This window comes from Pseudoalteromonas distincta (assembly GCF_005877035.1).
Classification (GTDB): domain Bacteria; phylum Pseudomonadota; class Gammaproteobacteria; order Enterobacterales; family Alteromonadaceae; genus Pseudoalteromonas; species Pseudoalteromonas distincta.
The window spans coordinates 519,042-576,712 of sequence record NZ_CP040559.1 but is presented as its reverse complement, the minus strand read 5'-3'; the positions used below and the strand labels follow the sequence as shown (position 1 = coordinate 576,712).

Here is a 57,671-nt window from a genome sequence, read left to right as displayed (position 1 = left end):
TGGCCTTACAAACATTGCTAATAGGCGTTGTTTTGATCAGACTTTAAAATGCGAAATTAAGCGCTGTGCACGTAATAAGGAACCCATTAGTTTAATTATGTGTGATATTGATTTTTTTAAGCGTTATAACGATAACTATGGGCATCAGCTTGGCGATGAAGTGCTAAAGCGAGTGGCCAAAGCGCTACACAATATTTGTAAACGGGAAGGTGATCTAGCAGCTCGTTTCGGGGGTGAAGAATTTGCGATAGTTTTACCTGCAGTCGACACAGATCACTGTCAAAGGTTTGCTGTTCTTATTCAGGAAAAAATCGCAGAACTCGCAATTGAACATAACTTTTCAACTGTCAGTAAATACCTCACTTTAAGCATTGGGTTTTATAGTTTCATACCCAATCACAAAACAAAACCCAAAGAGGTTATAACTAACGCCGACATAGCCCTTTATAACGCAAAAGAAACAGGTAGAAATAAAATAGCTAGTTTTTAAAAACCGACTAAGGTGGCGCACTGCAGTGAGTTTTAGTGGTTTAAAGTTCTCTGTAGTGATAATCTATACACGCTGAAATTATAAACAATACAACTACTCAGCGTTTAATTATTATAAGGAATGTTTAAATGGATCCAGTCACACAAATTCTCAATATAGTTTTTACTGTTGAGGCTTTTTTACTTGTTTTTGTTATCGTGCTTTTAAAAAGTAGCGTTAAATTTGTACCACAAAACCGCGCCTGGTTAATCGAACGTTTTGGTAAATACCAATCAACTAAAGAAGCTGGCCTTAACTTTATTATTCCATTTATTGATAGAATCTCGGCTGATCGTAGCTTAAAAGAACAAGCTCAAGACGTACCATCGCAATCAGCTATTACTAAAGATAACATCTCACTCATAGTTGATGGCGTACTGTACTTTAGAGTATTAGACCCGTACAAAGCTACGTATGGCGTTGACGACTATACCTTTGCAGTTGTACAACTTTCGCAAACAACTATGCGTTCAGAATTAGGTAAAATGGAGCTTGATAAAACATTTGAAGAGCGTGATCTACTTAACACCAACATTGTTGCAGCTATAAACCAAGCATCTGAGCCTTGGGGTATCCAAGTACTTCGCTATGAGATTAAAGATATTGTGCCGCCTAACTCTATTATGGAAGCTATGGAAGCACAAATGAAAGCTGAGCGTGTTAAACGAGCTCAAATTTTAGAGTCAGAAGGTGATCGCCAAGCAAATATCAACGTTGCTGAAGGTAAAAAACAAGCACAAGTACTTGCTGCTGAAGCCGACAAAGCCGAGCAAATTTTACGTGCTGAAGGTGAAGCAACAGCTATTACGACGGTTGCAGAAGCACAGGCAAATGCGCTTATCAAAGTAGGTGAAGCCGCAGATACAGAACAAGGTCAAAAAGCAATACAGCTAGATCTGGCAACTAAAGCAATTGCAGCTAAAGAAGCGATTGCTCGTGAGTCATCAATTGTATTACTGCCAGATAACGCGACAGATGCAAGCTCAATGGTTGCCCAAGGTATGGCAATTATTAATAGCTTAAATAAAAAGCATCTGAGTTAATAACTAAATAAAGAGGTTTGTATGGATTTTATTACGCAAAATTTACCGCAAACACTTATGGTAATTGGTATTGTTGCTTTAATAATAGAAGTAGCAGTACTTGGCCTTTCTACATTTATTTTATTGTTTTTTGGATTATCGTTATTCCTCACAGGATTATTAATGAGTTTTGGTATTTTACCTGACTCATTAACCACTGCACTTTGGAGTAACACAGTGGTAACAGCAGGCTTGGCCGTTGCACTTTGGAAACCATTAAAACAAATGCAAAATCGCGTAGATAAGAAGCAAGTGAATAGTGATTTTGCTGAACTTACTTTTGTACTTACTAGCGATGTAACAGAGCAAGGTTTAACTACACATCAATACTCTGGTATCAGCTGGAAACTCAAAAGTGAGCAACCAATTATCGCCGGTACTGAGGTTTTAGTAACTAAAAAAGAAGTGGGTGTTATGTGGGTTACGCCTAAAAGCTAATCATCACTGAAAATTACAAGTTACAGTAAAACGGGCGGCTCAAACTGCCCGTTTTTTATACCGGAGATCTGAAATACAGCGCCTTGTTCACCAACAGTATTATTAATCGCTTCATCAAATGCCGATGTAACAAGTAGCAACTCAGCATTTTCACCACCGAAGGCGGTGCATGTCGGTTTTAATGCACAAAGCTTTATTGTTTTAATTAACTCACCGCTTGGGGATAAACACATAACACATCCCATTCCCCAAACAGCTAGCCACAAATTACCTAATTTATCGGTTACGCAGCCATCGGGGTCAACATCAGTATTATTAAATTGATAAAAAACACGTGGCTCAGCGCAAGGTTCGCCAGTTTTCTCATCCAAATCTAATACATAAATACAACTCGTTAAAGAGTCGCAGTAATAACCGCGTAAACGGGACTTATCAAAACACAATCCATTTGGGATACTCAAACCACTTACTACGGCTTTAAGCTGGTTTTTATAATAACGGTATATTTTACCATCCCCTTTTTTAGCATTTACATCCATTGTACTTAACCAAAAGCCACCCCATGGATCAGCACGGCCGTCGTTTGAACGTCGATCTAGCTGTGTATTTTCAATACTAAGGATAAGATGGCGAGTGCTTGAATTAATATGGTATTTGTATATACCAGTACTTGTCCCTAGCAATAAGTGCTGCTCATCAATCCACGCTATTGCACTGAGCGTATCGGGCATATTCACGGTTTTTAGTTGGCTTTTGCTGTGTATATTTTTGCTTAAAAGTAATTTTTTATTTATATCGACCCAAAAAAAAGTGTTCAGCATAGGGTGCCAAAGAGGACTTTCTGCAAGCTGATTCTGTGTGCTTTCAAAAATGGTTACGCTAGGGTAAAACATAAATACTTATTCTTTATTATTAACAAAGCCTTGTAACCCAAACCTTACCAGAAAACAGTTGATTTCGCGATGTGTACCTGGCTTTAATTTATCAACACATTTAGTAATCTCTATCGCATTTTTTAGACTGAGTTGATAACATCAAATTTAATAAAAAGGATTGACCATGAACAACAATAATAAAAACACACTCGTCGTTGAAGGCGGTGCAATGCGCGGTATATTTGCCGCAGGTGTGCTTGATGAGTTTTTAAAACAGCAATACCAGCCGTTTGAACGCTATTTTGGTGTTTCAGCCGGAGCAACTAATATAGCCGCATTTTTATGCAAACAACCAATGCGAAATTATAAAGTGATTACCGACTACTCATGCCGTCCTGAATTTATTAATTTAGCGCGCTTTTTTAAAGGTGGTCATTTATTTGATTTAGATTGGTTATGGCAAGAAACAATTCGCGAAATACGCCTTCATACAGAGGTATTCGAACAAACTCCACAAGAGTTTTATATTGTATCTACGGCAATCTAATCAGGCAAAGCACACTATTTAAAAGCCACCAGCGCCGATATGGTGCATCAATTAAAAGCATCATGCGCTATACCCATTGCATATCGTGACTACCCTATTATTAATGACATAGCGATGACCGATGGCGGTGTTGCGGATTCAATTCCGGTAATAAAAGCGTACGAAATGGGCGCTCGCGAAATAACTGTTATTTTGTCTCAATGTTTAGGCTATCGTAAAAAGCCAAGTAAGGCACCTTGGCTTACTAAAAAAATGTATAAAAACTATCCTGCATTAGTTCAAGCGACCTTAGATAGGGCTGATTTTTATAATAAGTCTATCGATTTTATTATGAATCCACCAAATGAATGCAAAATCAATATTATTGCTCCACCAGCTAATTTTAAAGTTGGCCGAACCACTAAAAAGTTTGAAATACTTAATAGTGGTTACAATATGGGAGTTGATACTGCTAAAGCCTTTTTAGCTAAATAAATGCATTATTTACCCTAATAATTGCGGCGCTTTACCCGCAATAACTGCAGTTAGTAAACCAGCTAACATAGCTCCTACAACGGTGCATATTGCACCGCCTAAAATACCATAAACACTCATAAAGCATATCAGCGCTAAACTAAATAGCAGTGTACTTAAAAAAGCTTTAGTGGGTATTGTGAGTGTGTTTTTGCGTATATTGAGCATCATTAATAATAGACTTACCATGGCAATTATAATTAGTAGTTCGTTCATGCGGGTTGTACCTCTGCTTGTAATTTTTGTGTGTTTTTTATTTTTAAGGCACCAAAAATACACGCGATACCCACCACCATAAAGCTTATATCTACTATCGCGACAAGCGAGCTATTAAGGTTAATAACATTGCTCACGCCAAATATAATATTGAGCGGCAGCACCAAAGCAAGCGAAGCGCCGCATAGCAAAAGAGTCAGCTTAAAATAGTTTTTATAACCTACAGGCAATACACTTGAGAGTAACCATGCCAACCACGTATAAAAAAACACGGGTCCAAAAAAGCTATTTTGCGCCACACCAATAACGGTATAATTAAGTACAACTTGCAAAGGAAATAACACAAAGCTTGCTAATACCAAGCCTCCACAACTGCCAATAATAAAACGATTCCAGCGTGCATATGCCTGCACACTCAGCGACGGGCTACTGCCACGTGTACGCTTTGCTAGCCACATCATCATGCCCGAAATAGGTAAAAGCGCAGTACTTAAGCCAAGCAATACCCAAAGTAATTTTACAAACACCCCTGCAAAGTTCCCAAAGTGCAGCGGAAACATCAACTCAATTACTTTTATCGAAACACCTGAAATATCACCAAAACTACTCATCGACTGCACAAACTCACCATTGCCTTTATAATGCAGTAATTGAGAAGCAACAGCCTCGCCACCTAACAAACGCAAATACACCTGCGCATTCGCATCGTTATGCGCCATTATTGTGACATCCCTAATTACAGCTTCAGGGTAACGACTATGCACATTGTCTAAAATAGTGTCTATTTTTGTAGGTTGCTTAATGTGGCTAACTACCGGCTCAGGAATTGCGGTAAACGTTTCTATTAACTTATCTTGATCGCCACCAAAGCTCACAAACGCAGCTGCTGGTAATAAAATAACGGTCGCAAGCCCTAAAAATGATCCTGTAAAACCAATTACAATATTAAATACACTGCCCCAAATACCTATGACCTTATGAGCATCGCTGACTGCAATATCTAATCCTTTATCTCGCCTAAACGTAAAGAGCTCTTTTATCAATTTACGATGAATAAACAAGCCTGTAACTGCACTTACTAAAAGTGTTAAACCTAAAAAACCAGTGAGTATTAACCCAATTGGTCGCCCTAAATGCAAATCTGCATGAAACTCACCTATGTAGGTTGGCGCATCTGTTTTTTTATTAGCGTAAAACTCTTTACTAGGCCCATAGTAAGTATTTTCCAGCGCCAAAGTATCCGGATGAAACTGGAATACTCTGGCCACCTCTTGGTCATAGTTTTCATCGCCATGGTGGGATTCAAATACCAACGTTAATAAATGAAAGTTATGTCCACTTGGTAAAAACACATGAATGTTTTCGCCAAATTCACTAGGTACTTGTTTATGGTATTCGTTTACTAATCGATTAATTTGCGCGCTGGCAACGTGTTGGCTAGATTGTAGCTCTGGATTTGCCCATATTTTTAACTCAGGTCGCGACAGCACTGCTAATGCCCCACTAAATGCAACAACAAATAGCAGTACCGCAGTAATAATTCCTACCCAGCTATGTAATAAAAATAGCTTTTTTAAAGTAATCGACTTCATCCCTGCCCCTGCGTTAACGCCCAAAAACTCAATAAACCATGTAATACACACAGTGCAATCATTACAACAAACGGTTGCCATACCTTTTGCGCCAAATACGCATAAATAAACAACGCAGTCCAAATAACAGGAAACAGTAAAATAGGCAGTAATATTTGTTCATTCATCTGAAACGGTAAATAAGTTGTCATACCCGGAATCATTATTACCGCAGTAATTAGCGCTAACACACATGCAATTAGGTGCCTTCGCCGTGTGGCTGTAAACGTTTTTTTATTATTCATTATTCGCTCATTAAATTTGCCCAAACATATACAAAACAGTATATGCAAATGATAACAATTGTTATTATATTGTGCATTTAACACTTAATGCAATTTATTAAACACATTAAGTCTAAAAATACTGTTGGTTTGCTTTAAGAGCTTTTATGCTACGCCTCGCAATTTAGGTACGCAGTAATGCGTCATTTCAGTTAAGCCGAGTTCGGGCTTTTTAATTTTTCAGGAAGCAGTAAACCGTGGATATAATTAACGCGATTATTTTAGGTATTATTGAAGGTATAACAGAATTTTTACCCATATCATCAACTGGGCACTTAATTGTAGCGTCAAAGTGGTTAGGCATTGAATCAACAGACACTAACCTCGCCTTCGAAGTCATTATCCAACTTGCCGCCATTTTGGCGGTACTAGCCAACTATAAAGACAAGTTTAGCCCTAAATATTTCAATTTATGGGTGAAAGTTGCCATTGCATTTATTCCTTTGGGTATTATTGGTTTTATATTTAGTGATGTAATAAAAACACTGTTTAGCGTACCTGTAGTGGGTGTTATGTTTATTGTAGGCGGTGTGATTTTTTTACTATTAGAGCGCAGTTATAAAGAGGCTCACTGCACAACTACCGATGTGACCCAAGTTACTTATAAACAAGCTCTTTGGATTGGCGTAGCACAAGTATTTGCGTTAATTCCAGGGACTAGTCGTGCTGGAAGTTCTATTGTTGGTGCCATGTTGTGTGGTTTAAACCGAAAAGCCAGCGCTGAATTTTCATTTTTACTTGGTTTACCTGTACTTGCAGCAGCCTCAGGGTACGACTTACTTAAACATTACCAACTGTTTAACTTAGATGACCTAACTGCCCTTGCTGTAGGTTTTTTAACGTCTTTTATAGTTGCTTATTTTACTATTAAACTATTCATACGCTTTCTAGAAAATTTCACTTTTGTTAGTTTTGGTCTTTACCGAATCGTATTTGGTGTTATTTTACTAACTAACCTAAATTCTGGTTAAGAGATTTAAAAACACTATAAATAATAACGATATTTAAGTCTGTTTCTCTCTAGCTAGAAATTTTTGGTGAAAACAAGGCGAATTTACGCGTCAATAGCTGGTCTATTGCAAGGAAATTCAACGCAGCAAGCGCTAAAAATTGATTTATTATTCAGAACTCAGGTTAGCTATAGCCTACACATAAGAGAATATTATGAGCGAAAAAATAAACGAAGAAGCACTCCACGCCCTAAAAATAGCTTTTACTTACATGCCAAAAGCGATTGAGGTGACAAAGTATGAATATGGCGAGCGCTACCAAAGCGTACTTGATCACATTGAAGCTGTACGTGAAACACTGCTTATTAACGATGTTGACCCAGAGGAAGTAGACGGCGATATCAACCCTGAGTACACACCAAACTCAACCTACTAATATACACAATAAGCTGCGAGCAACTTACTCGCAGTTTGTGTTTAAATCAGTTGTGCTTAATTAGAAAAAGTTTATATAAAGTAATAATTAACTAAATATATTTCACTTTTTTGTTAAACTAGTGCTTTATCAAGCTATAGACTTAGTTCTAAAACCAACAGGATGTTTACTATTGAATTTTCTTAGGCAATTTCACGACATAGTATCTAACCAAAACTTAGACTTTGATGGAAAAACCCATCAACTATTAGCATTTGGACTTGAAGTGTTTAACCTTGATTTAGCTATTATTAGTAAGGTCGAGAAAAGCTGCTATACCGTGTTATATGCCATTACACCAGATAATGCATTAGAAATAGGTACTCAATTTGATTTAGACGGTACCTATTGTGTACACACTCTTAGTGCGGGTTCTGCACTTGCATTTCATAACGTCTCGCAAAGCGCAATTGCTGACCATCCTTGCTATGCAAACTTTAAACTTGAGTCATATATTGGGGCACCTATTAAAATAGGTACCGATATATTTGGAACTGTAAATTTTTCTTCTGCCAATCAATCTCCAGTATTTACAGATGCCGCCTACGACTATATTGAGTTATTTGCGCAGTGGTTAGGGGCAGAACTAGCTCGCAGTATCACTAAAGAAAAATTAATAAAAAACAGCAATAGCTTATTAAAACTAGAAAGCATAGCAAATATAGGCACGTGGGAAGTTGACCTTACTAATAATAAAATTTATTGGAGTCAGCAAACTAAACTAATCCATCAAGTTGATGAAAACTATCAGCCTGAAATTGAATCTGCAGTTAACTTTTACAAAGAAGGTACAAGCAGAGACAAAATAAATAAAGCAGTTGAGCTTGCTATACAACACGGCGAAAAGTGGCATCTAGAACTTGAAATTATTACAGCCAAAAATCAAACCATTTGGGTATCTACATTTGGCGAAGCCGAATTTGACGGTGATACCTGTGTACGTTTGTTTGGTACCTTTCAAAATATTACCGAAGCAGTGACTCTAAGAGAAGAGCTTAAAAATAAACAAGCACAAGCCGAGCGATTACTCGAAGATAGAAGCATGCTTTTTGCAAAAATAAGCCACGAACTTAGAACACCGCTAAATGGCATTACGGGCATGCTTACTACGTTAATAGATGAACATAACGAACAAAAGAGAACCGAAAAAATAAAAGTCGCGCTGCGTAGCGCAGATATACTCCTGAGCATAATAAACGAAGTACTCGATTTTTCTAAAATTAACCACGGTGAGTTAAAGCTAGAACCGACGGATGTTTTATTAAATACAACATTTACTGATCTCATTTCTTTGTACACCCCGTTATTTAAAAACAGCAATGTAGAACTAGAAGTTAAAAATGAAATTTCTGATAGCTGCTGGGCATATTGCGATAACACACGCCTAAGTCAAATTACCTCCAACTTATTAAGTAATGCGTTAAAATTTACTGAGCATGGTTGTGTAAAACTGCACACGTCTGTGATTAATAACAATAATAAATTAACGCTAAACATTAAAGTCGCCGATACAGGAAGAGGCATGACTAGCCAATTTCTTGAATCTTTATTCTCCCCTTTTACTCAAGAAGTAGATGCTAAAAACAGTAAAGGAGGCACAGGACTTGGCCTCGCAATAGTTAAAGAACTTGTTGAGTATATGGGCGGAACAATCAAGGTAAGTAGTAAAGTAAATCAAGGAACTACTTTTTCGCTAAGTATCCCTATAGAGCTAGGTAAAGAGCAAAAAGTAGAGCTAAATCCACTATCAAAAATAAACATTAACGCTTCTAAGCTTTCTGTTTTAGTGGTGGATGACAACGACATAAACAGACTCGTTCTTGATGCGTCACTTAATAAACTCAATATAAAGCCAGACTTTGCAGTAGATGGGCAAGATGCCATATTTAAATGCGAGCAAAAGCATTACGACCTTATTTTTATGGATTGTATTATGCCTATACTCGATGGTTTTGAGGCTACAAAACAACTGCGTTCAAAAAGTATCTGTCCGCACGATTCAACCTATATTGTTGCCCTTACAGCCAATACTTCATCGCAAGATAAATTAGCATGCAAACAAGCCGGTATGGATATGTTTATTTCAAAACCGTTTAAAATGCATTCTTTAGAAGTCGCTATTGCGTCAGCGGCACAATTACTAAAGCTTTAAAAATATTAGCTTTGCACACTTAACTGCGTGCTAAATATAGTTAGATAAGGAATTAACAATGAAAAACATAATTAGAACTATATTACTAACTGTCCTTATTGTTGCAGTATTTAAAGGCGTTTCCACTGGGCAATGGAGCTCATCAATAACAATAGTTATCGTATCAGGCGTATTGCTGTTAGTTACATTTATCAGTGCTAAGTCATCACGTGGATCATCAGCTTATACTGGCAATGACTCAACAGCTTCCTCTAGCAGTAACTCATCACATTCTTATACAGATTGCGGCGGCGATTCTGGTGGTGGGTGCGATTAAATCGTGTGCTAATTCTTAAGCATTAAAAAAGCCGCCTTTGGAGAAGGGCGGCTTGGGTTAACAAACAGCTATGGGTGTAGCCTTGCTGTTATATCAAGAGAGTTTTTACTAATTACATTAAGCAGCGCTTTGATCAGCTTCTTCAGAGTGGCGGATTAAATAATCAAATGCGCCTAAGCTTGCTGTTGCACCACTGCCCATTGCAATAATAATTTGTTTAAACGGAGTATTGGTTGCATCCCCCGCGCCGTAAATTCCTGGTAATGAAGTTGCGCCTTTAGCATCAATTAGTATTTCACCAAATTTGCTTAATTCAAGGTCGCTGTCTTTTAACCACTCGGTATTTGGTATTAAGCCTATTTGTACAAATATACCGGCAAGTTCAAGCTCTTTACTCTCTCCCGACACTCTATCTGTGTACATTAAGCCAGTTACTTTTTTACCATCACCAAGTACTTCGGTGGTTTGTGCACTTTTGATAATAGTAATATTAGCCATGCTTTTAGCTTTACGAATAAGCACTTCATCGGCTCGTAGTGTGTCTGCAAATTCAAGTACCGTAACGCTTTTCACAATATTGGCTAAATCGATTGCCGCTTCTATACCTGAATTACCACCACCAATTACAGCAACAGGTTTGCCTTTAAATAAAGGGCCGTCGCAATGTGGGCAATATGCCACACCGTGGCCACGATATTCTTGCTCGCCTGGTACGTTCATTTCGCGCCAGCGTGCACCAGTGGCAAGTACGAGCGACTTAGCTTTAAGTACTGCGCCATTTTCTAGTGTAATTTCGTAACCATTGTTATAACCAAGTGCCGCTGCACGCTGATTATGCATCACATCTACATCGTATTCTTTAACGTGCTCTTCAAGCTGGGCAACCAATTTAGGCCCTTCGGTCGCTTTAATCGAAATAAAGTTCTCTATTGCTAATGTATCGGCAACTTGTCCACCAAATCTGTCGGCAACAATACCTGTATTTAACCCTTTTCGTGCTGAGTAAATCGCAGCTGACGCACCCGCTGGGCCGCCACCAACTACAAGTACATCAAACTCGTCTTTTTCGCTTAGTGCTGCTGCTTGTTTAGCAGCCCCTTTGCTATCTACTTTATTGAGTATGTCAGTAAGGCTTAGTGCACCTTGGCTAAATGGTTCGCCATTTAAATATACAGCCGGTACAGCTAAAATATTTCGCTCTTCTACTTCACCTTGAAATAATGCACCGTCAATCATGGTGGCTTTAATATTACTGTTTGTCGCTGCCATAGTGTTAAGTGCTTGCACTACTTGCGGGCACGTTTGGCAACTTAAACTTATATATACTTCAAAGTTCAGCTCTTGAGTAAGCGATTGTATTTGCTCAATGTCTTCGCTTTTAGCTTTACTTGCATGTCCGCCAGTATGCAAAAGTGCTAACACTAAACTTGTGAATTCATGACCCATAGGTACGCCTGCAAACGTAACATGAGTGTTTTTAATAGGCGAATGTACAACCATTGATGGGCGACGTGCGCTTGTATCAGGGTTGCTTATTACAGTAAATTTATCGCTTAGTGAGGCTAAATCGTTTGCTAAGCTTTCTACTTCTGCTGATTTTTTGCTGTCATCCAAGGCAATAAGCAGCTCAACAGGTTGAGTAAGCGATTCGAAATGGCTTTTTAATTGATTTTTTATGTTGTTATCTAACATGGCTTAACCCTTTTAGGAAAATTTAAACAGCAAGCCTCCCATGCCAAATAATGCATGTGCTTAAACAAGTATATTGATATTGGAGGCACCAACAAACGAATGTTCGTTGATTTAAGGGCAGTTACCTGCCCTTATAAAAGTGGGTAAACCTATATTTAGATTTTACCAACTAAATCTAGTGAAGGTGCAAGTGTGTCTTCACCTGGCTGCCAAGATGCAGGGCAAACTTCACCATCGTGAGTTGCAATGTATTGTGCAGCTTGTACTTTACGAACTAGTTCTTTAGCGCTTCGGCCAATTCCTAAATCGTGAGTTTCGATTACTTTAATTTCGCCTTCTGGGTTCATTACAAATGTACCGCGAAGTGCTAAACCTTCTTCTTCAATCATTACACCAAAGCTACGTGTAATACGCCCTGTTGGGTCGCCAATCATTGGGTAAGTAATTTTACCGATAGTGTCTGACGTGTCATGCCATGCTTTATGAGTAAAATGAGTGTCAGTAGATACTGAGTAAACTTCTACGCCCATTTCTTGAAGTTGTGCATAGTAATCTGCAAGGTCACCTAATTCGGTAGGACATACAAATGTAAAGTCTGCTGGGTAAAAGAAGAAGATAGACCATTTACCTAGAACATCTTTTTCAGACAATTCTACAAAGTCACCGTTGTGGTAAGCGGTTGCATTGAATGGTTGTAATTTTGTATTGATTAATGAAGTGCTCATGGTATTTCCTCATCTGTGTTTATGTATTTTAAAAGTAATCAACGCTTTCGTTTTAAACGACCTTCTGCGTTGGCTTGATTAATACAATAAGGCCAATGGGGAATTAAATAAAATTGATTGTTTAGATTAAAACAATCGATTTTTTGGGTTGAACTATATAATCATTGTTATCGTAAACATTAGTTGAATTGTAAACGCTGGCGAATTATTAAGACCGCTAATCGCAATACTGCTACAATAGCCCCGCTTCAAATAAGTCATTAAATATAAGGCACACCGTAATGGAAAAATTTGTTAACCATATACAGCTAGGTTACCTAGGCTTAATCCCGTTTTTAGGGTGTGTAGGTTGGCCACTCATGTTTGGCAGTAATAGCCTTAACTTGGAGTTTTTTACTTTTTACAGTATCGCCATTTTAGCATTTATGGCGGGTAACTTATGGCGCGCCGGAGAGCAAACTTATAGCAATGCTATAAAAGCTGTTGCGCCTGTAATACCTATACCATTTTTATCATTTTTACCTGTTGAGTGGGCACTCGCTTGGTTAGGTGCTAGTTTTTGGTTAGTACTTATATTTGAAAAAGCCACGCCGCAATGGCAAACCTATCATAAAGATTATCAAAAAATGCGCTTTGTACTTACCTCTGTTGTGTTTGTTTGTCACATTTTGACTATTGGTATGAGTATTTACCCTAAATAGCAGCTGTAAACTTAAATATTGCGTGGTAATAAGGTAATATCCGCGCACTGCTATTTGAGGACACACCATGATTGACCAACTACGCCAACAACTCGACGAACTTGGCGAAAACTACGTAGAAAAAAACGCTGCATTTAAAATCAAAGTGATCCCATTTTTTTGCGCTATTCGCATTAAAAAAGATCATAAGAGCGAAGGTCGTTTAAGCTTTTATTCAAGTCAATTACTCGAAATATTTTTAGTCGTCTTATTTTTGCTATTCGGTTTAACACTGTACGATACAGATGCAGGATTTACTCACGGCCCTATTCATATTGCCTTTGCTATTTTAATTACCTTTAATCTTATTATTAAACAAATCGCAATCGAAGGGTTAAAAACCAGACTTGCGTTTCATCGTTTACTAGCAAAAGACTCACAAACAAATAGCGATATAAATAATACTGCTACAAACATAAACGCTAAATAAAATATGTATTTAAATCCTCAATGGCGAATACTCACGGTAGGCGATGGCGATTTATCGTTTTCGAACTCTATTTACACCCATCTATCGCCAAAAGCATTGGTTGCATCCACTTACGATGACCAAACTACTATTGAGCAAAAATACCAGCACAATGCACTTAGCAACTTAAAAGCGCATAACGTTGAGGTACTTAATAGTTTTGATGTAACAAACCCTGCATGTTGGCAAGCTCTAAGTAAAAACCAGCACAGCTTTGATGTGGTTATTTTTCAGTTTCCGCTTATACCTGCATTTGTTGGCCGTGAAGCGTTTGAAAACAACACGCGCCAAACCAGCATGAACATATTAAACCGCGCTTTACTGCATCAATTTATTAAATACGCTAACGAATACGCGCTTGATAAAAATGGGCCAATGCTTTGTTACATCACCTCAAAGGATGTAAAACCTTATCGAGAATGGAATATAGAGGGGAGTTTAAATAACGGTTTAACCGCAGATTATTTAGGCCAAATCCCATTTGATATTAGCCATTTTGAAGGTTATAAAGTTCGTAATGTTGACCGCGACAAACACGTTAAAGACACAAGCGGCATAACTTACGTTTTCAGCCCAAAAAGTCTCGATAAACATACTAGCGAATTAAGCTCACGCCTTACAATGCCTGCATACTTAACATCTAACCATTGCCCCCTATGCCGCGTTGGGCCTTATGTGGCAAGCGAGGACGAAGCCAAGCATCTAAACGCTAAAAAGCATCAGCAAATGCTACATCTTGAAAGCGATTGGCAACAATGGCTAAATGAGTTTTATCGCTAATTAATAGCCCTACTACAGTTTATTTAATTATTCCTTTGCGTGTTTAATTAAATCAGCCGCTTTTTCAGCAATAGCAATTACCGGCGCATTTGTGTTGCCGGTAATAATAGTAGGCATAATCGACGCATCAACTACGCGTAAGTTACTCACCCCGTGTACTCGCAAATTAGTATCTACCACTGCCATTGAGTCTTGCCCCATTTTACATGTCCCTACTGGGTGATATTCGGTATCTGCAGTTTGGCGTATAAACTCAATTAGCTGCTCATCATTATTTATATCAAGCGGGTAGAGCATTTTACCGCGTATGTTATCAAAAGCGTTGCTTTGCATAATAGCGAGTGTTTTTTTAAGGCCTGCAAGCATTACAGTTAAATCATCTGGGTGGCTTAAGTAATTAGGGTCAATATGCGGTGCACTACGCGGGTTGTTATCGGCTAATGTAATAGTACCTCGGCTTTTGGGGCGCATAATACTGCTGTGTATACTGTAACCATGCCCAGTGTGTAATTTACGACTATGATCGTCCACCAGCCCAATAACAAATTCTAGCTGCACATCTGGCGCTGGCGAGCCTTCAAATAATTTAATAAACGCGTGCGACTCTGCAAAATTACTGGTTAATCGCCCTTCTCGTTTACTAAACCAATTAACGCACCCTTTAAAAATACTGGCAATGCCTAGCGGGCTTATACCAAATGTGCCTTTATTTGTTTTTGATTTATAAAGTGGCACTACCGTTAAGTGGTCCTGTAAGTTAGCGCCAACACCTTCAAGTACGTGCTGAACCTTAATGTTATGTGCACTTAACTGCTCTTTAGGGCCAATACCCGAAAGCATTAATATTTGCGGCGAATTAATAGCGCCAGCACTAAGTATTACCTCTTTTTTAGCACGTAAATTAATAACCTCTTTATTACGCTCTATTTGCACGCCTTGCGCTATCTTATTGGTTATATTTATTTTATTAACGTGGCTATGGGTTAATACCGTTAAATTTGGGCGGTTTAAATGCGGTGTTAAATATGCTTTTGCTGCACTACAACGCTCGCCATTGTGCTGAGTTACCTGTGATAAACGCGCGCCGCTTTGCTCTCTACCATTTATATCGTCGCTTAAATTAATACCCTGCTCAGCACAGGCATTTAAAAAGTATTGGTTTACATTGCTTGGGTTACTTAGCTCTTGTACATGTAGCGGGCCTTTTGTTCCGTGCAGCTCATTATTTATAAACGCTTTATTGTTCTCAGCTTTAATAAAGTACGGGAGTAAACTCTCAAAATCCCATCCCGTATTGCCATTAGCCGCCCATTGGTCGTAATCGTACTTATTACCTCTTATGTAAACCATTGCATTGGTAGAGCTTGACCCACCCAATACTTTGCCACGCGGCACAAAACCACAGCGGTTATTAAGCGCTTTTTGTGGCACCGTATTGTAATGCCAGCTATTTATGCCATAAGGCACACTCGCTGCTATGCCAGCTGGCATTTGCACAAATGCACTTTTATCGCTGCCGCCAGCTTCAATTAAACACACACTGACATTTTTATCCTCAGACAAGCGCGATGCCATAACGCAGCCGCCACTGCCTGCGCCAATCACAATGTAATCAAATGTTGTATTGTTCATGGTGTACCTTAATAAAAGTTTTAAACGACCTTAACAGTAATAGTGCATAGAAAAACCCAATAAAACTTGATATTTTTAGACATCACTTATTTGGGGTTAACCATGAGCAGCCTAATCAGAGCCACGTCATTACAAGGTATAGACACGCTAATTAGCGAATTTGGCGGCGATCCGCATGAAATAATGCAAAGCTGTAATATTAGTAACGTTGACTTTAAAAATCTCGACAACCAATATTTACCTTATCGAGATTACGCTGAGCTTTTAGAATACTGTGCTTGTAAGTTCAATTGCTCTAGTTTTGGCCTTAAGCTCGCAAGTAGACAAAATTTTGATATTTTAGGACATATTGCAATAGCTGCCAAAAGTAGTACTAATTTAGGTGATGCACTTAATTGGGTTATTAAATACCTTTACTTACACAGCCCTGCACTTAGCTTAAACTCGCATCCTTTAGAGAATGATAAAAGCTTGTTTTTATCATTCGAAATTAATTTAAAACCATTACCGCACATAAACCAAGTCATTGAGCTAACCATTGGTTTAGCATTAGCTGTTATTAAAAAGCTGAGTAATAACCGCTGCAAACCAATTAATATATTTTTGCCAAAAAAGTTAAGTACTAATACTCGTGCCTATAACACTTACTTTGGTTGTAACGTTATAGAGCATCGCAACAGCGCTGGCATTGTAATCTCAAAAAGTGATTTAACCCTTGAGCTTGATCACCCTAAACTAAATAAAGTACAAGCAGCGCTAAACTTCTTGGCAAAAAACAAAGAACACACACAACCGTTGCCCAACCAAGTTAGTGCGCTAATTAGGCCTATGCTTCCTATTTATCAATGTAGCAACCAAACTATTTCAGCTGCGCTGGGTATGCACCCGCGTACTCTGCATCGAGAACTTATCAAACATAATACGAGTTTTGTAAAACTAAAAGATGCCACTCGCCGCGCTTTAGCTGCACACTATTTAGCGCAAAACCAATTTACAATCTCAACCATATCTGAGCTTTTAGGGTATCAGGAACAAGCAACACTAAGTGTTAATGTTAAACGCTGGTTTGGGTGCTCTCCTCGAGCATATAGGACTAAAAAAATGTTAAACTAAACACTCTTATTATTTTTATTTAAGCTAAGGAGTGAGCATGAACTTTGTTATTGTTGGCACCAATTTTATTAGCGACACATTGTTAGCCGCTGCAAATACGTTAAACGATTTTAATTTATATGGGGTGTGCTCGCGCGCAGTATCTAGCGGCGAAGCGTTTTTAGCCAAACACCCACAAAATGCACAAACAAAAATTTTCACCTCAATCGAGCAAGTTTGCCAAGATAAACATGTTGATGCTGTCTACATAGCCGCCCCTAACAGCTTACACAAACAATATGCCGTTATGTGTCTAGAAGCGGGTAAACATGTCCTTGGCGAAAAACCATCAGCTGCCAATTCTAAAGAGCTTGCAAGCATTATAGCTACAGCAAAAAAGCATCAGCGCCTTTACATGGAAGCCATGATGACCACTCACTTGCCTAACTTTGAACGGCTGCAACAGGCAATGGTAAAAATTGGCACACCACGTAAATATATTGGCCAGTACAGTCAATACTCATCGCGTTACGATAAGTATAAAAATGGCGAACGCCCAAACACATTTTTACCCGAGTTTGCTAACGGCGCTTTAGTTGATTTAGGGATTTACCCACTGTATTTATTAATTGCACTTTGGGGGGCACCAAAAAGCGTGAGTGCCAGTGGCGTATTGCTTGATACTGGTGTAGATGGTGCGGGCGATGTATTACTAAACTACGCTGATAAACAAGCCGTTATTAGTTACTCCAAAATATCGCAAGGCGACAACATAACCGAAATACAAGGCGAGCTTGGGCGCATACGTATAGAAGCGGTATCGCAACTTAAAAAGGTGGAGTTTATTGCTAATAATGGTGATGTAGAGGTTATATCCCAGCCGTTTGATGAGCACTTTATGAAATACGAAGTTGAGCATTTTATGTCATTAGTGAAGCAAAATATCCTTGAGTCACCAATTAATACGCACATTTTAGCCAGTAACGTAATGAGCGTTCTTGATGAAGCGCGCAAACAGCTTGGGGTTGTGTACCCTAACGACTAATTAAATAAAATATGGGCGTTAACCAACGACAGTTAACGCCCAGAAGAAAGCTTAAATAGCTCTCGTACAACGACACATCTTACAAAACACTTTAAAATAGCGATCCCCATCCATGGGCAATCAAATACTTCTACAACAAACTTAACACTGACAACCCAACTCGGTTTATTACCAATATTTGTTACTCAATAACCTTAAATCTAACCTAACACATAAAAACATTACCAATCAAGCTGGCCAATTGCATTATTTTAAACTAAATTGGTAATACAAGAATGCAACCATTGGTGTATAGTGGTTTTTAACCCTAACATCGCGTTAGAATTTTGACATAATAGTGAATTTTAAGGTAACCTCTGATATTAACAGTTGGTTTTGACTTATAGGCCCCAGAGGCCATTATTCCTTAAGGTAATGAAGGTAAAGTATGGGTAATCGTCGCTTATTTTGGCGCATAGTTGATAAAATTGAGTCTTTAATAAATCAAGGCGAATTTTCTGCTGGGAGTCGTTTACCACCTGAACGTGAACTTGCAGAAATGTTTGATGTAAGTCGCCCTACCATTAGAGAAGCTATTATCGCATTAGAAGTACGTGGCCGAGTTGAAGTTAAAACCGGCTCTGGTGTTTACGTAGTAGAACAAAAAAATGCATCTATAAAATCAAAAGAAATCAGTGCATTTGAACTCACTCAAGCTCGCGCGTTAATTGAAGGCGAAATTGCCGCTTTAGCTGCGCAAAGTATTACAGAAGAAGAACTAGAGCAACTAAATAAAACATTAATTGCTATGGAAAAAGGCCTGTATGTTGAGCAAGCCGACCGTGAGTTTCACGAAATTATAGCTAGAGCAACGCGTAATAAAGCACTTGAATTTGCAGTGTCTAACTTGTGGGATTTACGTTTAACAAATCCACAAATTGTTGCTGACTATGGCAGTGTGTGTAAAAACAATAACGAATGCGTTATGGACGAACACACCGCTATTTATACAGCCCTAAAGTCGCATGATGCAAATGCAGCGCGCAGTGCAATGCACAAACATTTTAACCGCTTAATTAATGCTTTATTTGACGCTGTAGAATCGCGCGCACTTGAAGAAATTAAACGCAAAAATGATGAAAAACGAGGCCTCTACTCGCTTGATGGCTTAGTTAATAAAAGTGCCCACTAAGGCCTTTTAACCAACTGATTAAAGTTAGCAAACGCCTGTTTGCTAACTTTACCTCTTACTTTATTTACCTGCCCTATTTAATATACTTTTAATTGCGTTATTTTTGGTCGCAAACACTTACCTATAAATTTAAAAAAAGATACTATGCCGCCATTAATATCGGGCGGGTTTAGCTTTTATACTCCCTGCATTACATAACTAATTGATAGAGTTACTCAACTCAAGGATTAAAATGCAAGCATCTTCAAAAAGTTATTTACTGGCTATCGTGTGTGTATTGCTTGCCATGATGACCATTCAAACGGGCGCGTCGTTTGCAAAACAGCTTTTTCCTATTGTTGGCCCTGAAGGCACGACAGCCCTTAGGCTTGGTTTTTCTGCCTTTATACTTTGCTTAGTGTTTAAACCTTGGAAACACTTACCTACTACGGGTAATCGTATTCCTATAATTGTGTATGGTTTAAGCTTAGGCGGCATGAACATTTTGTTTTATTACGCCATTGAACGCATTCCACTAGGCATTGGTGTAGCACTTGAATTTACAGGCCCGCTTGCTGTTGCCTTGTTTTCATCACGCCGCAAACGTGATTTATTTTGGGTTGCCTGTGCTATTGCCGGTATTTTACTTCTGCTTCCTGATATGAGCGGCCAAGACAGCCTTGATCCATTGGGTGTAGCGCTTGCGCTTGGTGCCGGTGCATGTTGGGCAGGTTATATATTATTTGGTAAAAAAACGGGCACACAAAGCTCTGGTGGAGCCACTGTCGCATTGGGCATGACTGTTGCCGCTATAGTGCTAGTGCCTTACGGCGGCATTATGCAAAGCGCCGCGTTTACATGGGAAATTATCCCATTAGGGATTGGTATTGCTATTTTATCAAGTGCACTGCCTTATACACTTGAAATGGTTGCACTGCGTAACATGCCTTCACAAGGGTTTAGCGTAATGATGAGCTTAGAGCCTGCAATTGCCTCGCTCGCAGGGTTTATTATACTGGGTGAATTGCTTACTTTATGGCAGTGGCTCGCTATTTTGCTTGTAATTATTGCATCTGTTGGTAGCTCGTTTTCAAACGCAAAAAAACAGGCTACTTAATTAACTACCAAACTAACCTAAACAAGTTAAATAAAGTCACCACGCACATGGTGACTTTATTGTGTTGTATCTGGTAATTTTTTAACTCACAGCCTTACTTTGCTTTTTAGTTGTAACCAAATAACCAATCAACGAAATAAGCGGCATGCCGGTAGCGACCAGAGCAATAGCTGTCCACCCGCCCGCTTCATATAATGGGCTGGCAATAAGCGAGCCTACTGCGCCACCTACAAATATACTAGTCATGTAAATAGCGTTTAAACGCGCACGGCTTTGTGGCTCTAGTGCGTACACTGCACGTTGACCCAATACCATATTGGCCTGCACAGCAAAATCAATAAACACACCGGTTAATGCCAATACTATAATGCCGTAAGGTAACTCAAATAAGCTTGGTAAAAAGCACAGTGCTGCAATGAGTTTGGCCAGTAACGATACCTGATGTGTATAGCCCTTATCAGCCAAACGCCCAACAATGGGGGCAGCTACAGCACCTGCTGCGCCCACTAGTGCAAATAATGCTATTTCTGATTGGGATAAACCATACTCACGGGCAAGCACAACCGGTACGCTCGTCCAAAATAAGCTGAACGATGCAAACATTAACGCTTGAAAAAGTGAACGTTGCCGCAGCACTGGTTGGCTAATCATTAACTGTTTAAGCGATTTTAATAACTTAAAATACGTTGTTTTATGGGTTGGTTGCCTACTTGGAATAGCAAAATAAATTACGCCTGCAATAAACACCATACACCCTGCTGCAAAGTAAAATACAGCACGCCAACCAAAGTGATCGGCTATTAAACTCGATATAGGTCTTGCCAGCAAAATACCTAACAACAAACCCGCCATAATATTACCAAGAACCTGTCCGCGTTTTTCGTCAGACGATAAATGCGCAGCAAGCGGAATAAGCACCTGAACAGAAACCGAGCTCATACCTATCATTAAACATAAAATAAGCATTACATTAGGTGAATCAGCAAGTGCCGTACCCACTAAACTCAAAAACGACACACCAAGAGTGACCAACATAAGCTTTTTATTTTCAACTAAATCAGCTAGTGGTACTAAAAAAAACAACCCCAAAGCGTAGCCTATTTGTGTAAGCGATACGATAAGGCTAGCACTGCGTGAACTTAATCCAACTTCTGGGGCAAGTAACTCAATAATAGGTTGAGCGTAATAAATATTGGCAACAATAAGACCGCAACACAAAGCAATAATAGTAACGAGTGTATTGCTAAGAGGTTGCGCTGAAACGCCTGTTTGGGTCATGTGTGTCTCTACTTTATAAAAATAATAAAACCCAACCCGCAAACGCGGGTTGGGTTTCTACAAAAAAACTAAACTTTATTTTATTGGTGATGGCTGCCCATGTGGGCTTGAGCGTAAATACTGTTTAGGTGCAGTTACTGTAGCGCCAAGCTCTGCAGCTGCATGCCACGGCCAGTGCGGGTTATATAAAATGCCACGCGCTAGTGCTACGCCATCGGCTTGCTGCTCACTAATAATATCTTCGGCTTGTTGCGCCTGTGTAATTAAACCCACCGCTATAACAGGCATTTTAACCGCTTCTTTTATGGCTGTTGCAAACGGTACCTGAAAATTAGGTTTTACTGGTATTTGTTGCTCTGGGCTTAGGCCCGCCGTACTTACATGAATAAAATCACAACCTAGTTCATCAAGCGCTTTACTAAGCACTATCGATTGCTCTAAATCCCAGCCACCTTCAACCCAATCGGTTGCCGAAATACGCACACCCACTGCTTTATTACTGGGGAATACCGCTCTTACCGCTTTAAACACATCAAGTAATAAGCGCATTCTGTTTTCTAGGCTGCCACCGTAGTTGTCATCGCGCTTGTTTGAAAGTGGCGACAAAAATTGATGTAACAGGTAACCGTGCGCACCATGAAGCTCGATTAAATCAAGGCCGAGTTCATCAGCGCGTTTAGCTGCACTTACAAAATCTTTAATTAGTGAATCTATGTCAGATTGGCTCATTGCTTTTGGCACTGGGCTGTTAGCGTCGTACGCAATTGCAGAAGGTGCGAGCGTTTGCCAGCCATTTACATCATCAGGTGCAATCGCATCACCACCATCCCATGGTTTTTCAGTTGATGCTTTGCGCCCAGCATGCGCTAACTGAATACCAATAGGCATAGGGCTGTATTGCCTTACTGCTTTTAGGCTTTTGCCTAGTGCTTGCTGGGTTTCGTTATTCCAAAGCCCCAAATCGCCGTAGCTAATACGCCCTTCTGGGTTTACTGCTGTTGCTTCTAAAATAAGTAACCCTGCACCACTTAAACTCAATTGGCCTAAATGAATAGTATGCCAATCGCTAGCAGCGCCATTATTGGCTGAATACTGGCACATGGGTGCAATAATAATACGGTTATCTAGCGTTACTTGCCCTAGTGATAAAGGCGAAAATAGTTGGCTCATTGTTAATCCTTAAAAACACGCACAAAAAAGTGCGGACAAAATAAAAAAGAGAATACGAAGCGGCAATCAAACACGCTCACTCAATAACTTAAACTGTCACTAATAATGGCGACTTAACATTCTTAATGGGGATCAAAATACACTTTAATAGTGCTAATAAAAGTATAAGTAATGACATTATGAAATATTAATTTTAATGTAATAATTTGTTTAACGAGCACGTCATAACACCACCTTTAAAATATGAATGACTATTTACCTTTAAACAAGGGTTTAATTTTTAATCTAACTGTACCTAATTACACTAAGCCATTGCCTGTATTACCGATTAACCAAATAAAAACCCTACATATAAACCATATTTATTCTATAAAAGTGAATTAAAATTCAATTTAAATATTCCAAGCGACTTCACTCCCTGATAAACTGCTTAACTTAATTTACTAATGTAAAACATTTGAACTGGGGATCACTTTTTATGTTTAAACCAAGCTTGTTAACCTTGGCTATTTCGAGCGCTGTTTCTAGCGTATTTTTATTGCCTAATGCCGCACTTGCTCAAGAAGAAGTTGCAGCTAAAAACAAATCACTCGAAGTAATCGAAGTTACAGCAACAAGGCGCAGCGGCTCTGTGCAAAATGCACCGCTAAATATTACAGCCCTTGATGCTGATATAATGAAAGATCAAAATATCAGTGAGCTTGCGGATGTAGCGCGCTGGGTACCTGGTTTAACAATTACCGATCAAGGTGGCCGCTCAGGCTCGCCTATTATTGTTCGTGGTTTAAATACAAACTCGTCTGGTCCATCATCAGATGGCGGCACGGTATCTACTTATATAAACGAAATTCCTGTTTCGGTAGATATGCGCCTAGTAGATATTGAGCGTGTTGAAGTATTAATTGGGCCACAAGGCACCCTTTATGGTGCAGGCACATTAGGCGGTGCAATTCGTTACATGCTTAAACAGCCTGAGCTTGATTTTACATCGCTTGAAGTTTACGGCGACCTGTTTCAAACAAAAGAAAGTGACTCTTTAGGTGGCGAAGGCGGTTTTATATTTAACCTTCCTATTATCGAAGATAAATTAGCAGTGCGCGCCAGCTTAAACGTATATGAAGATCCGGGTTTTATCGATTACGGCTACGTAGTACGTGAGCCTGGCGTATCGTTGCCAGATCCAGATTGGAGCGATAGCTCAGCAGTTAGTAACAACCTTAAAAATGTAAAAGACGCCAACGGCGAAACCACCACTACAGGTCGTATTTCTGTTCGCTTTAAACCAAATGAATCGTTTGAAGGTACGCTTAACTACTTTTACCAAAACCAAGACAGCGAAGGCCGCTCGATTGTTCATTACAACAGCCTTAATTCAAACAACGGTTTAAGCGACGTAATAGGTAAATACGAATCGGCTTATCGCTTTGAAGAGCCGCGCGAGAAAAAAGATCAATTACTAAGCCTTGAGCTAAAAGCCGATTTAGGTTTTGCAGAGCTAGTATCGGCTACTGGTATTTCGAGCTTTGATGCCGACGGCCAACGCGATCAAACCGATTTACTTATTCGCCTTGATTATGGCTATGAAGAATTCCCAGCGTTTTCATCTTTCACGCGTGAGATTGAAGAAGAAGACACCTTCACCCAAGAGCTGCGTTTAGTATCGCAAGGCGATAGCGACTTAAACTGGATTGTTGGTGCGTTTTACAACAAAATAGAAACGGATGCTTCTAGTAAAGAGTTTACGCCTGGCTTTGGTGACTTTGCAGTAGAAAACTTTGGCGCTTCGCAGTCTCGCCCAGATCAACTTGAGTACTTCTCGGTAGATCGTACCGAGATAACAGAATCAGCTTTGTTTGGCGAAATAGGCTACCAAGTAACAGAAAAACTAGACGTAACTTTAGGTATGCGTTTATACCAATACGACGTTGAATCTGAGTCAGCTGTAGATTTTCCATTATTTAATACCTTATTTGATGACGCAGCACCTGATGCTATTTCATTAAACTTTGAAAAAAATGAAGCTGACGATAACGGCAGCCTCTTTAAGTTTAATGCTAAATACCAATTCACAAATTCAGTCATGGGCTATGTAACGGTAAGTGAAGGATTTAGAATCGGCGGTTCAAATGGTTTAGCACCGTGTCCTGATCCATTACCAGCTAACCAAGCAGGTTGTGGTAGTCCAGAAGAAATGCTTTACGATGCCGATACAACAACAAACTACGAGTTAGGCTTTAAAAGCACCTGGTTTAGAAGCCAACTTCATTTTAACGCCGCGCTATTTAACGTAGATTGGGATGATGCACAAATTGCGGGCGCTACTGATGTAGGCCAACTACCGTACTTATCTAACGCAGGTAGCGCTAACGCAAAAGGGATTGAAATATCTACCCGTGCCATTTTATCTGACTCGTTTTCAGTTTATGCAACCTATGCTTATACAAAAGCAGAGCTAACATCAGATGCGCCATTTTTGTTTAATGCTGATGGTACCGATGGCGCAGAAGACGGCGACCGTTTACCAGGCTCTCCAGAGCATCAGTTCTCAATGGGTGTAAACTATCAAACAGATGTATTTAACGACAAAACGCTTGATATTAACTACGGTCTAACCGCGCAAAGCGATGTAATTACAAGAGTTGGCTTGCATGACAATGGCGAAACACTACCAGGTTACAGCTTAAGTAATATATCAGCTAAATTAACAGCTGATGCATGGTCAACTACCCTATATGTTGATAACCTATTCAACAAATACGCAGTTACCTCAGTTCGTCGTTCAGATGCCGATATAACATCAGCAAATGGTGCCGATATACAACGTAACTACGGCCATTACATTAATCGCCCGCTTACGGTAGGTGTTAAATTTAACTACAAATTTGAAATATAATTTATAGTAATTTTTAAACAATGTTTTAAGGCTCAAATTTATTTGAGCCTTTTTATTTTCTTTCACAAAATAATTACCAAAAACCATGCAGCCAAATTTAAAGCAACTTCATCAAAGCGCAATACACTCCCTAAACCAAGGTAAAATAGAGCAAGCACACAAAGCCCTAGTGGAGTTAGTTACACTCAAACCAGACTTTGCTGATGGGTATTTTTTGCTAGCAATGGTTAATTTAACTGTTGGGCAAATACACAAAGCAATAAAGCTCATCGAAAAAGCCCTCACCCTTGGCCAAAGTATTGAATACACCGCGCAACTTGCTAAATGTTACGCACTTACTGGCGAATTACAAAAAGCAAAAAACACCGCACTATCGGTGCCATTAAAACAAATAACTAAAGCCCTTGATGCCGACACACTCGGCGTTGCACTTACTCAAGCAGGTATTCACGAGCAAGCACTTAACTACTTTGAGCGCGCTATTAAACTGGCTACAGCAGCTAACAAAGCTCAACCACCGTTTTATTATAACTACGGTGTAAGCGCTAAGTTTTTAGGACTATTTGATAAAGCCCAACACGCTTTTGAAAATGCCATAGCGCTTAACCCGCTGCACCATCAAAGTCATTTTGCATTAAGTGATTTAACTAAAGTAAGTAAGCAAAACAACCATATTGAGCGCTTAAAAAACGTATTTGAGCAAGTAACGCACCCCGATGCAAAACTGCATATTGGCCATGCTTTAGCAAAAGAGTATCAAGATATTGGTGAATTTTCAGAAGCTTTTAACGCGTTAGAGCAAGGTAAAGTAGCAAAACGTGCTGTGCAGCCGTTTGATCATAAAAGCTCAACTGAGTTGTTTGAACACATTAAACTCTTAAGTGAGCAGCACACACAAGCGCTAACACAAGGTAACCCAACGGCCGAACCTATTTTTGTATTAGGTATGCCCCGCTCTGGCACCACATTAGTTGAGCGTATTTTATCGAGCCACAGCGACGTACAATCAGCCGGTGAATTACAAGACTTTGGCCTAAGTGTTAAAAAGCTAAGCCAAACAAAAACACCTCATGTACTCGACACTCAAACGCTCAGTAAAGCCTACGAGCTTGATTTTAATCAGCTTGGGTCAACCTATTTAAATGCCACTCGCGTAATCACCGGTAGCCATAAGCACTTTATAGATAAACTCCCGTTTAACTTTTTTTATATCGATTTAATAACCAAAGCACTGCCAAACGCCAAAATAATTTGTATGCTGCGCGATCCAATGGACACCTGTATTGGCAACTATCGCCAATTATTTACCATTAATAACCCCTACTACGCGTACTCGCTCGATTTACTCGACACTGCAAAATTTTACAGCCGTTTTTACAAACTAATGCAGCACTTTAGTACCCTGCACAGCAATATAAAATTAGTAAAATACGAAGAATTAGTCGCACAGCCCGAGCAACAAATTAAAGAGTTAGTCAGCTTTTGTAACCTAGAGTGGCAGGAGCAATGTATAGATTTTCACTTAAACACCGCACCGGTCTCTACTGCCAGTAAAGTACAAGTACGCCAACCACTTAACAATAAAGCAATCGGCCGTTGGAAAGCATTTAAGCCACATACTGATAAAGTAGTGGAGTACCTTTTAAAACAAGGTATTAGTATTGAGTAAACGCTTTATTTTACCGGTGGGAAAATCCAAATAGGCGGCTTTGTGCCAATGTAGGTCGGATAAGCGAAGCGCCATCCGACACAGTAAAATACCTTGCCAATTATTATCAACATTTTATGTTGTGGAGTGGTTGGAGGGTGGCCATAAGCGGACCTTAATTATTCAGTCAATTCATGAGGAAAAGACCAGGTTATACATGCAGGTACTGCCCCAGTATGAAACGTTCACTTTCGGGCAATTAAACCGTGTATTGATGTTTACACAACTCACATTTTTACCCAACCTGCTGGCCACTTTGTCCCGTCTAAAACGCAGCGGGACAAGAGATACGCGCCAATTTTATTTGACTATTAACACTGGGCAATCAGCTTTATTGGCGATCGTTTCTGCAACGTTAACATTCAAAAAATGAGAAAGTCCGGTTCTCCCATGACTGGCAATTACCACCATGCCTATATCACCGCTATTAGTCTCATCTAAAATCTCATTAATGGCATCACCATGTCGAATAACCGTTTCAATCTTTAAATCAGTATTTAACTGACCTAATAACTCATGCATTTTACTCGCCGCAGCGTCTTCCATATTTTTAGCTAACTCTTGGGGAGTTATCGCAAGGATCATATAATTTTCATTATCTGAAGGCTGATCAACAATGTGTAAAATACGAATGCCTACTTGATATAAATTCGCCATTTCAATGGCATATTGCAAAGCATGTGATGCAGTATCAGAAAAATCCGTAGGCCATAAAATATTACCTGTTCGCATATTATTCTCCTTCACAATCTAAAATCATATTTTTCAATCATATTACCAACTCCATAAGAATAGACTCGGCTCCATCTCAGCAAGTTAAGTGTAGTGAGTATTAAAAGGTTATCTATTGATTACGATCAATAAATAACAATAAGGCACTAAAAGTAACAATACCTCATCAATTTATGCTTATTGATTAGGCTGTGATTGCGGGGTTTATTACTCTGGTTGTCGTTGTTGTTTCTTTTATAAGGTAATCAATATTTGGAATAATTAGGGTTGACAGTCAGTTTTTACTCACAGTTGAACTTCACAAAAGTGCCAATAACAGCCATTAGTTAGTCTGATAGTAAAAACTGCTATCTGAAACTTTTTGAACAATATCGAATTCCAAACCTATATGGCTATAATCACCAGAAGTTGGAATAGTTGATTTATGGTTAATAACGATTCCCCAGTGGTTATCGCTTATACCTCCAAAGATTATGTTGAGACTCTCTTCGTTTACTCTCGTGATTGCAGCAACATTATACTTAGTCATTACCTCTCTCAGAGCCTTAGTAACTTCAGATAATGCCAACATTTTGGAAGCTTCTTCAGGCTTGGATAGCTTATAGTCACCTGACGGGATGAATCCTGCTTGTTTGGATGGGTAGTAGGTAATAAGCTGCGTTGGACTATAAAACGTGTTATTTATGCGAAAAACATGTGGTGCCGTTTGCTGGACAATATAAATATTTGTATTTTGTCTCAACATTTCAACTTCACTCTTTGAATCCACTAAAAACTGCTTTATCAGCTTAATTCGTTCTTTTTTACATTTTTGCTCCTTGCATATTGAGATACTTGGCAAATTAGAAAGTTGCTTCTTATTAATATTCAGGAACCTACTTCCTAATACCCCAAAATTAAAATTTGCAAAGGCTTGCTTGTCATTATTATTGACGAAATTTGTTGGGCGAACATCCAACAGGCTAAATGGAAAGAATGAAGGAAGATATGCTAGCTGTTTATTTGTTTCAGGAAGCATCTTGTCTGCATGTTTAAGCAGCTCTCTATACTCGCTATCAATATCTTCGTTGAAATAGGATGGCATATTTCCATAAGCAGACGTCGCAATTATAAAAGTGCAACACAACAAAAAAGTTCTAATCATTTGTTATTTCAGATCCCTATAAAATAAAAAGTCATTATAATGCTACAGCATAATGCTTTCTAACAATGAAGATTAGCTCAATGTCAGTAGTTCGCTCTTAGCCGAAGTGCGGTTGAGTGCCATAAGCAGACGATCAGGAGTTATAATGTCTGAAGTCAAGACTTAACCTCTTTGGCTTCACCGACATGCGCTTGTTATAAATCTTGGTCTTCAAATATATAATCTTGTCGATAGATGCTATTAGGAAGATAAATAGCTCCATCTTTCTTTTCGTTTAATGCTTTATCACGAACTGCAAACACAAACGAAAATATTGCAGATCTTGTTAATTGCAATATACGTCGAAGATGTTCAATAAAATCATCTTCTTTGATAAATACTATGTTATCCATGAATTCGTAAGACTCGTAGATATCACTTGGAGTCTCACTCTTATGAACAACCACAAACTCATGTTCCAAATCATTTCTTAACTGTTTCAAAAACGACCACTCACCACCTTTTTTTTCATTCAAATCAGTAGCAATACTATACAAAGCTAGGAGCCCCGGGCTTTTAATACTACTAAAAAGTTCTCTTCTACTATCACGGTCGAGTTGCCAAAAACTTTGGAAATAGACCTTTCCATTGGGAGGATAAATGTTAAAAAGCTCGCAAATAGCTATACCTATTTTATCCAATATACCGAAGCATGATCGAAAAGCAGTTCTAAGCTTCTCAACATCTATACCTAGTAATTCATCATTAAAAAGCTCTGAAAAACATGAGTCGTGAAGTAATTCAGAATCACTCTCTGTTGTAAAGTATTCAAAATATAAATGTCGTGCGAACACAAACTCTGACTTTAACCGATTAAGAACCATTTCCATAGGAATAACAAAATCACCAACTACTCCTCCGGCAGTAGGTATAGTTAAGTTATCTCTGGAGCTTCCCGCGCACGGGCAGTACAAGCCATGTTCAGATAAACTTAACTTATTGTCTAAACAAAACCTTCTGTAGCTACTTAGTTTTTCATATTCATCTTTAGTTTTTTCTGAATCATGTAAATCAGGTTCAATACCAGCATCTTCACAAGCTTCGCTAATCTTATTTTCATGAAAAGCAACCTGTTCCTTATAATGCTCAAGCCACATTGGAGGAATCTGCTCTGATAAAAGTACATTTTCATACCCATTTTTAATCTGTTCTAGCATTTGTATAGAAAATGTATTCGAAACTTGGTTTAACATCATAAGAGTTGCAGATCTATTGATCCACGATTGCGGGATATCTTGATTTAATGAATTAACTAGATCGTAGCATTCCATAGCCTCAGCTATTCGAAACTGCTGCTTCAAGGAGTTCCCTAAATTGACGATAAAGATTGGCTTAAATTCTCCAGCATTATTATCGCTGAATGATTTGGTAGCCTTCCAAAGGTCTGTTTTTATCTCTACAAGTTGCTCGATTGTAGAAAAGGTGTGGTTAAATGGGTTCTTCTCACTGATTAAAGTTGATTTTGCATTACTTAAATTGTAAAAGTAGGCACCTTCTCCAATCTGTTCGGCTATCTCATCCTTATGTTCATTGAGAATATTCAAGCCCTTTTGAGCTGAGTCAGTACATGGTTTCATGTGCCCAATATCAATAAATATACTGGCAATGTTAGATATGATTGTAAAAAACTGAGCACTTCTCTTAGCATCTTCATTGACTTGTTGAAACAAAATATCGGCACCGTTCATAGCCTCATCAAACTGCCCAACACTTACTGCCTCTGACAATCTATTTAACTCCATTGCTATGACTTTTATTTCCATGAAAATTCCGATTGAGATTTATAGCGCCCACGTTAAGCGGACAAAATTAGTTGAGGAAAGAAACGTAACCAATTGTTTTGTTACGACTTAAGCTGCTTATATGGCCTTTATTTCGTTAGTTTCATATTTATTGTTGTAGACGAATACGGATGAAATTCAGGTAATGAACTTACTATTTGCCCGTCATCAAAGTGATGGTGGGCAATTGAAGGAAAAAGCTCTTCTGATACTGGAAATTTAGCATTTGGGTTGTGAAACATTGATAAGCCTTCTGCCCATGTTTCTTTTGATTCTGTAGTTACCTGATACATAAACATTTTTGGCAATGAAGCGTCAGGGTTATGGTCATGATACATGCCGATACGTTGCATGATTATGTTATCGCCTCCAAAACCTGCCTGTTTACCTATACGGTTAAATTTAGATATTGTGCCACTTGCAGAAAATATAATAGCGCTCACGTTTTCGGTATCAGGCTGAAAGAAATATCCAGAAGGTATCTCTTTACCATTCAGCTCATGTTTATCAATTTTTAATGCCGAAATTACTAACTTCCCATCTTTGTCATAATTAAATTCATGTTTAACGCCATAAAGGTAGTTAATCAATGCATTTGAACTCCACTGCATTGATTGATCATCATGAAAATCAGCTATGGCGAAAACTAGAGGGTTTCCTTTAACATGTTCGAGATTCCAATATTCTTTCTTTAATTTGGAATATAAAGGACTGCCAAATTTTATTGGCATTTCATTTTCATGTTTTTCTTTGATCTCAGATGGGTCTAAATATTTCGGTTCGACTTTAAAAGCAGAAACAGGATTGTCTGGCTTTCTCCCAACTATAACTGCTTCAATTGCTACCTTCTGTCCATATTTCTCAACAATAAAATCTGGCGCATTGTATTCTCTATCAAAGAACAGTTGCTCCTCATTAAGGTAAGTATTTAGGTAAAGCTCCCACAGTCTCGCATCAAAGCCTGTACTTTGAAATTGCTCTACAAAGTTACCATCAATATCAACAAAGTGTGACATTAGCTCATTAATAACAGTTTTAGCGGGTGCAAATGCTTCTTCTTGCGATAATTTTGAAAAATATAAATGTTGTTTGCGCGCAGGAACAACAGGAGTGAATAGATCTACATTTTTTTGGTTGTCTCCTTGAGGAAACTCTTTTTTACCTTGACCGACGTGCCATTTTATACCACCTTTCACCCAATTGGTTGCTTCCTCTTGGGTTTCAATTGACGCTTCAACATCGAAAGCCCTAAATCTATCTCCTTCATCTCTTCCGAATAAAACTCCAACAAAATCGTTATCGATTGTATCTCTTAGAACAAGTCCTAAAACAATTTCATTATCATCAGTATAGTATGCCAGCTCTTCACTTATATATGCAGCGGCTGGACTTCTTGATTGTGCAGCAAGTGCATTAAACCGTTTAGGATCTAAATCTAAAACTTTTATTTCATCCATAATTACACCAAATCTTTAAGAAAGCCTAACGCTTTGCTCACCGGAAAATTAGGAGCGCAACGACTAATTTTACCGTGTGCAGCAATTTGTTAGGTGCTTGCGTTACTTGATTTCGTCTTGGCTAGTTTCTTGGGATCTATTTCTATCGATGAATCTCCCGCTTTTAGTTTTACGGAAGATGCGCTGCCCATAAGCGCTGATGCCAGCTGATCTGCTGGATGATGCAGCGGGTCAATTTTTTCCTTTTCATTAGAGAAAAGATTATTAGATAAACTATCCAATAACTCTGGCGGTATGGCGGTTCCTTTTGCATCTTTCCATTCCAAGCTCGTTTCGACCAACCAACTTGCTCGTTCCATATCTAGCTCAAAGTGTTTAAGTTCAAACTCTGATTGAGAATGTAGCTCAAACCACCTATTCATCCATCGAATAAGGAATATAACCGAACCAATTGCACCAGCGGAATAAATAGCTTGCTTGATGCTAGCGATAATTATTTTGTTAATATCACTACCTTGAAGAACTTCATAAAACTCCTTAACAGATACTCCAGCCAAGACAATAAAAATTGCTATCAGCGCAAGCATCGCAATTGCTATTGGTTTACGGAGGCTATTTGTCCCGTCGGTTAAACTAAATTTAGTTTGCCTAGCTTTGATTTCTTTTAATATGTCCCTACGAATTTCTCGTCTAGCATGTGTGTTGCTGCTGTCGTCTAACTCTTTTCTCTTTCTATCAAGCTCGCCTAATTGTTCGGATAACGTTGACTCTTTATTAGCGAACTCTTCATCTAATGTTGCTTTTTTGTCATTAAGATCAGATTCAAGTTTGGTAATCCGCTCGCCATACTCTCTGTCTAGTTGCAATCGATACTCATGAGTGCTCTTTACTAGCTCCTCGTTCAAAGACTCCAGTCGTTCGATATTAGAATTATGAATAGCGTCAAATTGAGCTTGTTCCTCACTTGGGCCAGCCAAGCTTCTTTTGGCATCAAAAGCTTTAAGTTTTTTATTAATTGTGGCAATTGCCTCAATTATGATTTCGTTATCAACAGTACCTTGCTGGTGATTTCTTCGAAATACAATTTCATCAAAGATGCCTGACTTTTCTTGAGGTTGATAATTACCTCCTCGATGAAAAGAAATAGGCAGACCAGCTAGGTTTAATGAAATGGTGTCAATAATTGCCGAGTTTTTCTTTAAAATTAACTCTAAAGAGTCAGGAAAATCCGCATCTAGATCAACATCACCTATAGCCGCAAAACCCAAAGCATTAACGCTAATTTGCGAAACCCCAGTGATTTTTGCCAAGTCCTTGAAGCAGGAGATTAAAGCCTTATCTGAGGCTCTTGGTATTTTTATTCGTTGATCTGACACTTTTAATCCTTAAATTTATTTGGAGCCACCGTGGCACCTCACAACTTTATCAGAGGACACTTTCCCTATTTTAGCGCGAAACGTCCTTATTTTATGAGTTTCTATTAATAGCAAAAAGCATAAGTTATTGCTAGGCATATATATTATGCTTAGGATGGGTCATTTCGTCACGTGTAAAGGGGAAGATATACTATTAATTAGCCTTACTTAGCTAACCGCGCCCCCCCTGAATGACCGGTTATCGCTGTGAGCTCAAAGCTGAATTTCGGAAGTGTGCCAACAGCAGACATTGGTAACGCCTCGTTAAGAGTCAATAAAATAGGCGACGAAGGAGCAAAAACCAACTGTTTTTTGTCCTTTTAAATGACTATTTAAGTGCTTTTAATAAAGCTTCCCGTTATTTATATACATAGTTTCACATGTCCATTCAACATCTTGTTTGTTAGCCTTAACTTTACTATTAGCAAATTGTTTAGCCATTTCTATTTTACATGATTTCATAAAAGTAGATTTCTCATATGTAAAACCTAAATAAATAGATACTGAAATTGATATTACACCAATAATAAACATAGCTAATGTTTGTGGTTTCATTTGAAATCCTTATCTTTAGTAGTCAACTACAAAGCTGAGCTGTTTCTACTTTGATTGCCGCAGAGTAAGTTGCACGTTTTAATTTCGTCATTTTTTCACCCAAATTTGTATGCTTATTAGCATAACATTTCTTTCTTAATGGGTGGTCAAATTAACTATGCCACTACATAACGAGGGTTCAATGAATAGTGAAGAGTTTGCAGGTAAATACTTGCTCAAGAAATTTAGATTAAAAGGCTCAGACATAGAACGTTATGAGGAGGAAGTAAAAAGTGGAAGAAGCAGCCGTTACCTTTCTCTTCGAGAAATATCACAACTTAAGAGCTATCACACACCTGATTATGTAATCTCAGACGATGTAAATGTACTTCTTGAAGACATATTATTTGTCGACGTTAGTGGTCCGAAAGGTGGTTTGTTAACTAAGACAGAAATTGAACTCGATAAAGAAATAGCTCGCATAGAGTCTAAAATGTCAGTCGGGCAAACTCGCTCTGTAGAGTTAACTAAGCAAGTGAAACCGTTGATTCAGGGTGTCAAAAGCAAATTAATAAAAATCAACAAGAAGTATGGTTGTAATAGGGACTATAAAGGTTCTACCTCACCAAACAATGGAATCGTTTACTGCATGGAAGAGGAACGTGTGCCTGAACATCACAAGAATACAAAGCATAACCTTGGAGCTTTTCAGTTATCAATAACTACACTAGAGTTGCTGGATTTATTATCCAGTGGAAAATGTCAGTTTAATGATATTGAGCAACTTGGGCTTAATCGTCCTGTTGTCTTTGAGTTCAATGAACTGTACAAAAACATCAGTTTTATAGCTTTTGTTGGCAGAGAAATTTTGGAAAATCAGTCATACATATTTGTTAATAGTGAGTTTTTACGTTGTTCTAACAATATAATGGCTCGAGCAATCAAAAAGATGCCCTATGTAAATGGCAATGGTTTTCGAAGTACGAGATGTCCAAAATCAAAGCTGTTGATTGACATCAATCTTTCTGAAATAACCGAAGAATATCCATATGTTTTTCCGTATGGAAATATAAATTATAAGGGTAATGCAATGCCCGGCGCAGATGCACCTCTAGAAGAGGTTGATCTGTCAAAGACCCATCAACAATTCAACGATGGCTTCTCAAAATAATGCTTTAAAAACAATTCAAGAGTGACTCACGCTTTGTATTATTAGGTGTTGAGTGCCATTGTCAGGTACTTGACACCTTCATTAGGTGTTATGACGCCCGCTTCGCACTCAGCTTTTCTGCATCTCTAACGCGTTTTTGTCCAAAAGTGTTTTAGAGCGACCGTCCGCTTCTCGCTCTAAGCTGACTAGTGGATACATGCAATTTGCAGATACTCAATACTTTAAAAAGCCTTTGCTATATACCAAGCTGAAGGGTAACTCCAGCAGCATACTATTTTGCGATTATAAGAGCTTGTTATTCTGTTTTTAAAACCATACCTTTCGATTGGGCAAATATCACTAGCGCAAATACTATTTCGGTTATCCCGCCAATAAAGGCGCCGATTACAAAATTAGCATTTAATACAATACACAACATGCCAGAAAACATAAGCGAAACACCTAAAATCCAGTACACTTTCATGCCATATAAAGTGTTGAAAACTAAATAGCGAACACCAATTATCATCAGCATTATTGAATAAAACCATTCAGCTTGAAGTTTTGCTACATAAAACGCTAAAAACAAACCAACAAATAAAATAATAGTGCTTTCTAAGGCCAATTTACCTAATGGGTTTTTAGGGTCATGATTGCCAGAGCGTTTAAGCGCTTTTGAAAGTAGCATGGCTAAAGGATGTATAAACATACCACCAAAAAACAAAGTAAGCATACTCGATTGATTTGAATGCAGTAATGCGACAAAGCCAGCTATACACCAAACCAAGCCAGACACTAATACACCGGTTCCACCACCGAAGTATGCGAGGTTCATATTTTGTTGCGCATCTTCAAACTTCATAAAAATCCTTAATTTTAGAAATATCCCTAATTTAATATTATCGCATCGTTATTAATTACAAATCGTTACTCGAATACACACTTAAAATAGGGAACTTATAATCGGCAAACGATACAGTAACCGATTGTGTTTCGTTGCCTTTAAAACCGAGTTTAAATTCCATTGGCATGAATCGGCTGCCATCAGCAAAAAGCGCAAGTAAGTGCTCCTCGCCTAATTCGCGATTGCCCGACGATAAGTTAGTTAGCGTTATAACAGCCCAGCGTTCGCCCTCTTCATTACTCATTAATACATAATTAACGATTTTAAAATCCCCTTTTTTAGGGGTTATGTTGCTATCGTTTGCAAACGATAAGTGCATGCTATTTGGTACTGCACGGTCGACATTTAGCGCGTTAATAGAGTCGGCTTGGGTTGCCCACGAAAGCACCAATAAAATGATCACTAAGGCTTTATTCACTGTTAGTTCCTTTTTATTACCAAGTAACATACCTAGTAAATTACATAACAATAACTGTTTAAATTATATTCGCATTCCATACCTATTATGTAAACAAACAATCATCGTAATTTTATCCAGCGCTTTGGCTGCGCCACTACAGACTAAGCGCTCATTCAGTGTGCTTGCGCTACTTTGAGGTAATAACGAGTGATAAGAGTAAATAATTCAAAGCTAACTTAAAGTAAAAAGCGCGATTAAACAGGAGTATAAACGTATGGCAAGCACACATAAAAACTCAACAATGGATTTATCAAACCCCAGTAACAGCATTCAAGTAAGAGGGGCGCGCGTTCATAACTTAAAAAATGTAGACGTTGATTTACCTCGTAACGCATTGGTTGTTTTTACAGGAATATCGGGCTCTGGAAAATCGTCGCTTGCGTTTGGAACGCTGTTTGCTGAGTCGCAGCACCGTTATCTAGATTCAGTATCGCCTTACGCCCGCAGGTTAATAGATCAAGTTGATGAACCCGATGTTGATTCTATTGAAGGGCTACCGCCTGCCGTTGCTTTGCAGCAGCAACGCGGCGCCCCCTCGGTTCGTTCATCCGTTGGCAGCATAACAACTATTTCTAACGCGCTACGCATGCTTTACTCACGCGCAGGCGAATACCCCAAAGGGCAAGGCATACTTTACGCCGATGCGTTTTCGCCGAATACGCCACAAGGTGCGTGCCCAGAATGCTCAGGGATAGGCCGAGTATTTGAAGTAACCGAAAAGCTACTTGTGCCAGACGATACAAAAACTATTCGCCAGCGCGCCATTGAAGCGTGGCCACCAGCATGGCAAGGTAAAAACCTAAGCCGTATTCTTACTTCCCTTGGTTATGACATAGATACGCCTTGGAACAAACTTTCTAAAAAAGCACGGGATTGGATTTTATTTACCGACGAAACTCCTACTGTGCCGGTATACCCAGATTACACCTATGAGCAAACACAAAATGCGATAAAAAATAACGAAGATCCAAGCTACATGGGGACTTTTTCAAGCGCTAAACGCTTTGTTTTACAGTCTTTTGCTACCACGCAAAGCCCGCGTACAAAAAAGCGCGTATCGCAGTTTATGCAAATATCGCAGTGCCCTACCTGCCAAGGTAAAAAATTAAAACAAGCGTCGCTAAGTGTTAAATTTGCAGGGCTCGATATTGGCGAGCTATCTCAACTTACATTAAACGAACTTGCTAAAAAATTAAGTAATGCCGCCAGCACCAAAGTAAATAAGAATACAAAAAATCCAGAGCAAGCCATTGTTACGCAGCGCATTGCCAGTGACATTCTCACTCGTATTGAGACACTAACCATGCTTGGTTTAGGGTACTTGTCGCTTGAGCGTACAACGCCAACGCTCTCACCCGGAGAGCTACAACGATTGCGACTTGCTACACAAATTCGCTCTAAATTATTTGGGGTAGTTTACGTGTTAGATGAACCATCAGCGGGTTTACACCCTGCAGACACACAAGCACTTTTAAAAGCGCTTGATGAGCTAATAGCGGCTGGCAATTCTGTATTTGTTGTTGAACACGATGTTAGCGTTGTTAAACATGCCGATTGGATTGTTGATGTAGGCCCTGATGCCGGTGTGCATGGTGGCAACATTATTTACAGCGGCCCTGTTGAAGGGTTAAGAAAAATAAAAAATTCGCACACCGGACGTCACCTTTTTGCTAAAAACGCCAGTCAAGAGTCTACTCAAAACAGCGCGCAAAAAAAGGAGCTAAGGCAGCCTAGTGCGTGGTTAAAATTGGCTAATATTGAGCGTAACAACCTTAAAAAACTCAATGCAGAATTTCCACTGGGTGTTATGACAACCGTTACTGGTGTTTCGGGCTCTGGTAAATCAAGCCTAGTAAGCCAAGCGTTAGTAGAGCTTGTTTACGAAGCACTTGGGCAAAAAGTAGTAACACAAGCGCCAACCGACGAAGCCGACTTACTCGAACAGGAGCTGCAAACACACACCAGCGGAAAAATCATTGAAGGTATAAATAATATAAGCCGCCTGATTACCGTAAATCAAAAAGCGATTGGCCGTACCCCTCGTTCAAACTTAGCTACCTACACGGGTTTGTTTGATCACGTGCGTAAACTATTTGCTTCAACCCAAAAAGCAAAAGAGCGCCGTTATGATGCCGGTCGCTTTTCGTTTAATGTTGCAAAAGGTCGCTGTAAAAACTGTGAAGGCGTTGGCTTTGTGAGTATAGAGCTACTGTTTTTACCTAGCGTTTATTCACCTTGCCAAGTATGTCATGGCAAACGTTATAACGAGCAAACACTTGAGGTTACATATCGTGATAAAAACATAAGCGATATCCTCAATTTAACGGTTGAATCGGCGCATACCTTTTTTGAAAATGAACCTGCAATACTGCGAGCACTCGATGCACTTATGCAAGTAGGTCTTGGGTATTTGCGTTTAGGGCAACCTGCCACTGAGCTTTCGGGCGGTGAAGCGCAGCGTATTAAATTAGCAACCGAGCTGCAACGTGCGCAGCGCGGTAACACACTTTATATTCTTGATGAGCCAACCACAGGCCTGCATCCATCGGATGTATCAATGCTAATGTCGCAGTTAAATAAATTAGTTGATGCTGGCAATACCGTCATTATGGTTGAACACGATATGCAAGTAGCCCGCAATAGTGACTGGGTTATAGATGTAGGCCCTGGTGCTGGCGAAGAAGGCGGCTTAATTGTAGCCCAAGGTAAACCTACAGAGGTAGCTCAATCTAAAATAAGCCGAACAGCACCTTTTTTGAATGGCGCAATTTAAAGAGCAGGTAAACACTTAATAACAAAAAAGAGCCAATGGCTCTTTTTTGTTATTAGCTTTTTAAAAAGCGTTCTATTTTAGGTTTTACCGTAACCGACATTATCAGCATTATAGTTAAACCTATTGGTAATGCGGCTAATAACCCTTCAGCCCATCCAGTTACAAATACACGCATATCTGCATAGCCAATATTATTAGTAGCGGTAACAAACGCCATCACCGACTCCATGATCAGCGCCATAAAAACACTAATCAATAAATTACGTTTTAGCTCACTGCTATTAGGTAATAACTGGGCAACTAGCTTATGCATTAAGGTCATCATTACAAAACCAACAGGCGCCATAACCAATACTGCACTTATAAATGAGGTAAACCAATCTACATAAAAATGCTCTGTAACACCCACATTCACATAAGTCATAATGCCAGTTAGAGTACCGCCAATTAAGGTAATAATACTTACCATAACCAGTATTTTATAAATTACAGGTGTTTTTTTAGGCTCAACCATTACTGGATTTGCTGATACAGGTGTACTCATTTTTGGGCATGCCTTAAGCGTTAAATAGATGACAAGGTCAACTATAGCAAATTAATTGATAATATCAACTACTTTAAGTTGGTTGGACCGCCTAAGATTAAAAGTAGTGGTAGCACTCGATGCAACCACTACTTTATGAGTATTTAAATTTATTCTGATTTATTAGCTATTTTTTGAAGATTCTCATGAATTTTAAATAATACAATTAATAGCTCACACCAGATGCGCGCACCAATTGCCCCACCAACAATTATGGCCAAACCACTAATGAAACCACCACCATACTTAGCAAACATTGTTGTTACACCTGAGATCAAAGTACCTATTAAAATTAACCAGTAAACGAATGTAATTATTTTTGGGGTTAACATTGAATCAAAAAAGAATATATCTTTCATTTTAGTCCTTTATAACTCCGTTTAAGAATACTAGTTTAGCGGAGTTAGAAACTAAACTAGTAATATAGAATTTTTTATTATTTATTTAAACTATCTAGCTCTTTTTCAAGATCTTTCATCGCTTTTTGGGCTTTAAACTCTTCGTAAAGCGCTTCGCGTGAACTAGGATCTAGACGCTTACCAGATTGAGCTACTAGGTTATTAAATGTTTCTTGTGTATTGCTCATTACAACGAATGTACAAAGTTGCTTTACCCCGTCTAATTTAGCAAATGCAACTTCTTGTGGCACAGCACCCACAAGGCTTTGCTGTGCAACTTGCTTACTTACTTGCTCAAAAGTTCCACCAACGTTTAGCTCATCATTACTTTGTACTTTACGTTGGTATAGCTTGTCCATAACGCTTGCTTTAACCTGTATTTGCTGAGATAAATCGGCGCGAGCAGCTGCAATTGCTTGTGCTCTGTCGGTTGACATACTGCCTGACCAAGGTACGCATGACGACGATGCTAAACCTTTATCAGACACAGGTAATAACACCCAACTTGGTACTGAATCATTTTTTGCTAACGGCTCAGACTGTGTTTTTTCAGTGCTTGAACACGCACCTAATGCTAAAGCGGCTATTAGAGGTAATAACTTTTTCATTTTAAATTCCTTTCAATTGCTTTTGATAATAAGCGGTGCGTTTTACCACTTTTTGTAAATAGTTACGGGTTTCTTGCGCAGGTAAATTGTTAACCATTAGGGTGTAAACCTTCTCAGCTGACATTGCATTAGCTGCAATACTTGCTTGGTTCAGTGATTTAGAGCCACTCAGCGTTTTGGCTACGTTACCTGGGCCAGTATTATAAGCTGCAATACTCATGTAAATTCTTGATTGCACATTACGTACATTTTTAAAGTAACGATTACTTAAAATATGCACATAAGTGCTGCCTGCCTCTACGTTATTATCAGCCTGAAATAAGTACTCAGGGCTAAGTAATAGCGGTTTACCTTGCAAAAAATTGCTCACATCTTTACCCGCTGAAGTAGGCACTATTTGCATTAAACCAAAAGCAGGAATTGGCGAGCGTGCAAGCGGATTAAAACTCGATTCGGTATGTATAATTGCCAATAACAGTGCGGGATCTAAGTTATAACGCTTGGCTTGCTGTTGGACTTCTGGTAGATAACGTTTTGCTTGATTCGAAAGTGTATTATCGGGCAATTTATAGCTAATTTTTACCCTGTCTTTTTGTTTAGTTATTACAGGTGCCTTTGCAGTGAGCACCTCTTTTACAATCTCTGTAGAGAGCACCGTTTGCTCGACTATTTTTTTAGCTTGAGTCGTTTTTGGTGACTTACTTTGCTCAACTTTTTTATTTAAAGGCTTACCCGTTGAGGTAAAGTTTTTGCTGTTTATTGTGTTATTTGCCGCAATATAAACGGGATCATTTGAAAGTGTTTTATTAACCGTTACTTGTGAAAGCTCATTTAATTGCTGCTTTGCATATTCAACTGCTTGCTCGTCGTTTTGGCTGTTTAATAACTCAACAACGACTTCACCACTTTCGAAATTTACACTCGTGCGTTTATTTAGATCATCACTGTATTTAACCCACACTGTTGAGCTTGGCAGATTTGGATCTTGCCACTTTTGGGTTACTTGTTTTAAATATGCATTTTGCGCATTATGCCAAGCACTTACAAACGCTTCAAATTCTTGCCTTTGCTGTTGTTCGTACTGACTAAACTCACTTTGACGCTTTTTTAAAAAAGCCTCAAATTCGGCTTCTTCACTTGTTTGAGCTAAGCTATTTAAGCTCATAGTTAAACAAGCTAAAGCGCTAATTTTTAGTAATATTTTAACTTTTGAGTGCATTTTTATATCCCTATAAAATTAAAAATAACTACTTAAATCATCAGCAGATAGATTATCAAACTCAGTTTGAGCGGCTAAGTTTAAACGCTTACAGTCTATGCTTTCACATCGCCGGGTTAACGAAATTACTTGCTTATAGCGCTTATTAACAAACCAGGTTTGTGCAACTGAGGCTCTCGCTTCATCGAGTTTTAACTCACTCGCTTTTAAATATTTATCGAGATAGCTTAAACGTTGCTCCTCTGGCGATTGATCAGCTGCTAATGCTACTGCATCAGACATCGTTGTAGGGTGATTCAATGCAACTTGCAATAAAGCGCGTAAGTTTGCTTTATCTTTTTGGCTACCAACTTGCCAAGCCGCTCTAATGGCAAGTCCAGCTTCGTTAATATCTTGCGCAGCAGGTATTACAACACCAGTACAAGTTAACCATTCTTGCTGTTTTTCTTGCTCATAGTCCGTAATTTCAGCGTCAATAAAGCTTACCGACTCTGGCAAAGTAATATTGAGCTTTTTAGCTAAAGTATTTCTAATAGTACGACGCTCAGGCAAGGTCAATGCATTTCGACATGCCTGCTCAAGCGCATTTTTTGCACTCGATTTTAACGCCATTACTCGGGCGTATTGACCATTAGCCTGACTTTTAAAAAAAGCAGTTTGTTGTTCAATGGTTTGCTCTGAGTCGAAAGTGGCCGAAGCCACCAACGAAAGCGCTAAAATAGGTGCTAGCATTAAAGTTCCTTTTCGCTCGCTACTTTACCTGATGCACCTTGAGGGTTAGCCGCTTTTTCGTTTAACCCACCGTGTGCTTTTATTTTGTGGCCGTAGTGACTTACACCGTTAACAGTTTGGCCATTATTACCTTCCATCTCTTTAGCTGCTTTGCGTGCCGTTGCCTCTAAGCTTGGCGCATAAACAGCTACGCTGTACTGCCAAAATCCATCATCACTTGCAAAACTTTTAACACTTACACCAGGTGGTAATTTACCTTTTGCAACGGTTGAATACTCGTCAGATGTTTTTAATTGATTTAAAAACGTACTGCGATCTTCTTCAAGAATTTCTACTTGTTGCGGATCATTTAAGTATGGGTCATCGTACTCAAACTGTTTGGTACCTTCCATTTGCTTTTCGTTAAAGCTACCTTGCCAATACACTTTTTCACCTTGAATAGTGGCAAGCAACGCAGAACGCGCACGTGTTTGCGATTGCGATTTAGCAACGCCTTTAAGCTTACGAGCAACATTGCTGTTTCTATTTTGACGTGCAATTGCAGAGCCATAACCTAAAACGATAACTTCGCCAGTATCAGCGTTAGTAAGTACTTTGGCGCCAACAGGTGGTAAAACACCACTTTTAACATCACTGATTACTTGTTGGAAAATTACATTCGGTTCAGTAGTTACCGCTACGGCACCACGATTACCTTTAATTTGTGAACGTGTTTTAGGCGTTGAAATTAAGCTTACACGTACGCCTTTATCATCAACGTTGTCGTAAACGTCATAAGTAACAAAGCCCGCTAACGAGCCCGATACAGACTCTTTACACGCCTCCATCATATTAGTTTGTTCGTTTGCCGTACCTTCAACGCCCGTATCAATAACATCCATTCTTGCAGACACTACATTGCTACATTGATGTTCAACACCTTTCATATTTTCAATTAATTGTTTTTTCGCAATTAAATAAGCTTGATTATAAGCACCGCGTTTAGACAGCAAAGTCGCATTCATATTTTCGTAGGTGTTATAACTGGCACTACCAATAGATAAAATACCGGTGCCACTACCAACCTGAATCATTTTAATACCGTCTTCGTTGTCATCCATCAGTGCCTGATGAGCAACAGCAACTGCAACGCTTGTATCTTTTGCAACCACTACATCGCCAGAAACTTGGGCTTGTTCAGCACCCACTACTTGCGCGCCTGGGCGAGCAGGTATCATATCTGTTAGGCTAAATTCTTCCTCTGCGATTGCAGGCATAGCTAAAACCATTGCTAATGTTAATATTTTTAATTTCATCATCTATCCTTATTTGTACCTGAGTGTAAAGTCGTCTTCGACTGTAATTTTTGAAAGGCTTTTTGCTGTTATTGTCATTAACGCCTGATCAAGCGCATGAGCAAGCTCCCCGGTGCTACCTTTAAATCTCAGGCTTGCTACGGTATATTTTTGCTGTTTATGTATAGATATATCGCTTACGCCACCTAACGTACTTAACACATCATGCAATTTTTCTGGTTGCGTTAGCTTATTGCTTGGCAACATGACTTCACGAACCAAGCCCCCTCTTGCAACTACTTGAGTAAATGCATTATTAAGGGTGTTATGAAGCGCTTTTGATTGTGACTCGCTCGCCAAATGTACTGCCATTAAATCTTTTTCTACGTAAGGAGCATTAGGCAACGACATAAATGAAGGATCGTTTTTCCACTGACCATAAATGTTTCCAGCTAAATCTCTAACGTCAGCACTTAAATAAAGTTGTCTGTTGTTAGCGCGCTTAATCACTTCAGATTTAGCATAAATAACTAAACTAGCCGCGTTACCAACTTCAATTCCTTGCTCGTTTAACCAAACTTTTAGTTCGGTTTTTAATGGTTCAGGCGCAATAACTTGCACTCTAGGTGAACCAATCATGCTTAGTAATTTAGATGCTTTTTGAATAAGTGGTGCTTTTTCTACAACAGCCATAACGGTGACTTCCACACCACCATTTTGCAGTTCTCTGGTTTGCAGGGTTTGCCACTCTTTCACAAGCCCTTCACTATGACTCGAAAGCTGTTGCCCTATTAACTCTTGCATGTTTGTTGATTCGTTACCGTCAACAATATTCATACTTGTACTTGATGATTGCGTATGCTGCTGAGTAAGCCACACACCTACAACTTGCGATACAGCACGTTGCAAAGCATCTTGCTCTGCAATCGTCAGTGCTGTTTTACCTTCTTTTTTCCAGCCTTGGCCTATTACTGTCACACTAATATTTTGAGTGGTTTGTTGCCAGCTTTGCTCTTGCGGCTCTCCTAACTCTTGCGGGTTAAGGCTTACAGTCATGCATGTGTCGTTACCATTGAGTGTAGGCGTTGAGTAATTTATAGGAACGGCACCAGCACTCAAACCTTCCATCATCATAGTGCGTTGTTGCTCATATAAGCTGGCGGCATCATCATCTAAACTGGTTGCTAAATGTTGCTGTGCACTCTGGGTTGTTAAGCTTTTATTACCTTTAATAAAACTTATAAGCTCAGCACTAGCTTGGGCTTTTGCACCCGAGATAGCCGTGCTACCTCGTCCATATGCACATGACTGTGTTTGCAGTGTACCATCAGACAATACATTCACTTGAGCTTGCGCACTCAAGGAACATAATGCTAATAAACCAAGCTTTTTGATCATGTACGGCTCTCCAAAAAGTCAGCGGGAGTACCGACCGATACAGCAAATATTTTTGTACCCTTAGACGGTCGATAAATACCATTTTCAGCTTTGTTTTTAACATCATCTGCTGCATCGGAGTCTTTCCAACGAATAATTTCACCATTTGCACTACTACGCGAAGGGTTAACATTCGCAACGCCAATCGGTTCAACAAATCCTGCTTCATAGCTAAAAACTATCATTGTTTCGTTAGGAAGTACGCCTGCATTTTGACCTCTATCTAGACTAATTTTGTTCCCTTTAATACCTAAAACTTGCGCTGTGGCAGGCATTTCACTCAACATACGGGTAAGCAAGATATCAATACCACGCGATCCCATATCACTGAGTACTGCATTTACATGAGCACTTTGATCAAAGTGAAAACCTGCGACGTAGCGCCCGCTTACAGTCGTAAACTTTAACTCCGATCGATCACGTACATCTTCAGATTTAACACGAATTTTGCCTAAATTAGGGTGCGATAGTTTTTCACGTGTTTGCGGATTTATAACGCCTGTTGTCAACTCTAATGTATAGTCGGCCCAATCGGTAATTGAACCTTCGGTTTTTAATGTTCTGAGTGAGTCTATTTTTACTACAAAATCGGGGATTAACGCTTTAACTTCTGCACGCTTGGCAGCGGCAACCACTCCTTGTTGTTGTAAAATTAATTGTTGTTCCTTTGAAATAGCATCATCATCACGCGTTACTATCCTGAAGCGATTAATTCCTGCAAATTGATTTTCGAGCATTAGCAATAAGTTTTTGTTGTCAAACTCGCGCATAGCATCAACACCAATACCACTGCCATTTACACCAGCTAAATCAAAGTACATGCGTACGATTGGTTTTTTAAGCGGACAACTCTCTGTTTCTGTATTTGCATCAAACGTGCAACGCTCTAGACCTTGGGTGTCAAAATATGCAGGCATAGCTATATCCGCGTCATTAAATATATAAGCACTTTTGGCTATTACGGTATTTGAGGCGTTGTTACTAACCAACCCTGATTGTGTAGCACTTCCTTGTTTAGGTGAAGAGTTACACCCTGCTAATAAGGCGAGTGTAAATGCTGATAGAGTTAAGTTTTTTATTAATTTCATTACCATTCCTAAATATCGAACAGCCACTGACTAGCAGGCGCTTTAAGTTGTTGTACTAAATTGTTAATCGCTTTTTGTTTTGCATTTTCTTGTGTCGTAGCACTTTCTTGCGCAAAAAGATCCTGTTGTAGTAATACTTTGAAAGGACTTGAACTTCGCGTAAGCGCTAGAGTTAAATTAACTTTGGCTGAATAATTATTATTAGATTTGGCGTACTGCCAACGTATTTGGGGACGCATCCATAAACGTGTATCGCCGCTATGTGGGAGTGCATTATTTAGTGCTGATTTAATTTCGCTAATATTATTAGCACCGATCACATCACAAGAAACAGCATTTAATGCTTTTGCTTGCTCATTCAATAAATTATCTAAAGTCGATTGAATTAATAGCTTAGGCCCAGAAAGGAGCTCTAATACTGCTAGCTTTTTTGCCGCAACATCAAGAGCTCCACTATTTTTAAGTGCCCAAATGAAACGCTGTTCGTTGTCATTTTTTGGCGCAGAGATACGAGAAAGTTTTAATAAATCAGATTTTAGGTTTTTTACTAAAGTCGATTTTTTAACTCCCATTTTTAAAGCAAATAAGTTATTTTGCTCAAGCGTATTTAGCTCCTCTAGTCCAGTTAATGTAAACGGTAAACTAGTTAAGGTTGTTGCTTGTTCAAAATAATTGCTTGCTTGGTTGTCCTGCTTTATGAGCTTTTGTAATTGCTGCGTACTTACATCAACGCTTAGTTGAGTAGTAATATCGGCTATAGCCGCTTGCTTTGCAGCTAAGCGACTCTCACCAACCCCAACCGCAGTAATATATTCATCACTTTTTTGCGGTTGAGTTACCCAATCTGGCCAGTTTTGAGCTGAGCAGCTAAAAGCACATGCTATAAAAAAAGCAAAAATGCTTGTTTTCATTAGCCTTTCGCTTCTTGCTCAAGTTGTAACTCATTTATTGCAGTAATTGTTGCTTGCTCAAGTTCTATAATTTCGTTTGCTTCAAGCGCTAACGCAAGTTGATCTTTTGCTTTAATAAGAGCGGTGCCTATATCTTTAGGATCTTCTTCTTGCTCAGCATTCTCTTCATCGCTTGAAAGCCATGAACTGACAAGATTTCCACCCATTTTTAAAGCTGTTACTTTCGCTATGACAGTGCTGTGTTGGCTTAAAATATAAGCAGATTTAGCAATCTCTACCGTTAAATCAGTCGCAAGTTCAACATTTTGCTGATAAATACCTTCGTTCGCTAAGTTATAAGCTGCTATTTTATGACCAATTTCTTCATCTTTATTCTTTGCTCCTGCGTCAAACTCTTCGATTGCAGCTTGAAGCTGCTCTGGTGTCGACTTTTGATGGGCATATAAAAAGGCTTGTACATCACGGTAGTTATCAGTTTGAGTGCGGTATTCACCCATAACTTTTCGTTGACGCTCAAGGATAATAGCTGACATATTTAAAAATTCGTCAATACCTACCTGTACAGCCACCGGGTGAAAATAACCGAGTGTATCCATTCGAGTAGTTAACTCTGCAACTGCAGTATTGCGGTCTAAATTAGCAGAAGTACTAGTATCGGTTGTTGAAACACAACCAGCAAAAAGAGGTACAAAAATAAGTGCGGATAGAATAGCTTTTTTCATGAGGTAATTCCCTATACATTAAAAAGGCAAGAAAGCACAAAGCTAAGCTGTTGACTTGATTCATTCTTCCTTGAATATGAGAATAGAATTACCGAATTTGTAAAAAAATGCAACACAGAAAATTAATAAATTTATATTACTATCAACAAAAAAATAAACAAATGTAACCACGACAAGGTGTGCAGCTTAAGTTAATACTTTTGTCTCATTTTTGTGTGATAGCTCTATTTATTTAGTTTTATATAAAAAACCCTTGCAAGCTGTATAGATATTGTTCAATCACGTTTATCGTTAATTTTGAATAATTAGTCCAACGCTAACCACACACCTACAGCAACCATTAAGCTACCAGCAATACGGTTCATCCATTTTATATTATCACCACGGCTTAAAAATAAACGTAAGCTTTTACCGCCTGTTGCGTAAGCTAACATACTTAAAAACTCGGTGATCATTATAACGCCAAGCAATACTAAAAGCTGAGGGGCTACAGCATGCTCAACACTTATAAAGGGTGGCAGTAATGAAATCATAAACGCCCACCCTTTAGGATTTGCTATTGCGGTTACAAAACCTTGCGTAAATAACGACTTCCTACTTACGTCACTTGGTTTTGAGGTATCGACCGACATTTTTCCTTTGGCTCGCCACATGTTAACGCCAATATAAATTAGGTACGCACCGCCTACCCACTTTAAAATAGCGAACGCATCAGGGTAATTTAACATTACGCTTGCAACGCCTAATACCGCAGCTATGGCAACGGTTGCTACGCCTAACAGCTCACCTATCATCATCCATAATGTGCGGCGCACGCCAATGCTCATTCCGAGTGTCATGGCAAGGGTCATACACATACCTGGGGTGATAGACACAAAAAAGAACGTAGGAATAAAAACCGCAAGTGCTGCTACATCAATCATTAATTTACTCTCATATTAAAAGCAAAAACGCGGCTATAAGTAGCCGCGCTGTTGCTTACTCATGTTTATTACTATTGCCCAGCACTTACCACGGGTTCAGTAATAACCTCTACTGGCTCTGCTGTATCATTTAGCAAATACTTATCTAACCACTGCTCTTGTTCCCACAATACATGTAATAAGCTTTTACGCGCACGGTAACCATGTGCTTCGTAAGGGAGCATTACTAAGCGAGCATCTTTACCTAAACCTTTTAGGGCTGCGTACATGCGCTCACTTTGCATTGGGAAGGTTCCGTGAGATTGAGGGTGGGTCTTCTTGCAGCCCACCGCATATGTAAAAAGCATCTATTGCCCAGCGCTTACCACGGGTTCAGTAATAACCTCTACTGGCTCTGCTGTATCATTCAACAAATACTTATCTAACCACTGTTCTTGTTCCCACAACACATGTAATAAGCTTTTACGCGCACGGTAACCATGTGCTTCATAAGGGAGCATTACTAAGCGGGCATCTTTACCTAAACCTTTTAGGGCTGCGTACATGCGCTCACTTTGCATTGGGAAGGTTCCTGAATTAGGATCTTCTTGACCGTGGATCATTAGCATTGGCTCGTTAATTTTTTCAGCGTGAAAAAACGGCGACATATTAGCGTACACACTTTGTGCTTGCCAAAAATCACGCTCTTCTCCTTGAAAACCAAACGGCGTTAATGTGCGGTTATACGCACCACTGCGGGCAATACCTGTTTTAAATAAATCGCTATGCGCCAATAAGTTAGCAACCATAAATGCACCATACGAGTGCCCTGCTATGGCAATTTTGTTTTTATCGGCAATGCCTTTTTTAACTAATACATCAACAGCTGCTTGCGCACTTGATACTAACTGCTTTCTAAAGTTATCGTTTGGCTCGCTGCCATCAATACCCACTATTGGCATTTTAGGGTCGTCAAACACAGCAATCCCTTTAGCAAGGTAAGGCATTGGGCCCCAATAACCAATGTAGGTAAACGCATAAGGCGATTCGCGAACTTGCGATGCTACGGCTTTATCTTTGTATTCAAGTGGGTAAGCCCACATAAGTACCGGTAACGGGCCTTGTGTTTTATCGTACCCTGGTGGTAAATAAAGCGTGCCCGAAAGCTCAACACCGTCGTCGCGTTTATAACGTAATTGCTCTTTAGTTACGCCTTTAAATGCAGGGTACGGGTGCTCAAATGTCGTTAATTGCGTTAACGTGTCGTTATCTAAATCACGTATAAAAAAGTTAGGTTGCTCAGTTTTAGATTCGCGAATAGTAATAAAGCGCTCACCTTCGTCATCAAGTAGTGCACGAACACGCTCATAGTATGGCGCTTCTGATTGCCATAAACGCTTGCTGCTATTTGTTTTAACATCGTACCTATCTAAAAACGGCACATTACCTTGCTCTGAAGCACCATTACCGCGCAGGTAAATATAACGCCCGCCTACAATTTTAATTACGTTTGCGCCTAAATCGTTGCGCTCGTAAATTGCATTCCCTGGGTCTTTATACGCATCGTTGTAACTACGCTCTGAAAATAGCACGCGGTTTCTGTCGGCATTTCGTGGTTGCACTATGTAAGTACGTACTTGGCGATCGCTAAAGCGCCAGTCTGTCAGCATGGCTACGTTTTCGTTGCCCCACTCCATTCCCGCATAACGGCGCTCTACTTTGGCAAATAATTTAGGCTCGCGTTTAAATGGTGCACGTAAGCTGTAAACATAATCATGATGCTCAACGTCGGTTTTCATGTCGCCGCCATCTTGCGCCTCGGCCCAAATAACTTCAGCACCTTGATCGGCTCGCCATTCAAAATCACGGCGGCCAGTGCGTACACTGTCGTAGCCTTGTGGAATATTATCGGCAAGTGGCTGTTTTGCCAGCTCTGCTAATGCATAGCCGCGCATGCCCCATATTTGCCACGTGCTTGCAAAGCGGCTGTAAGGCACTTGGTACGAAAACGGCTCATTAATACCGGCAACTAAAATATTGGTAGAATCAGGTGATACCGAAAACGATTTAAATAAAGAAGGGCTACCTATTGCTTGAGTATTGCCATCAAGCGTTATGTAAGCCAATTGCCCTTGGCCGTAAAACTTAAATTGTGATTCATCAAACGGGCTGGTTAATAAATTTTGGTAAGTACGTGCTGGTGCTTTTTCGCCAGTACTTTGTTGAATAACAGGCACTACATTTTGGCTGTTATTTTCAAGCCTTGGTTTACCAAAATTAACGGCAAGATTTGCAACAATGGCGCTGCTATCTGGCAGCCATTTATATGGCGATGCAGTTAGTACCGAATTTAACGCAGCACTAGTTAACTCTTTTGCTTGTTTGGTTTCAACGCTGTAAAGCCATAAGTTGGCTTGGGTTGGTTGCTCAACAACAAAGGCTAAATATTTACTATTAGATGACCATTTAGGTGAGCGGATAATGCCATTAGGTAAGTTGTTAATGCTAATAACCGACCCGCTTTGAACATGCTTTAGCTCCACGGCACTAAATTTGGCACTCACACGAGAGCGCGAAAAATTAGCGGGGTTTAGCTTAATACCAGCAAGCTTAAGCTCTTCTTTTGCAAGTTCATCAAGGGTTACTACACGTTTGCGTTCAAAAAGCGCTAGCCACTGGCCATCGCTCGATAAGTAACTAGTGGGTGCTAACTTAGCGTCAACCAATGCTGCAAGTTCGGGTGATGGGGTTTGATAGCCCTGCTCGGCGTAACTTGTTGGCACCAATGCCGCACAACAAATAAAGGCAACTAACAGCCTAAAAGCGCTCATGTTTTTATCCTTTTGTTATTTTTTACTCTTATAGACGTATATAAACACGTTTTGCTTTGTTCATAAAGTATTAAGGTAAGTTAAACACCTCTAAAAGATGACTTAATAGTGCTGATTAAGCTAAACTACAGCGCTATTTATTCACCACTGCGGTACTTAAAATACAATGCATAACAAAGCCAAATCAGTCACCATTTTTGATGTTGCAGAGCGTGCTGGTGTATCAAAATCAACCGTATCGTTGGTACTTACCCAAAGCGATAAAGTGGGCAATAAAAGTAAACAAAAAATACTCAAAGCGATAGATGAGCTAGGGTACGTTTATAATCGTGATGCCGCTGCTATGCGCTCAAAACGCTCTAACTTAGTGGCCATAGTAATAAATGATTTAACTAACCCAGCTATGGCACACCTTGCTACCAGCTTACAACTTTTGTTAAACGACAATGGCTTACAAGCCATGATTGTAAGCAGTAATAATAGTCTTGAGCTACAAGCAAACGCAGTTAAAAACTTAAAAGAATACAACGCGGCTGCATTTATTATTTGCCCCGTTGCTAATACTTGCCCCAAATGGCTTGATACGCTCAGCGCGCAACACAAAGTAATTACCTTAATGAGCGAAGTGCCCTTTAGCGCAGCTCCGTGTGTATTACCCGACTATAAAAAAGCCAGCCACGTAGCCAGTATGCATTTACTCGCACAAGGCGTGACAAACATAGTATTTATAGGCAGTGAACTTACTTTAAGTGATTCACAAGCACTGCAAAGTGGCTTTAATACCGCATGCGCGCAGCACAGCATTACAGCATTAGCACCCATTGACTGCGCAGTAAATACAGCCCTTAACGCTAAAAATGCATTTATAGAAGCATATAAACACAGCCCCACATTAAACGCAGTGGTGTGTGCAAACGATATTATTGCTCAAGGTGTTATTGCCGCCATTAACTCATTAACACATCACTGTATTAAAGTAGTGAGTTGCCACCACATTCCTAATAGCGCGGTTATAAATAATCACTTAACCACCGTGGCTATTAATACAACTGATATAGCTAAGCGGTGCCTTTTAATACTGCAAGAGCTACTACAAAATACAGCCCCGCCAGTAAAAACACTGGTAAATGTAAACTTACAAATTAGAGATTCTAGCCAATGAAAAAAGTGCTGGTAATTGGCTACGTATGGCCAGAGCCAAATTCGTCTGCTGCGGGAACGCACATGATGTCGTTATTAAATGCATTTAGAGCGCAAAACTGGGACGTTGAATTTGCAACGCCCGCGCAGCGCACCGAACACATGGTAAACCTTGACGACTTTGGTATAACCAGCCAAAGCATTGCACTAAACTGCGATAGCTTTGACGAATACGTTAAAGCTTATAACCCAGATATAGTCATGTTTGACCGTTTTATGATGGAAGAACAATTTGGCTGGCGCGTCGATAAGCATTGCCCAAATGCCATTAAAATTCTCGATACCGAAGATTTACAATGTCTGCGTAACGCTCGCCACGAAGCGCACAAAGGTGAGCGTGAGTTTACAACCAGCGATTTACACTCAGACATAGCAAAACGCGAAATCGCCGCTATTTTACGCTGCGACCTAAGCTTAATTATTTCAAGTTATGAAATGAGCCTACTAAACAGCGTATTTAAAATAGAGCCAAGCTTATTACACCACTTACCATTTATGGTCGATTTAAGCTCATTACCTACAAGTACAAAAACGTTTGAGCAGCGCCAGCACTTTATGACCATAGGTAACTTTAGACACGCACCAAACTGGGATGCAGTACTTTACTTACAAAAAATATGGCCACTTATTCGCAAGCAACTCCCAAAAGCAGAACTACATATTTATGGCTCTTACCCATCACCAAAAGCCACGGCACTAAATAACCCTAAAACAGGGTTTTTAATAAAAGGCTGGGCCGATAATGCGTTTGATGTAATGCAAAGCGCACGCGTATGTTTAGCACCACTGCGTTTTGGTGCAGGCATTAAAGGTAAATTGCTTGAAGCCATGATTATGCAAACACCCAGCGTTACCACTAATATTGGCGCAGAGGGCATGCATAACGATTTACCATGGCCTGGTAAAATAGCCAACACCGCCGACGATTTTGCCAATGCTGCTGTTGAAATGTACACCAATCAAAGTGACTTTGAACAAGCGCAGCAAGATGGCAACACGCTCCTTAATACGCTTTACGATAAAGCACAATTGAGCACGGTGTTAATTAAAAAAATTGATTCAATAAGTAGCGATTTAGGGGCTCATCGTGAAAAAAACTTTACAGGCCAAATGCTCAAACATCATACAATGCGCAGCACTCAATACATGTCGCAATGGATAGCTGAAAAAAATAAAAAATTAGATTAAAAATGACTAGACACACACCAATTAGTGTTTAAAATCGCGCCCATCAAACGTGGGCAGTTTTAGCTGTATTGTCTATATTTTTAGCTTAGTTATCGCAATATTTGGTCCAAAAAGATTTGAAAACTGCAACCTTTACAGAAAAACGCAAATTTATCGTTAAATTGGGTAAAATGCTTCACAAGTATGGTACGCCTGCTTACCGCCTAGAAGCCCACCTAATGGAAGTGGCTACATATTTAGGACTTAAATCGTCGTTTGTTATGTCGCCAACTTCGGTAACGTTTGTTATTTGGACTGATGGCCACGAAGACGAGTACACCCATGTTGCGCGTGTAGACCCTGGCGATCACGATTTAGGCTCACTTGCCGACACCGACGATCTTGTAAACCAAATGCTTGACGACAAGCTAACTTTACAAGAAGTTGACGCCCAGCTAGATGCTATCTACGACATGCCAAACCCATACAATAAACTTGTTACGGGCGTTGCCTTTGCAACTTCTGGTGGTGCGTTTGCCATGTTAATGGGTACTAGCTGGACTGATGTTATTTGGTCATCGCTTCTTACTTTAGTTGTTTATTTGTTTGTGCTTTGGTCGGGACGCTCAAAACGCGTAGCCCATATGCTTGAGCCATTGGTAGCCATAATATCGGCAATACTTGCATGTGCAGTAAGCGTGTATATAACACCTGAAATAAACATACGCTTGGTGGTACTTTCGGCCATTATTGTATTTATACCAGGTTTAGCACTTGCGCTTGGCTTAGCAGAGCTTGCAGCGCGGCATTTAGTGTCGGGTACAGCACGAGTCATGGACTCGTTTATGCTGTTATTTAAACTCTATTTTGGCGGTTTTATTGGCATAGGCATTGGCTTTGCACTCTTTGGGCAAGCTGACTTTGTACAACCTGAACCATTACCAAAGTGGACAGCATGGCTCGCCATATTTTTACTTTGTAGCAGCTTAATCGTTATTTTTAGAACCAAACTTAAGCACGCTGTTTGGTCTATAGCATCAGGCTTTATAGCGTACGGCACCAGTATTGGCTCGGCTATGTACCTTGATTACACGTTAGGTACGTTTGTGGGTGCTTTATCGGTGGGTATATTTAGTAACTTGTTTAACCGTGTTGCTAATGCGCCGGCCTCTATTGTGGCCATGCAAGGCTTAATTGTATTAGTACCAGGTAGCAAAACCTATATTGGCTTAAACTCACTCATTGAAGGCCAAGACTTTATATACGCAGAGCATATAGGCCAGCAAACGTTTTTAATATTTATGTCGCTTGTTGCAGGGCTAATATTTGCAAACGTGGCTCTTCCGCCTAAAAAGAGTTTGTAAGTGATACTGAGCGCTCGCTTTACTTTAATTGAGTAAAGCGAGTAAAACGTTAAACTAAAAACAACTACCAAGTAGCAATTGAGGCCAATGCTAAGTGTTTTAGCTCATTACATTGCACTTGAGTCAAACTCAAAAACCTCATAGTGATTCCAACGTAAAAACAGTTCACCGCTTTCTAAATAACCTAAACTCTGGATAATAAATCTATCTCAAGCAGCTATTTTCAGCGCTAACTGCGTTGAATTTACTTGCAATAGGCCAGCTATTGACGCGTAAATTCGCCTTGTTTTCACTAAAAATCTCTGGCTAGAGAAAATAAATTTAAATATCACTATGATTCAATATTTTAGTAAATCTCTTAACCAGAGTTCAGGTTAAATACAGATTTATGTCATCACTTGATGGATAGCAAAAATCATCCCAATGATCACAAAATACTAGCCAAGGTAGGGTAAGCGCTGTTTATTGATCCCAGCAAATTGTTACTGTTTGCGTATCATTTACTAAGCCCTTTAACCATTGGCGTGTTAACTCACTCCCTTCTGTGGAGTCGAATCTTTTTGCTCCAACCGGAAAGTTAATAGGTGTAGTAGCAATTAATGCTCTTGCTTGATCTTCGCTCAACGGAATAAGTTTATTTAGTGTATCTTTAGAAAAATCACCATAGGATGAGCTAATCCAGCGCCATGCTAAAGAAAAGTCTTCAATTTTAATCAACGCTCTATACCTACTTTTATAAACACGTAATTGACCTTATAGGTTATTACTATTACCTACTCTATAGAAACTTCATGTTATTTTACTTTTAGTTCAACAAGTTACAAGAAGGCACTATGATTTATTAATATTTAAGAAAGTATGTCAGACGTTTTTTACATTACGTGAAAGGTATACATTTGCAATAAGCAAATAATAAAGAACATTATTGCTTTATACTTCCCTATTGAGCAAAAGTACTCAATAGGGAAGTAACTTAACTAGCGTGACCAGTTAGTTTTGGCAAGCTCTATAATTTCGTTTCCTTTGCCGTTTATCAGCGCTTTCATCATGTAAACACTAAAGCCTTTTGCTTGCTCTAATTTGATTTGCGGCGGCATTGAAAGCTCTTGTTTTGCAGTATCGACTTCTAAAACAACAGGTCCTGAGTGATTCATCATTTCGTTCATTGCCGATGGTAATTTTTCAGGGTCGTCCACATGAATCCCTTTTAAGCCACAGGCCTGTGCAATGTTAGCAAAACTTGGGTTTTCTAAATCAGTATCGCTTGATAAAAATCCACTGGCTTTCATTTCCATAGCCACAAAACTGAGTGAGCGATTATTATAAACAACAATCTTTATTGGTAAA

The 57,671-nt window shown here is 39.3% G+C and carries 52 protein-coding genes and 2 pseudogenes (2 of these 54 cut by a window edge); 22 read left to right on the top strand and 32 right to left on the bottom strand.

What is annotated here, in order from left to right; all coding sequences use genetic code 11:
- The 3 genes from FFU37_RS19315 to FFU37_RS19305 all read left to right on the top strand — a co-directional run.
- A protein-coding gene (locus FFU37_RS19315; protein ID WP_138490348.1) for a diguanylate cyclase domain-containing protein crosses the window boundary here: on the top strand, positions 1-490 show its final stretch. It extends 950 nt beyond the left edge of the window; the window shows 490 of its 1,440 coding nt (coding positions 951-1,440); the start codon falls outside the window, past its left edge; the stop codon is at positions 488-490.
- Between the two features lie 128 nt (positions 491-618).
- Complete coding sequence (locus FFU37_RS19310; protein WP_138490347.1) at positions 619-1,572, top strand: SPFH domain-containing protein; 954 nt, start codon at positions 619-621, stop codon at positions 1,570-1,572.
- A gap of 21 nt (positions 1,573-1,593) precedes the next feature.
- Positions 1,594-2,049, top strand: a complete 456-nt coding sequence (locus tag FFU37_RS19305; protein WP_024597362.1) for an NfeD family protein — start codon at positions 1,594-1,596, stop codon at positions 2,047-2,049.
- Between the two features lie 20 nt (positions 2,050-2,069).
- On the opposite strand, the gene FFU37_RS19300 is transcribed toward FFU37_RS19305, so the two are convergent.
- Positions 2,070-2,942, bottom strand: coding sequence for an SMP-30/gluconolactonase/LRE family protein (locus FFU37_RS19300; RefSeq protein WP_138490346.1), 873 nt, complete (start codon positions 2,940-2,942; stop codon positions 2,070-2,072).
- A gap of 166 nt (positions 2,943-3,108) precedes the next feature.
- Between FFU37_RS19300 and FFU37_RS19295 the strand changes: the two are divergent.
- Positions 3,109-3,945: pseudogene (locus FFU37_RS19295) on the top strand (patatin-like phospholipase family protein).
- A 9-nt stretch (positions 3,946-3,954) separates the two neighbouring features.
- On the opposite strand, the gene FFU37_RS19290 reads toward FFU37_RS19295, so the two are convergent.
- The 3 genes from FFU37_RS19290 to FFU37_RS19280 are packed head-to-tail and all read right to left on the bottom strand — an operon-like array spanning position 3,955 to position 6,076.
- A complete protein-coding gene (locus FFU37_RS19290; RefSeq protein WP_024597364.1) occupies positions 3,955-4,200 on the bottom strand; it encodes a hypothetical protein in 246 nt (81 codons plus the stop codon).
- On the bottom strand, positions 4,197-5,792 hold the full coding sequence (locus FFU37_RS19285) for a PepSY-associated TM helix domain-containing protein (protein ID WP_175413930.1): 1,596 nt from the start codon (positions 5,790-5,792) through the stop codon (positions 4,197-4,199). The genes FFU37_RS19290 and FFU37_RS19285 overlap by 4 nt, the downstream gene beginning before the upstream one ends.
- Positions 5,789-6,076: a hypothetical protein gene (locus tag FFU37_RS19280; RefSeq protein ID WP_024597366.1), complete on the bottom strand. Its 288-nt coding sequence runs from the start codon at positions 6,074-6,076 to the stop codon at positions 5,789-5,791. Before FFU37_RS19280 ends, FFU37_RS19285 begins: the two co-directional genes overlap by 4 nt.
- A gap of 236 nt (positions 6,077-6,312) precedes the next feature.
- Here FFU37_RS19280 and FFU37_RS19275 point away from each other — a divergent pair, with 236 nt between their 5' ends.
- From FFU37_RS19275 to FFU37_RS19260, 4 genes are all read left to right on the top strand, one after another.
- Positions 6,313-7,086: an undecaprenyl-diphosphate phosphatase gene (locus FFU37_RS19275; RefSeq protein WP_138490345.1), complete on the top strand. Its 774-nt coding sequence runs from the start codon at positions 6,313-6,315 to the stop codon at positions 7,084-7,086.
- A gap of 193 nt (positions 7,087-7,279) precedes the next feature.
- A complete protein-coding gene (locus FFU37_RS19270; protein WP_002960604.1) occupies positions 7,280-7,501 on the top strand; it encodes a hypothetical protein in 222 nt (73 codons plus the stop codon).
- Between the two features lie 172 nt (positions 7,502-7,673).
- Positions 7,674-9,692, top strand: coding sequence for a hybrid sensor histidine kinase/response regulator (locus FFU37_RS19265; protein ID WP_138490344.1), 2,019 nt, complete (start codon positions 7,674-7,676; stop codon positions 9,690-9,692).
- A gap of 58 nt (positions 9,693-9,750) precedes the next feature.
- Complete coding sequence (locus FFU37_RS19260) at positions 9,751-10,008, top strand: hypothetical protein (RefSeq protein WP_033021301.1); 258 nt, start codon at positions 9,751-9,753, stop codon at positions 10,006-10,008.
- A 117-nt stretch (positions 10,009-10,125) separates the two neighbouring features.
- Here FFU37_RS19260 and ahpF read toward each other — a convergent pair whose 3' ends face one another.
- Both ahpF and ahpC read right to left on the bottom strand, forming a co-directional pair.
- A complete protein-coding gene (gene ahpF, locus FFU37_RS19255; protein WP_138490343.1) occupies positions 10,126-11,700 on the bottom strand; it encodes an alkyl hydroperoxide reductase subunit F in 1,575 nt (524 codons plus the stop codon).
- Between the two features lie 155 nt (positions 11,701-11,855).
- Complete coding sequence (ahpC, locus tag FFU37_RS19250) at positions 11,856-12,425, bottom strand: alkyl hydroperoxide reductase subunit C (RefSeq protein WP_002960601.1); 570 nt, start codon at positions 12,423-12,425, stop codon at positions 11,856-11,858.
- Between the two features lie 281 nt (positions 12,426-12,706).
- On the opposite strand from ahpC, the gene FFU37_RS19245 reads away from it, so the two are divergent.
- The 3 genes from FFU37_RS19245 (at position 12,707) to FFU37_RS19235 (ending at position 14,414) form a co-directional block, all read left to right on the top strand.
- Positions 12,707-13,126 carry a DUF3429 domain-containing protein gene (locus tag FFU37_RS19245; RefSeq protein WP_138490342.1) on the top strand — a complete coding sequence of 140 codons (420 nt, stop codon included), beginning with the start codon at positions 12,707-12,709 and terminating at the stop codon, positions 13,124-13,126.
- A gap of 67 nt (positions 13,127-13,193) precedes the next feature.
- On the top strand, positions 13,194-13,595 hold the full coding sequence (locus FFU37_RS19240; RefSeq protein WP_002960599.1) for a hypothetical protein: 402 nt from the start codon (positions 13,194-13,196) through the stop codon (positions 13,593-13,595).
- Between the two features lie 3 nt (positions 13,596-13,598).
- Entirely contained in the window at positions 13,599-14,414 is an 816-nt protein-coding gene (locus FFU37_RS19235) for a class I SAM-dependent methyltransferase (RefSeq protein ID WP_138490341.1), read from the top strand.
- A gap of 27 nt (positions 14,415-14,441) precedes the next feature.
- Here FFU37_RS19235 and FFU37_RS19230 read toward each other — a convergent pair whose 3' ends face one another.
- Positions 14,442-16,046 carry a GMC family oxidoreductase gene (locus FFU37_RS19230; RefSeq protein WP_138490340.1) on the bottom strand — a complete coding sequence of 535 codons (1,605 nt, stop codon included), beginning with the start codon at positions 16,044-16,046 and terminating at the stop codon, positions 14,442-14,444.
- A 102-nt stretch (positions 16,047-16,148) separates the two neighbouring features.
- On the opposite strand from FFU37_RS19230, the gene FFU37_RS19225 reads away from it, so the two are divergent.
- From FFU37_RS19225 to FFU37_RS19210, 4 genes are all read left to right on the top strand, one after another.
- Positions 16,149-17,159 carry an AraC family transcriptional regulator gene (locus tag FFU37_RS19225; protein ID WP_138490339.1) on the top strand — a complete coding sequence of 337 codons (1,011 nt, stop codon included), beginning with the start codon at positions 16,149-16,151 and terminating at the stop codon, positions 17,157-17,159.
- 37 nt (positions 17,160-17,196) lie between these two features.
- Entirely contained in the window at positions 17,197-18,183 is a 987-nt protein-coding gene (locus FFU37_RS19220) for a Gfo/Idh/MocA family protein (protein WP_138490338.1), read from the top strand.
- Between the two features lie 427 nt (positions 18,184-18,610).
- Positions 18,611-19,354, top strand: a complete 744-nt coding sequence (locus FFU37_RS19215) for a FadR/GntR family transcriptional regulator (protein WP_002960591.1) — start codon at positions 18,611-18,613, stop codon at positions 19,352-19,354.
- 232 nt (positions 19,355-19,586) lie between these two features.
- A complete protein-coding gene (locus FFU37_RS19210) occupies positions 19,587-20,450 on the top strand; it encodes an EamA family transporter (protein WP_002960588.1) in 864 nt (287 codons plus the stop codon).
- A gap of 81 nt (positions 20,451-20,531) precedes the next feature.
- Here FFU37_RS19210 and FFU37_RS19205 read toward each other — a convergent pair whose 3' ends face one another.
- Together FFU37_RS19205 and FFU37_RS19200 are read right to left on the bottom strand one after the other, a co-directional pair.
- Positions 20,532-21,728, bottom strand: a complete 1,197-nt coding sequence (locus tag FFU37_RS19205; RefSeq protein ID WP_138490337.1) for an MFS transporter — start codon at positions 21,726-21,728, stop codon at positions 20,532-20,534.
- Positions 21,729-21,803: 75 nt separating this feature from the next.
- Positions 21,804-22,898 (bottom strand): NADH:flavin oxidoreductase/NADH oxidase, encoded by a 1,095-nt coding sequence (locus FFU37_RS19200; protein WP_138490336.1) that lies wholly within the window; start codon positions 22,896-22,898, stop codon positions 21,804-21,806.
- A 478-nt stretch (positions 22,899-23,376) separates the two neighbouring features.
- On the opposite strand from FFU37_RS19200, the gene FFU37_RS19195 reads away from it, so the two are divergent.
- Together FFU37_RS19195 and FFU37_RS19190 are read left to right on the top strand one after the other, a co-directional pair.
- Positions 23,377-25,791, top strand: a complete 2,415-nt coding sequence (locus FFU37_RS19195; protein WP_002960583.1) for a TonB-dependent receptor — start codon at positions 23,377-23,379, stop codon at positions 25,789-25,791.
- Positions 25,792-25,876: 85 nt separating this feature from the next.
- Positions 25,877-27,460, top strand: a complete 1,584-nt coding sequence (locus tag FFU37_RS19190) for a tetratricopeptide repeat-containing sulfotransferase family protein (protein ID WP_138490335.1) — start codon at positions 25,877-25,879, stop codon at positions 27,458-27,460.
- A 339-nt stretch (positions 27,461-27,799) separates the two neighbouring features.
- On the opposite strand, the gene FFU37_RS19185 is transcribed toward FFU37_RS19190, so the two are convergent.
- The 6 genes from FFU37_RS19185 to FFU37_RS19160 form a co-directional block, all read right to left on the bottom strand.
- Positions 27,800-28,231: a universal stress protein gene (locus FFU37_RS19185; RefSeq protein WP_008165663.1), complete on the bottom strand. Its 432-nt coding sequence runs from the start codon at positions 28,229-28,231 to the stop codon at positions 27,800-27,802.
- Positions 28,232-28,553: 322 nt separating this feature from the next.
- A complete protein-coding gene (locus FFU37_RS19180) occupies positions 28,554-29,375 on the bottom strand; it encodes a hypothetical protein (RefSeq protein ID WP_238719438.1) in 822 nt (273 codons plus the stop codon).
- A gap of 194 nt (positions 29,376-29,569) precedes the next feature.
- Positions 29,570-31,177 carry an LA2681 family HEPN domain-containing protein gene (locus FFU37_RS19175; RefSeq protein WP_138490334.1) on the bottom strand — a complete coding sequence of 536 codons (1,608 nt, stop codon included), beginning with the start codon at positions 31,175-31,177 and terminating at the stop codon, positions 29,570-29,572.
- A gap of 107 nt (positions 31,178-31,284) precedes the next feature.
- A complete protein-coding gene (locus FFU37_RS19170; protein ID WP_138490333.1) occupies positions 31,285-32,652 on the bottom strand; it encodes a glycosaminoglycan attachment protein in 1,368 nt (455 codons plus the stop codon).
- A gap of 89 nt (positions 32,653-32,741) precedes the next feature.
- A complete protein-coding gene (locus FFU37_RS19165) occupies positions 32,742-34,028 on the bottom strand; it encodes an AAA family ATPase (RefSeq protein WP_138490332.1) in 1,287 nt (428 codons plus the stop codon).
- Between the two features lie 381 nt (positions 34,029-34,409).
- Positions 34,410-34,622 carry a hypothetical protein gene (locus tag FFU37_RS19160; RefSeq protein WP_138490331.1) on the bottom strand — a complete coding sequence of 71 codons (213 nt, stop codon included), beginning with the start codon at positions 34,620-34,622 and terminating at the stop codon, positions 34,410-34,412.
- Between the two features lie 181 nt (positions 34,623-34,803).
- On the opposite strand from FFU37_RS19160, the gene FFU37_RS19155 reads away from it, so the two are divergent.
- Positions 34,804-35,772 carry a hypothetical protein gene (locus FFU37_RS19155; RefSeq protein ID WP_138490330.1) on the top strand — a complete coding sequence of 323 codons (969 nt, stop codon included), beginning with the start codon at positions 34,804-34,806 and terminating at the stop codon, positions 35,770-35,772.
- Positions 35,773-36,067: 295 nt separating this feature from the next.
- On the opposite strand, the gene FFU37_RS19150 is transcribed toward FFU37_RS19155, so the two are convergent.
- Both FFU37_RS19150 and FFU37_RS19145 read right to left on the bottom strand, forming a co-directional pair.
- Positions 36,068-36,613, bottom strand: a complete 546-nt coding sequence (locus FFU37_RS19150; RefSeq protein WP_039488420.1) for a DUF7010 family protein — start codon at positions 36,611-36,613, stop codon at positions 36,068-36,070.
- Between the two features lie 55 nt (positions 36,614-36,668).
- Entirely contained in the window at positions 36,669-37,073 is a 405-nt protein-coding gene (locus FFU37_RS19145; RefSeq protein WP_039488419.1) for a hypothetical protein, read from the bottom strand.
- Between the two features lie 256 nt (positions 37,074-37,329).
- On the opposite strand from FFU37_RS19145, the gene uvrA reads away from it, so the two are divergent.
- Entirely contained in the window at positions 37,330-39,888 is a 2,559-nt protein-coding gene (gene uvrA, locus FFU37_RS19140) for an excinuclease ABC subunit UvrA (protein ID WP_138490329.1), read from the top strand.
- A 52-nt stretch (positions 39,889-39,940) separates the two neighbouring features.
- Here uvrA and FFU37_RS19135 read toward each other — a convergent pair whose 3' ends face one another.
- The 13 genes and pseudogenes from FFU37_RS19135 to FFU37_RS19075 form a co-directional block, all read right to left on the bottom strand.
- Positions 39,941-40,432, bottom strand: coding sequence for a DUF2798 domain-containing protein (locus tag FFU37_RS19135; RefSeq protein ID WP_039488417.1), 492 nt, complete (start codon positions 40,430-40,432; stop codon positions 39,941-39,943).
- Positions 40,433-40,581: 149 nt separating this feature from the next.
- The gene (locus FFU37_RS19130) at positions 40,582-40,830 is read right to left on the bottom strand and encodes a DUF4282 domain-containing protein (RefSeq protein ID WP_002960155.1); all 249 of its coding nucleotides are present in this window, start codon (positions 40,828-40,830) and stop codon (positions 40,582-40,584) included.
- A 77-nt stretch (positions 40,831-40,907) separates the two neighbouring features.
- A complete protein-coding gene (locus tag FFU37_RS19125) occupies positions 40,908-41,477 on the bottom strand; it encodes a hypothetical protein (RefSeq protein ID WP_138490328.1) in 570 nt (189 codons plus the stop codon).
- Between the two features lies 1 nt (position 41,478).
- Entirely contained in the window at positions 41,479-42,696 is a 1,218-nt protein-coding gene (locus FFU37_RS19120) for a murein transglycosylase domain-containing protein (protein ID WP_002960150.1), read from the bottom strand.
- A gap of 18 nt (positions 42,697-42,714) precedes the next feature.
- A complete protein-coding gene (locus FFU37_RS19115; protein WP_138490327.1) occupies positions 42,715-43,428 on the bottom strand; it encodes a hypothetical protein in 714 nt (237 codons plus the stop codon).
- Positions 43,428-44,726: a hypothetical protein gene (locus tag FFU37_RS19110; RefSeq protein ID WP_239022737.1), complete on the bottom strand. Its 1,299-nt coding sequence runs from the start codon at positions 44,724-44,726 to the stop codon at positions 43,428-43,430. The genes FFU37_RS19115 and FFU37_RS19110 overlap by 1 nt, the downstream gene beginning before the upstream one ends.
- Before the next feature lie 6 nt (positions 44,727-44,732).
- Positions 44,733-46,100 (bottom strand): hypothetical protein, encoded by a 1,368-nt coding sequence (locus FFU37_RS19105; protein WP_138490326.1) that lies wholly within the window; start codon positions 46,098-46,100, stop codon positions 44,733-44,735.
- Positions 46,097-47,227 carry a hypothetical protein gene (locus FFU37_RS19100; protein WP_138490325.1) on the bottom strand — a complete coding sequence of 377 codons (1,131 nt, stop codon included), beginning with the start codon at positions 47,225-47,227 and terminating at the stop codon, positions 46,097-46,099. The genes FFU37_RS19105 and FFU37_RS19100 overlap by 4 nt, the downstream gene beginning before the upstream one ends.
- 8 nt (positions 47,228-47,235) lie before the next feature.
- Positions 47,236-48,138: an LPP20 family lipoprotein gene (locus FFU37_RS19095; protein WP_138490324.1), complete on the bottom strand. Its 903-nt coding sequence runs from the start codon at positions 48,136-48,138 to the stop codon at positions 47,236-47,238.
- A complete protein-coding gene (locus FFU37_RS19090; RefSeq protein WP_002960140.1) occupies positions 48,138-48,860 on the bottom strand; it encodes a hypothetical protein in 723 nt (240 codons plus the stop codon). The genes FFU37_RS19095 and FFU37_RS19090 overlap by 1 nt, the downstream gene beginning before the upstream one ends.
- Before the next feature lie 305 nt (positions 48,861-49,165).
- Positions 49,166-49,783 carry a LysE family translocator gene (locus FFU37_RS19085; RefSeq protein WP_039488412.1) on the bottom strand — a complete coding sequence of 206 codons (618 nt, stop codon included), beginning with the start codon at positions 49,781-49,783 and terminating at the stop codon, positions 49,166-49,168.
- 71 nt (positions 49,784-49,854) lie between these two features.
- Positions 49,855-50,079, bottom strand: a pseudogene (locus FFU37_RS19080) (alpha/beta hydrolase family protein); the annotation flags it as partial.
- A 51-nt stretch (positions 50,080-50,130) separates the two neighbouring features.
- Positions 50,131-52,593 (bottom strand): S9 family peptidase, encoded by a 2,463-nt coding sequence (locus FFU37_RS19075; protein ID WP_138490323.1) that lies wholly within the window; start codon positions 52,591-52,593, stop codon positions 50,131-50,133.
- Between the two features lie 166 nt (positions 52,594-52,759).
- Between FFU37_RS19075 and FFU37_RS19070 the strand changes: the two genes are divergently transcribed.
- The 3 genes from FFU37_RS19070 (at position 52,760) to FFU37_RS19060 (ending at position 56,324) form a co-directional block, all read left to right on the top strand.
- A complete protein-coding gene (locus tag FFU37_RS19070) occupies positions 52,760-53,755 on the top strand; it encodes a LacI family DNA-binding transcriptional regulator (protein ID WP_039488409.1) in 996 nt (331 codons plus the stop codon).
- Complete coding sequence (locus FFU37_RS19065; RefSeq protein ID WP_138490322.1) at positions 53,752-54,981, top strand: glycosyltransferase; 1,230 nt, start codon at positions 53,752-53,754, stop codon at positions 54,979-54,981. Before FFU37_RS19070 ends, FFU37_RS19065 begins: the two co-directional genes overlap by 4 nt.
- A 116-nt stretch (positions 54,982-55,097) precedes the next feature.
- Positions 55,098-56,324, top strand: coding sequence for a threonine/serine exporter family protein (locus tag FFU37_RS19060; protein WP_002960134.1), 1,227 nt, complete (start codon positions 55,098-55,100; stop codon positions 56,322-56,324).
- Between the two features lie 462 nt (positions 56,325-56,786).
- Here the strand turns inward: FFU37_RS19060 and FFU37_RS19055 are convergent, their stop codons facing one another.
- Together FFU37_RS19055 and poxB are read right to left on the bottom strand one after the other, a co-directional pair.
- The gene (locus tag FFU37_RS19055; RefSeq protein WP_239022736.1) at positions 56,787-57,041 is read right to left on the bottom strand and encodes a hypothetical protein; all 255 of its coding nucleotides are present in this window, start codon (positions 57,039-57,041) and stop codon (positions 56,787-56,789) included.
- Positions 57,042-57,301: 260 nt separating this feature from the next.
- Positions 57,302-57,671, bottom strand: partial view of a ubiquinone-dependent pyruvate dehydrogenase gene (gene poxB, locus FFU37_RS19050; protein WP_138490321.1) — the 3' portion only. 1,355 nt of this gene lie beyond the right edge of the window; the window shows 370 of its 1,725 coding nt (coding positions 1,356-1,725); the start codon falls outside the window, past its right edge — the gene reads right to left on this strand; it ends in the stop codon at positions 57,302-57,304.

Bases quoted from the DNA above. Each gene is read 5' to 3' on its own strand.
- FFU37_RS19235 (WP_138490341.1), top strand. From the start codon at position 13,599: ATGTATTTAAATCCTCAATGGCGAATACTCACGGTAGGCGATGGCGAT.
- FFU37_RS19100 (WP_138490325.1), bottom strand. From the start codon at position 47,227: ATGAAATTAATAAAAAACTTAACTCTATCAGCATTTACACTCGCCTTA.
- uvrA (WP_138490329.1), top strand. From the start codon at position 37,330: ATGGCAAGCACACATAAAAACTCAACAATGGATTTATCAAACCCCAGT.
- FFU37_RS19215 (WP_002960591.1), top strand. From the start codon at position 18,611: ATGGGTAATCGTCGCTTATTTTGGCGCATAGTTGATAAAATTGAGTCT.
- FFU37_RS19180 (WP_238719438.1), bottom strand. From the start codon at position 29,375: ATGATTAGAACTTTTTTGTTGTGTTGCACTTTTATAATTGCGACGTCT.
- FFU37_RS19185 (WP_008165663.1), bottom strand. From the start codon at position 28,231: ATGCGAACAGGTAATATTTTATGGCCTACGGATTTTTCTGATACTGCA.
- FFU37_RS19220 (WP_138490338.1), top strand. From the start codon at position 17,197: ATGAACTTTGTTATTGTTGGCACCAATTTTATTAGCGACACATTGTTA.
- FFU37_RS19230 (WP_138490340.1), bottom strand. From the start codon at position 16,046: ATGAACAATACAACATTTGATTACATTGTGATTGGCGCAGGCAGTGGC.
- FFU37_RS19280 (WP_024597366.1), bottom strand. From the start codon at position 6,076: ATGAATAATAAAAAAACGTTTACAGCCACACGGCGAAGGCACCTAATT.
- FFU37_RS19125 (WP_138490328.1), bottom strand. From the start codon at position 41,477: ATGAAAAAGTTATTACCTCTAATAGCCGCTTTAGCATTAGGTGCGTGT.
- FFU37_RS19120 (WP_002960150.1), bottom strand. From the start codon at position 42,696: ATGCACTCAAAAGTTAAAATATTACTAAAAATTAGCGCTTTAGCTTGT.
- FFU37_RS19270 (WP_002960604.1), top strand. From the start codon at position 7,280: ATGAGCGAAAAAATAAACGAAGAAGCACTCCACGCCCTAAAAATAGCT.
- FFU37_RS19115 (WP_138490327.1), bottom strand. From the start codon at position 43,428: ATGCTAGCACCTATTTTAGCGCTTTCGTTGGTGGCTTCGGCCACTTTC.
- FFU37_RS19290 (WP_024597364.1), bottom strand. From the start codon at position 4,200: ATGAACGAACTACTAATTATAATTGCCATGGTAAGTCTATTATTAATG.
- FFU37_RS19310 (WP_138490347.1), top strand. From the start codon at position 619: ATGGATCCAGTCACACAAATTCTCAATATAGTTTTTACTGTTGAGGCT.
- FFU37_RS19095 (WP_138490324.1), bottom strand. From the start codon at position 48,138: ATGAAAACAAGCATTTTTGCTTTTTTTATAGCATGTGCTTTTAGCTGC.
- FFU37_RS19205 (WP_138490337.1), bottom strand. From the start codon at position 21,728: ATGACCCAAACAGGCGTTTCAGCGCAACCTCTTAGCAATACACTCGTT.
- FFU37_RS19160 (WP_138490331.1), bottom strand. From the start codon at position 34,622: ATGAAACCACAAACATTAGCTATGTTTATTATTGGTGTAATATCAATT.
- FFU37_RS19260 (WP_033021301.1), top strand. From the start codon at position 9,751: ATGAAAAACATAATTAGAACTATATTACTAACTGTCCTTATTGTTGCA.
- FFU37_RS19175 (WP_138490334.1), bottom strand. From the start codon at position 31,177: ATGGAAATAAAAGTCATAGCAATGGAGTTAAATAGATTGTCAGAGGCA.
- FFU37_RS19105 (WP_138490326.1), bottom strand. From the start codon at position 46,100: ATGATCAAAAAGCTTGGTTTATTAGCATTATGTTCCTTGAGTGCGCAA.
- FFU37_RS19190 (WP_138490335.1), top strand. From the start codon at position 25,877: ATGCAGCCAAATTTAAAGCAACTTCATCAAAGCGCAATACACTCCCTA.
- ahpF (WP_138490343.1), bottom strand. From the start codon at position 11,700: ATGTTAGATAACAACATAAAAAATCAATTAAAAAGCCATTTCGAATCG.
- FFU37_RS19110 (WP_239022737.1), bottom strand. From the start codon at position 44,726: ATGATGAAATTAAAAATATTAACATTAGCAATGGTTTTAGCTATGCCT.
- FFU37_RS19245 (WP_138490342.1), top strand. From the start codon at position 12,707: ATGGAAAAATTTGTTAACCATATACAGCTAGGTTACCTAGGCTTAATC.
- FFU37_RS19135 (WP_039488417.1), bottom strand. From the start codon at position 40,432: ATGAGTACACCTGTATCAGCAAATCCAGTAATGGTTGAGCCTAAAAAA.
- FFU37_RS19130 (WP_002960155.1), bottom strand. From the start codon at position 40,830: ATGAAAGATATATTCTTTTTTGATTCAATGTTAACCCCAAAAATAATT.
- FFU37_RS19090 (WP_002960140.1), bottom strand. From the start codon at position 48,860: ATGAAAAAAGCTATTCTATCCGCACTTATTTTTGTACCTCTTTTTGCT.
- FFU37_RS19300 (WP_138490346.1), bottom strand. From the start codon at position 2,942: ATGTTTTACCCTAGCGTAACCATTTTTGAAAGCACACAGAATCAGCTT.
- FFU37_RS19200 (WP_138490336.1), bottom strand. From the start codon at position 22,898: ATGAGCCAACTATTTTCGCCTTTATCACTAGGGCAAGTAACGCTAGAT.
- FFU37_RS19285 (WP_175413930.1), bottom strand. From the start codon at position 5,792: ATGAAGTCGATTACTTTAAAAAAGCTATTTTTATTACATAGCTGGGTA.
- FFU37_RS19085 (WP_039488412.1), bottom strand. From the start codon at position 49,783: ATGATTGATGTAGCAGCACTTGCGGTTTTTATTCCTACGTTCTTTTTT.
- ahpC (WP_002960601.1), bottom strand. From the start codon at position 12,425: ATGAGCACTTCATTAATCAATACAAAATTACAACCATTCAATGCAACC.
- FFU37_RS19240 (WP_002960599.1), top strand. From the start codon at position 13,194: ATGATTGACCAACTACGCCAACAACTCGACGAACTTGGCGAAAACTAC.
- FFU37_RS19225 (WP_138490339.1), top strand. From the start codon at position 16,149: ATGAGCAGCCTAATCAGAGCCACGTCATTACAAGGTATAGACACGCTA.
- FFU37_RS19150 (WP_039488420.1), bottom strand. From the start codon at position 36,613: ATGAAGTTTGAAGATGCGCAACAAAATATGAACCTCGCATACTTCGGT.
- FFU37_RS19155 (WP_138490330.1), top strand. From the start codon at position 34,804: ATGAATAGTGAAGAGTTTGCAGGTAAATACTTGCTCAAGAAATTTAGA.
- FFU37_RS19070 (WP_039488409.1), top strand. From the start codon at position 52,760: ATGCATAACAAAGCCAAATCAGTCACCATTTTTGATGTTGCAGAGCGT.
- FFU37_RS19210 (WP_002960588.1), top strand. From the start codon at position 19,587: ATGCAAGCATCTTCAAAAAGTTATTTACTGGCTATCGTGTGTGTATTG.
- FFU37_RS19170 (WP_138490333.1), bottom strand. From the start codon at position 32,652: ATGGATGAAATAAAAGTTTTAGATTTAGATCCTAAACGGTTTAATGCA.
- FFU37_RS19305 (WP_024597362.1), top strand. From the start codon at position 1,594: ATGGATTTTATTACGCAAAATTTACCGCAAACACTTATGGTAATTGGT.
- FFU37_RS19075 (WP_138490323.1), bottom strand. From the start codon at position 52,593: ATGAGCGCTTTTAGGCTGTTAGTTGCCTTTATTTGTTGTGCGGCATTG.
- FFU37_RS19195 (WP_002960583.1), top strand. From the start codon at position 23,377: ATGTTTAAACCAAGCTTGTTAACCTTGGCTATTTCGAGCGCTGTTTCT.
- FFU37_RS19065 (WP_138490322.1), top strand. From the start codon at position 53,752: ATGAAAAAAGTGCTGGTAATTGGCTACGTATGGCCAGAGCCAAATTCG.